Raw genomic sequence first — 53,801 nt, forward strand, 5'->3', positions numbered from 1 at the left:
CGAGGCCACAAAGGCCTGGGCGTTCTCACCGTAGTCCACGGAAAACTGCAGGGACTTTTCCTGCAGCGAGGTCAGCGCGTTCTCGGCCACGCCCAGAGAGCGAACCTCGCCCAGGGCGCGATTCATCTCCAAGGCCGGCGCCAGTGATTCAGTGATGCCCGTGGCCGCGCCCCAAACACCGGCCAGGCCCACCCCCATCTGCTTGATGTTCCCCTCGCTTTGCTCTGCGAGGTCGGAAAAACTTGTCTTCACCCGGGCCAGCGGCGCGGTGACCTTGTCGGTCAGGGCCAGGATGAAGTCGAGACGGGAGCTGCGATCTGCCATGGTTCTCTATCCGTTAAACGCATGGGAAATGCCGTTGGCGACGGCAAATTCCATGCGTTTCCAGTGTTCGTCTTCCAACCACTTGGCCGTGCCCATGTTTTCAATGGTGGGCTCTGCACCAGGTAGCCAGCGGTTGGTCAGGGCCATCAACTGACCCAGGCCGTCTTCCTTTAGGCGCTCAGCGTGGCTGAGCGCTTTTTTACGATGATGTCGATGTCGGGGGCGTACTCCTCGAGCAGCGAGCCCACCAGTTGCATGGTCATGACCGGGTTTTTCAGAAGCTCCTTAAGGGTTGCGCGCTCGTCCTGGTGCACGGTGCCGACCAGAAGGTTGTGCGAGGGCGAGACCTTGTTATTGGCGGTCATGCTGTTGAAGTACTTGGTCACGTCCTGCGGCGTCAGGGTGAAGTTGAATTCCTGCTCGCCCACTTCCAGGGTGATTTCGCGGCGTTCGGTCATGGCTGTTGTTCCAATGGTTCAGGTTTAAAGGGGTCCACAGCGGTTATCGCTGGCAGACCTGGAGAATGTGGTCCTGCAGACCCAGGATCATTTGCCGGCTGAGGGCGAGTTGATCTCTGAGGGTGAAATAATCCGATCGAGCGTCTGCTGCGAGTTCGGCGGTTCCTGCATCAGCCATGCGGCCGGCGCCGGTATCGGTGGGCACTGCGGCTGGGCAGGTGGCTTTGACGAGCAGCCGCTGACTGCCAGCGTCAACAGCGCGCTGCAGGCCAAGGTTCTTGTCTTTCTCATCGTTCAGCTCCTGGGTACGCTGTTGGTCTATTGAGTCGCGGGCGGCCAGCATTTCGCCGCTGATCCTGGCGGCTTCGCGCAGCCCTTTAACCTCAACCTGTGCGCTGTCGCGGTCGCGACGAGCGTCATCGCGCTGATCGGCCACCAGGTCGAAACCGACCCAAGCCAACAACCCGACCAGGAGCATGAAAAGCACCAGGCGCACGGGGGAAATAGTCATTGGCTGCAAAGCCTCGCTTCGTCGCGCCGGCGAGCGTGCAACCCGGGCACGAACACCTTGCGGCCCTTCGTGTCGGTGACATACGCCCAGACCGGGGTTTTGCCATCAGCCGCCCAGGCCAAGGCCTTGCAGCCCTCGGCAATGCGTCCGGCGTTGATCAAGCCCACTGCACGACTGGCGCAGGTGCTGGGCACACCCACGTTGTGGCCATGACTGCTCAGGGCATCAAAAGTGTTCTGGCCGATCTGCTGGTTGGTCAGGCAGTCAGCCAGGGCCAGTTGGCCTTTCTCGATCACCAGCTGCTCCACCTGTTCACAGCGAGCGTCCGACCAGTAGTCGCCGATCACCACCGGATAAGGGCTGGTGTGACGAGTGATGCCTTTGCATACGGTGGGCAGGTCACGGGCCAGCTTGTCGGCATAGACGACGTTCTGGCCGTTGCCCTCCCACTTGCCCAAGAGGCCGACCAAAGAGGCGCTGGCCAGCGCAATGGCGCCGGTGGCGATCTTGGTGCGCAGGTTCATAACTTGCCCTTCCAGTCGCGCAGCATCTGTCGGTACTTGGGGACCAGCAGCACGATCTGCAGCACCATATAAAGCGCGGTCAGCATGTAGGCTACCGCCGACCAATCGACGGCACCTGTCGCACCGGTGGCGGCCACGCCGATGGCGGGCGACGCCTTTACGAACGCAATGGCGGTGTCCTGAGCGGCCTGATTCGTGCTCATCGGCGAGCCTCTTTCTCAAAAATTGACTGGCATGGCACGCAACGCAAGATTCCACCGAGTGCCTGGCGCGCCTTGGGGATCTCGTTGTCACAGTCCAGGCATTCGCTACGGCTTGGCCCGATCGGGCGCGGCTGAGCCAACTGGGCGGCAATCGCCTGGTCTCGTTGGCGTTGCTCCGTGGCCTGGGCGCGATCGAACGGGCAAGTCATCAGCTCAGCCCCTCGATCTCGGCAGCGTCGAGATACGGCACGCCATTGATGTGGACGAAGTCCGGGCTGGTGACGTCGAACGGCACCTTGTGCTTTGACGTCTCCCCGCCTTTGGTATCGATGTTGAGCAGGCTCGATACGCGCAACTTGCAACCGAAGGCCTCCACCCGCAGTTCGTCCACCGGGGTCTTGGCGAAGAACACCACGTCGAACGGTTCCAGTGCCCGGAAACTGCCGGCAGCGCGCGCAGCGTCGATCAACAGGTTGAAGTTGGCAGTGTCGAATTCCATCTCCCCGCCGGCAGCAACGTCGCCGTCTACGTGCCCATTGGGCACACCTTTCGATTGCGCCACGGAGGTGTTGTCGGTGATGTCCAGGGTGCAGGTTTGGACGTGAATCAAGCTGTCGCCCAGGTTCACGTCGAAGTTTTTGCCGCCAATACGTGCAGACATGCGGGATTACTCCGAATCGTCGGTGGAAAGGTCGAGGGCGATGTTGGCCGTCAGATCCTTGGGGCAGTTGTGCGGCCGCAGCGTGATGTAGGCCTCAACCTTGGTCTTGCTCTGCCAGACCAAGACAATGTCGCCGTCCTTGGGTGGCTGAATATCGCCGGGGAACACCTGGCCCGCGAAGGTCACGGACTTGGCCATCGCCCGCAGTGGCGCCATCAGCGCACTGGTGTTGGCAGCCATGCTGTTGGCGGTGTTGTTCAGGCGGCGATCGCCCACGCGCTGGATCAGCAGGATCCGCACCTTGCGCGCCGCCTTGTCAGCCACGCGCAGGTACTCGACCACCTGGTAATCGCTACCCGGGGCATCGAGCAGGTTGGCATCAGCCCAGAACACGCCGGGGTAGTCCGGATAGGTCTGAGTAACCGAAAAGCGCGCAGTGTCCAGCTCGGCACGGATCGCGGACGGTAGTGGGATCGACTCAGCGTCGACCGGAACGGGGCCCAGGCCCAGCACGGCACCGGTGGCCACACGCATGGGGCTGTCGGCGATGCTCACGGCCGCGTTGGCCAGGCGGCCGGCCAGCACGCCCTGGTCGTTGCCGTGCAGCAACGGCACAACGCACACACGCGGTGCGGCGATGCTCTCAGTGATCTGGCGTTGTTCGGTCAGGTATTGGGTCCAGGTCTGCACCAACTGGATGCCGGCCGTGGCCGCGATCACAAAGGCACGACGGCCGTAGGTGTTGTTCAGCGCAATAGCCGCGTCGTGCATGGCGGTCAGTTCGGCGCCGGTGGTCACCGGTTTGGTGATGACGATCGACTCCACCGAATAGCCCTGCTGTTGCGCGTGGGTCAGTGCGTCTTGCCAATTACCCTCGGCCGCGATCGGCGCTGCCAGGCAGGCCCAGCGGTCGCCACCATTGGCACGGGCGGCGGTGATCTGGGTTTTCAGGCTGCTGTCGGGAATGCCCAGCTGGACGTCCAGGTCGCTCTGGGTGTTGAGCGGAATGAGCTGGCCGACGTTTTTGGCGCCTGGCCCGATGAAGAGGAAATAGCGCTCGATCTCGGTCACGGCACCCTGGCCGAGGTTGAGATTGTTGACGCTGACTTTGCCGAGTGCCATGCAGTGCCTCGCTTAGCGGGGTGAGTTGAGGATTTGTTGCAGCACCTGGTTGAGCAGCAGACCGGTGTCGCGCTCGGTGCTTGCGCCGAGGAACTGCCGTTTAGGCAGGGTGATTTCCCAGCTTTGCTTGCCGGTTGATTCGGATTGTTCTTCGCTGAGGATGCGGATCAGCAGCCCGGCTTGGGCGTAGTTCACATGCTCCAGGATCCAGGCCACCGGGGGCCGGCTCAGGCTCTTCTTGCCGGCTTGGCGCACCTTGAAGCCCAACCGACGCAGGCGCTTGGCCTGCTTTTCGGTAGCGGCCAGGCCTTCAGGTACTCGGTTCCAGCGCTTCATCTGGGCAGCGGTGCGCCGTTCGGAGGTGCCGTTATGCTGCTGCGCAGCGACCCAACTGGTCAGCGCATTGCGCCAGCCCAGGACGGCCTGGTCCGGAGTCACGCTGGTGACCTGCAGCAGCTTGCCCAGGCCGGCTTCCATCTTCTTCTTGCCCTTCTCCGGATTCTTGCGAGCTTCGAAGGGTGAGCCGTCCAGGTTCTGCTGGTTGCGGATGTTCTTGCGGCTCATCGTGCGTACGCGCTTGCTGACGTTGTTCAGCAGCCGCCGGCGCAATCGCGGCGGCAGGCTGAGCAATGCCAGTTGCTCACGCACGCCCAGCTGGCCGCGCACGTCCAGGTCAAAGGTGCTACGCGCCATGGGTGACCACCTCGCCCTGCTCCGCGAACCAGAGATCAAACGGGATGAATGACCAGGTGGTGCCGAACGCCTCGATCTCACCGGCTGGATCTTCGGCGAGGTACTGCGGCTCGACGAATTCCAGGGTGATTTCGACGTCGGCCAGGTCCTGGTCGAGCATCTCGATGGCGAACGCCGGCGCAGCCAGGTCTTCATCGCGATCGGGGTCACTGCTGGCCAGCCAACTGCCCAGCAATGCCATCAACCGGCCCGGGTGATCGGCGAAGCGTTCCATGATGATGACGGCCCGATAGCGCATGTCACCCATGTGCAGGCCGGCCACGTCCGGCTTCCAGATCAGCTCCAGGTTCACCTGTTCGGTCCAACTGTCGAGCTGTTCTGGCAGCACAAGCTGACGCTCGATCAAATAGGTGGTTAAGGCGCGAAGCTTGATCACAGGAGCGCCGCCGTAATGCGACCACGGCCCTGCAGCGAACGGACGGCCTGCTGGCTGAACTCGAGAAAGGTCTCTTTGCGTTCCGGTTCTTCCTTGCCCAGGTTCTCGGCGCTTTCGCGGCGAACAACCGAGGCAAATTGCGGCAACAGACTGGCCTTGGCACGGCAATACACGGCGCGCTTGTACGTCGCTGCGTGAAATGTGCGCTCCTGCAGCACCGTAGGGTCAGCAGATTCCACGCTGGCGATGCCTACGCTTTGCCATTGGGATTTGCGTTTGGCCAGGTCTCTATTGACCTCGATCATTGCCGTGGTCAGATCAGTGGCCAGCATGTCTACCAGGTACTCCGCCGGCAGGCGGTAACCCTTCTGAAACTCAGCCAAGGAGAGGTTCGGCCAGAAGCCGTCGTTCTCGATCACTTGTTCCACAAAGGTGGTCGGTTTCCCGGAAAAGCTCATTGCTGGGCACTCGAATAGGGGCGGGAAAACTGTTTCAGTGGGTCAGGCCATAAATGGTTGGCTCACATCCACAGTTTCTCGCCGGGGGGGGTAGTCGGTTATTCGGCGGCTTTTTCAGCCAGTTCTTTAGCCAGTGCCTTGCGAGCACCTTCCAGGCGCGTGCCCACACCGACAGCGGCGTGCAATTCAGTGGCGCGTTCGAAGTGAGTGATGGCCTTCGCCCATTCCTTTGCAGCCATCGCCCGGATGCCAATCAACTTGTGGTACTTGGCCGGGATCTGCTCAGTGAGCTGCCATTCGCCATCTACACGGGGCAGCAGATCGGACAGGTAAGGTTCAGGGCTGCGACCGGCCTTCTGCTCGGCTTCGGCCCACTCGATCACCGCATCTGCGACGAAGGTCGGCACGTCACGCTTGAAGCGCTCGGGCATGGCCTGACCTTGACCCATGACGAAGTTCGCCAGGTCCAACCCCGCTTCGAACTGCACGGTGTCAAACAACCAGACCAGAACCTGCATCACCACCGAGTTCGGGAAACTCAATCCGGAATCGCGGTAGCGCTGTACGTAGTCCAGGTACTTGGGCAGCAGCTCGTCACGCTTGAGCTGCTGACGCAGTTCGCGGCTGTTGATCGCACCAATGCGCTCCAGATCCACAGCCAGGGCGTCTTCCATCAGCTTCAGGTGCTTTTTGCCGTTGGCAGGGCTGGAAAGCGCGGTGGCAGAGGAATACACCACAGCCTCGGTACCGGCCCGTGCAGCGGCGGCTGGGCCTTCGGCTTGAACGCGGCGTTTATGCGCCAGTGCCAGGCTCATCAGACGAGCTCCACTTTTTCAGCCGCGGCGAATTTCTCCAGCTGCTCGATCACGTAGCCTTCGTTACGGCCGTTGTAATCCTCGACGCGGGAGCGTTTTGGGTTCTCGATCAAGTGACGGCGCCAGCTGCTGTCCTGGAAGTAGATCGACAGGTTGTCCCAGCTGGTGACGACCACAGCGTTGACCGGGAAATGCGGCACGGTGAAGGTCGGCAGGCCGCCGTAGGTCGCAATGACCTGGGCACTTTCAATGCGTTCTTTCTCGGTGGGTTTGCCGGCCTGATTGGAATACAGCTTGGCCTTGTCAGCGGCCAGCAGATCGCTGCCCACGATGGCAATCAGGTCGCCGCCGTCACGGAAAACCGAACTGATCATCTGCTTGACGTCGTGCACCAGGGCGTCGAGGTTTTCGTAGTCGCCGCCAGTGCCGAGGGTGATTTTCCCAGCGGTTGCGCCCTCCTCGAGCACCTGCTCCGGGATCTGCTCGCGGGCGATCTGCAGCCAACCCTTGTTCACGTCCTGCAGCATCGGGCTGGTAGCCAGATTGGTCTGGGGCGCAGCTGCAACGCCATGCCAGCCGATCATGATGCGGTCGAGAGCGATTTGTTTCTGCACCGCCGCCGAATAGCGATCGGCGAAGTCTGGGAACTTGGCCCAGCTGTCGATCTTGGCAAACGGCAGACCGACGTCTGATTCCGTGTGGAACAGCTCGTAACCCAGACCGTTCAGGTCCGAAACGTCTTTGGCTTCACGGTCGGTGGTCTTGGTGTTGGTGCGGCTGGTCACCGGACCGGTCACGCCCAACATGACCTTTTCGCCCTTGATCTCCGTCACCGGCACGACGTTGATGCGCTCGAGGAAGTCGGCGCGCTCGGTGATTTTGTCGTTCAGCTCTTGGGCAATGCTCGGCTCGACGTTGAACTGACGCGTCACATCGACGTTGTAGGTCGCAGCGATGGCCACACAGAGAGCGGTGTACTGCAGAACGGCACGATTGGATAGAGATTGCTGGCTCATCACAACACCCGCTTTTTGATTTCAGTGGAACCGGTGATTTTCGGCAGTGGCGAACCGGTCGTGGTGTTGAAGGCTTTTTCCAGCAGCGCTTCGATGCGATCGAGACGCTTGTTCGCGTCGCCATTCTTGGCGAACTCACGATCCGCTTCGGCCTGAGCAACGATGGTGTCGACGGCCGTTTCCACGTCATCGACTTCGGTGGTAACCGGGGCGGTGACCTCACCAGCAGCGGGCTCGACCACGGCGGCAAGGCCGGCGACGACAAGCGAAAGTTGTTCGGTCAAGGCCTTCAGAGCCTTGGCTGTAGCTTCATCCATTGGAGGTTTCTCGGTGGTTGGGGGCGGGGTCGTTTCGGTCGGGGTGTCTTCAACAGCGAAGCGCTTGAACAGGCGGGTTAGCATGTTGGTCAACATGCCAATCTCGCCCTTGGGCTCCTCCTCCCCCAGCTCGCCGAGAGGGACAGACGCGGCGTAATGCACGGGCTCGCCGGTTTTGCGGGAAAAGTAGAGCTCTTGGGTACCTAGGCTCGCCGGCGAATCGGTCACCGCCAGACCTGTGAGGTACGCTTTGCCACTGCCGGCGAAGTTCGGGGTGATCTCGATGCTGGAGAACAGCTTTTCGCCCTGGTCATTGAGGCAGAGCAGCTTGTCGTTGGGCTTGAGCTGGGCTTCCAAACCGACCTGGCCTGGTTCAAGGTCGTCAGCTTCTTCAACCAGGCGTACCGCAAAAACGGTGCCGTAGGATCCAGGCCAACGCTCATGCTCAGACCAGATCACGGCCGTGTATTTGGCGAGGCTGTAGGTCTCAGCGATATCACGCAGTTCCTGGGGAAGGATCTCGCGACCATCAGCAGTGGTGCCGCTGGTGGCGACACGTTTCCAGTACGAAACAAGGGAACGGGGCATGGGCGATAACTGCGCTCAATCGGTGATTTGAGCCGCCACGATAGGCAGCTGCAGGCCCCCAAACAAACGATTGAACTGCGCGTTCCACCTATATTCGACTTATAGGAGGAACGCGGAATTTAACACCGCGTTTACCGCGTTTTCGCCGCATAGACTGCGGCCCATGCTCTATTCAACCGAAGTAAAAGAAGCCGCTAAACGTCTGTTTCTACGCCGCTGTAAGGCGAAGGAAATTCAGGCGCAACTTAACCTGCCCAACATCCGGATCGTCTATTACTGGATTCGCCAAGGCGGTTGGGAAGACATGCTGTCGGATGAAGAACCGCTGACAGCCGTCGGCCGAAGAATCACCCTCCTCCTGGACAAAACCACGTCGCTAACCAAGGGCGACTTGGACGAGCTCGACCGGCTGACCACTGTCCGCGATCGGCTTATCAAGCAATCCGCAAAACCGGTACCGGTACCGGCGCCGATCGGCGATCCGACGGTGGACGATGGCCCGCGCAGAGAAGGACAGCGCTACGAGCGCCGGGAGCGAGGCGATCGCAACGACAAGGGCGGAAAGAAGCGCGAGAAAAAGGCGAAAAACGAAGTCGGCGAACTGACCGAGGTGGACTTTCTCGACAAGTTCATCAGCAAAATGTACGGCTACCAGAAGGAGTTGTTTGCCGCCAAACAGAACCCACTGACGAGCCGAATCCGCAACATCCTCAAAAGCCGCCAGGTGGGCCTGACGTATTACTTCGCCGGCGAAGCGTTCATGGACGCCGTGCTCACCGGTGACAACCAGATCTTCCTGTCGGCCAGCCGCGCCCAGTCCGAGATTTTCCGCAGTTACATCGTGTCGTTCGCTCAAGAGTGGTTCGGCCTGGAGCTGACCGGCAACCCGATCGTGCTCAGCAAAGACGGCAAACCGTGGGCAGAGTTGCGCTTTCTGAGCACCAACAGCAGCACCGCGCAGGGTCACCACGGGCACGTTTATGTGGATGAGTACTTCTGGATTCGCGACTTCGAGAAGCTGAACACCGTCGCCAGTGCCATGGCCACCCACAAGAAGTGGCGTAAAACCTATTTCTCGACCCCCAGCGCCGTGTCGCACCAGGCGTATCCGTTCTGGACCGGCGAGAAGTTTCGCAACAGCAAACGCAAAAACGCCAAGGATCCGTGGCCGAGCGAAGCCCAAGCCGCCGCTGGCTCGCTCTGTCCGGATGGGCAATGGCGCAAGGTCATCACCATCCTCGACGCCATCACCGGCGGTTGCGATCTGTTCGACCTCGAGCAGCTGCAGCTGGAGTACGACGAGGACAAGTTTCAGCAGCTGTTCATGTGCAAGTTCATCGACAGCACGCAGAGTGCCTTTTCCCTAGTCGACCTCGAGCGCTGCTACTCCGACTTGTCGTTGTGGACCGACTACGATCCCGACGACCCGCGTCCCTTCGGCAACAGTCCCGTTTGGATCGGTTACGACCCCAGCCGCACACGCGACGACGCCAGCTGCGTGGTCGTGGCCCCGCCGCTGGAGGATGGCGGCAAGTTCCGGATCCTCGAGAAACACAGTTGGCGTGGGCAATCGTTCAAGTACCAGGCCGACCAGGTCAAGAAGCTCACCGAGCGTTTCAACGTGCAGCACATCGGCATCGACACCACGGGTATCGGTTACGGCGTGTTCGACCTGGTGCGCGATTTCTATCCGCGTGCGACATCAATCCACTACAGCCTCGAGACCAAGAACACTTTGGTGCTCAAGGCGCAGGACACGATTCAGGGTAGTCGCATCGAGTGGGATGCCGGCTGGAACGACATCGCTCAGGCCTTCCTGACCATCAAGCGCGGCACCACTAACGGCGGTCAGGTCACGTACAGCGCGTCCCGCACCGATGCATCCGGTCATGCCGATATCGCCTGGGCGATCATGCACGCCCTGGCCCATGAACCTCTCAACATCAACAAGCAGCGGCGCAGCCGCTACACACTCAGTGGACCAAACACCCATGGGCAAACCAGCAAAAAACCAGCAAGACAAACCGGCCCTCGGGCCCATGCGGGCGTTTTCATTCGGCGCACCGGAACAGGTGCTGACCGAAAACATCGGGCATTACCTGGGCGTGTTTGCCACTCACGACGGGCGCACGTACACGCCTCCGGTGTCCCGCCAAGGCCTGGCCAAGCTTCTGCGCGCCAACGCTCACCACGGCGCCATTCCCGGCTTCAAACGCAACTTGCTGCTGCGTGAGTTCATTGCTTCACCGGGTTGTTCGGTACAGACGATGAGCCGTGCAGGCTTGGATTTTATGGTGTTCGGCGAAGCCTATTTCCGACGCAATCGAAACGCGTTCGGCCAGGTGCTGACGATGGACCACCTACCCACGATCAATATGCGGGTAAGGGTTGGTGGTGGGTTTGTGATGCTGCTGCCGGACGGCAAAAAGGTGGAATTCGAAGAGGATGAAGTCGAGCACGTCATGAACTACGACGTCGAACAGAACATTTACGGGGTGCCCGATTACCTGGGCGGCATGCAAGCGCTGTTACTCAACGAGGCTGCCACCCTCTTTCGCCGGCGCTACTACAGCAACGGCGCGCACGCCGGGTACATCTTCTACACCAACGACCCGAACCTGACTGAAGAGGACGAAGAGTCCTTGCGCGATCAGATCAGCGCGAGCAAGGGCGTGGGCAACTTCCGATCGATGTTCGTGAACATCCCCGGCGGTGCCGAGAAGGCGATTCAGATCATCCCGGTGGGAGATTTCCAGGCGAAGGATGAGCTGGAGAAGGTCAAGAACATCACGCGCAACGACGTGATCGCCGCCTGGCGTATGAACCCTGCACTGGCCGGCATCATCCCGGAAAACAGCGCCGGTTTTGGCGATATCGAAAAGATCGATCGGGTGTACACCAGCAATGAAATTCGCCCGATATGTCAACTTTTCGACCAGGTGAACGATAGCTTACGGACTGATAGGCGAATCGCCTGGAGAGATCCGATTCAGGCAGTGGATTCCGCTGCATCCAGCGCGTAGTGAAGAGATTACCACTACAAATTGTGGCAATATAGTGGCAATTGGCTAACCCTGGGGAGGGACATATGCGAGTTATCTGTAAGTGTGGAAACAAGGGCCGCATCGCTTCGCGGGAACAGTTATCTGAAGACTTTGCCAAGCTTTACTGTCAGTGCCTCGACGCAAAGTGCGGGCACACATGGGTTGCGAATCTGACGTTTTCGCACACGCTGAGCCCATCAGCTCAGTCGTTCGAAAGGATGTTGCTAGACCGCTTTAGAGACATGCCCAAGGCAAAACAACGCGAGCTGTTCGAGCAACTGGGTTCGCAAGCTGTGGCGTGAAGCGCAAATCGCCGACTCAAGGATGTCGGCGATCGGGTACATCGTTTGAGCTATCGACGATCAGAAATCAACTGACTACCGGCTCATCTGGAATCGTCGCCAGGGCTTCGGTAAGACGCCTGAGCTGTTTTCGATCCTCTTCAGTCAACTGACGGTAAAGCCCGACCAGACGACGTTCGATTTTCGAAAGGGTATGCCATTCAAAGTCAACCGCTTGTACATGGCCGTTATCGATTTTTGCTCGATCCAACATGCTCACTACTCCATATAAGTGCATTGCTGAATCGACGTTATCGGGGGAGCGGGAGAAGGCTTTAAAACCGGGGGGCGACGAATGCGTTACATGCTTTTTTACAAGTCAATTCGAGTTCTTTGCTACGTCGTCCGCGATCGCCTGCACGAAGCGGCGCACAGATTTTTGGTCATCGGTCGGCATGCTGCGATAGCGCTTCACCAATACTTCCTCTTCCTCGCTCAACCCTCCTATGGACTCGGGGGTTCGGGCACCTGTGACGACATAGAGAATATCCAGACCTACGGCATGCAAGGCTTTCAAGTAGCCAGTATCTGGACGGCGCTCGTCACGCTCATAGCTCCCTTGTGTGTTCCTGGTGACGCCACCAATTTGAGCCATTTCCTCTTGTTTGAGGCCCAATCGGACCCTTTCTTCGCGCAAGCATTCACCCGCACTGAACTCAAAAACCTCACCAAATGACAATTTTTTCAAACTTTAGCCCCTTTACAGGACAAATAAACTGGTCATAATCAGCGCTGTACGAACACGAACCCACACAAACGCACACGAGCGAACACTATGCCCGCCACCCTTACACCCGAGCAAGCCCGAGAGGCCCTCGATCACAAAGGAATGAGCATTGCGGAGTTCTGCCGCATCCATTCACTGAATAAGAATTTGGTCAGCGACCTTTTGAACGGTCGTAAAAAAGGTCGCCGTGGGGAGGCACATCGCGCCGCAGTGTTGCTAGGTATCAAAGACGGCGTGATTGAACAGTAATGGCAGTGAACCACAGGGAAAAGCAGAACATGAAAAGTTCGGTTCTAAAGACTCGCCGGGAAGTTGTCAGCGCCATTATCTGCAGTTACCCAGGTGGAAGGGAATGCGCTGCAGCGCGCATTGGTTTGGCGCTGAAAAAATTCGACAATCACGCCTACGAAAACAACAACAGTCGCCCGCTATCCGACGCTCAGCTCTACCAGCTGGAGCAGGAAGCCGGCACGCAGCATTTACCCAACTACGTTGCGGCAATGTACGGCGGTTTGTTTGTTCCGGTGGCAGATCCGGAAAGCCTGGACAATGTCGAGATGTACACCCTTTCGGTGAACGTTGCGGCCAAGCGCGGATGTGTTGACCAAGAAATCGCAAAAGCGTTGGCGGACGGTTGCATTTCCGAGACCGAAGCCGAACACATCCTCAATGCCCACAACTTGCACATGGCAGCACGTCACGCCGAAGTGCTGGCAGCCATCGACCTGTACCGCAACAAATCAGGGGGTGCCCAATGAACAACGTTCCCAAAGATATGGATTATCAGGACACCATTCGCGCAGCCGCATTGGCGTTCCTCGAACGTCACCAGGGCGAGCACTTGGGCGATCTGGGGCAGTTTCTTTCCCGGACAGTCAATCATCTGGTCGAAAGCCTCGGAGTCAAAGAGTCTCTTGCTACGCACCTGGTGCACCACGCCTATACCGACCTCCAGACTATCAACTCACGTCAACGGATCGACCGGAAGGCAAGCAATGAATACACCGTCGTGATTACTGATCCCATTCGTGGTTGCTCTTGGTCAGTGCACGCCTACTTGATCTACGAACACCTGATTGCTGCCGGCCACGGCACACGCCTCACCCCCGCTACCTAAAACCCCTTTACCAATGTCCCGAGCCCCACACCCAGTGGGTTTGGGTGAGCTTTGCCTGATGCCGAGGTTTCACTATGGGAAATGCCGTGATTGTTACCACCCAAATGCCTCCGGCCCAAGCCGAAGCGCTACTGGCTGCCATACGTGCGCAGTACCTGGTGAGCCTGAATGAACACTGGTACGCAGACGAATACCGCTACGTCCCGCAGATCGCACGACACAAATCAATCCTCGACAGAACCCCGGTAATGGCGGCCCAGAAAAGCCTGATGGCAGCCCTATCCCTTAGCCTTAAAGCAGCGAAGTAGCAGCCATGATGAAAGAAGATCTCCGCGCAAGCGTCCTTCAACGGTTGGAACACGATTTCAATCTGAAGCATCGCGTCGGAACCAACTACATGCGGGGCGGTGAGTGCCCTGCTTGTGGCAAAAAGGAACTTTACGCCCGCTACGACAAACCTTGGCAAATCCGCTGCGGCCGTCCAGAGCGCTGCGGGCACATTGCTCACGTCAAAGAGCTCTACGAGGATCTGTTCGAAGACTGGAGCAAGCGAGCTCCGTCGACGGAGAGCGACCCTGTAGCCACCGCTCGTGCTTATTTGGAATTTGCCCGCGGCTTGAATACTGGCCTGATGACTGGCTGGTTCACCCAAGAAAACTACTTCAACCAGGATCTGAACGAAGCGAGTGCCACCGTGCGCTTCGCACTGCCCAACGGTGGATATTGGGAACGCCTGATCGATCGCCCGTCACGCTTCGGCAAGATGAAGGCTCGGTTCAAGCCGAAATACAGCGCCCAAGGATTCTGGTGGTGCCCACCCACCGTCGACTTGGCCACGGTTAAAGAGATCTGGATTGTCGAGGGGATCTTCGACGCCATCAGCCTGAGCCAGAACAACATCGCGGCTGTATCGGCCATGTCCAGCAATGTCTACCCCGCTCACGCTCTTGAGGAGTTGGTCGAACTGCGCAAAGGCAATCTCCCCAGGTTGGTATGGGCCTTGGACAACGAGCCCACTGCACGCAAGTACCTGCAGCGTTGGGTTAGGCAGTCGCGAGAGCTGGGCTTCAAGTGCGTTGCCGCGCTGATTCCCCAAAGGGACGGGCGCAAGGTCGATTGGAACGACCTCCACCAGCGCTGGCAGTTTGAAGAAGGCGAGAAACGTGATCAGCGGCGCAAGCGTGATCTCGAGATTGCACGCCATGAGGGTGACCTGTTGCTGGCTGCCTCGCCTCGTGAAAAGGCCATGCTGATGTACACCTGGGAGGACGCCACGTCGGAATTCTGTCTGGAATTCGGCAACCGGATGTATTGGGCTAGGTTCGACCTTTCGAAACTGGAAGAAGAGCAGCGCGAGATCCTGAACAGCGACGATCACGACGACCAGCTGCTGAGCGAGCGAGACGCCCGGCGCAAGGTGCTCGAGTCGGTTTGCGCGTTGAAGTTGATCACCAACTGCAATTTTGAAGCGCTGTACAAGCAGGTGAACGAGGTGACCAGTGAGGCGTGGTTCTACTTCCGCGTTGACACGCCCAGCGACAACGCCCCGGAGAAATTTACCTTCACCCCAAAGCAGATCTCCTCGAGCAGCGAGTTCAAGGCGCGACTGATGTATTCCGGGGCGACCTGGCTGGGCACTCAGAAGCACCTTGACCAGATCATCATCCGGCAAACCGAAGGCCTGAAATCCGTCGAGACCATCGACTTCATTGGCTACAGCAAGGAGCACAAGGCCTACATATTCAACGACATCGCCGTCCAGGGTGGCACCGTTTACAAGGCCAACGCGGAAGACTACTTCGACCTCAGCAAAAAGCGGGTCAAGTGCCTGATGAAGTCGGTGAAGATCAATTTGTCGATCGACTCCAAGGGCTACCGTGAGGACTGGCTACCCAAGCTCTGGCTGTGCTTCGGAGAAAAAGGCGTGGTGGCCCTGACGTACTGGTTCGGCGCATTGTTCGCCGAGCAGATTCGCGCCGAATACGAAAGCTTTCCTTTCCTGGAAATGTCGGGCGAACCGGACTCCGGGAAAACCACGCTGATCAAGTTCATCTGGAAACTGTTCGGGCGCCTTTATGAAGGCTTCGACCCTGCCAAAGGCTCCACATCTGGCCGTAGCCGTGCGATGGGCCAGGTGGCCAACCTCCCGCTGGTGATGCTCGAGGCCGACCGTAACTCCAACGCCGATAACACTAAATCGTTCGAATGGGATGAGTTCAAGGACTTCTATGGCGGCGGTCTGCTGCGCACACGTGGCATCAAGACCAACAGCAACGACACCTACGAACCTCCCTTTCGTGCAGCTATCGTGATGGCGCAAAACGCCCCTGTAATAGGCCACGAGGCGATTCTCAGCCGAATTGCCAAGCTGTACTTCCCCAAGCCTAACATCACCGAGGAGAGCCGCGCCGCAGCCGACTCACTGGTGCAGACAGAGGTTGAAGACGTAAGCCACTTCATGGTCAAGGCCATGAAAGCAGAGCAGCAGGTCCTGGCGCGCTTTGCCGAGGTGTACCCCAAGTACCGCGCTGAATTGTGGGCGAGCAAAAAGCTCGGCTCCGACCGCGTCATTCGCAACCACAGCATGCTGCTCGCCCTGGTGGACTGCCTGCAGCTGGTACTACCGCTGTCCGATCGCATGGTGAGCGACACACGCAAATATATCCTCGGCATGGCGGCCGAGCGCCAGTCAGCAATCACCACCGACCCGCAGGAACTCAACGAGTTCTGGCAAGTGTACGACTACTTGGAATCGCTCAGCAGCGAGCCCCTGGTCAACCACAGCAAAACCCCTGGGGTGATCGCCATCAACCTCAACCAGTTCGCAGAAGTCGCCATGGAACACCGCCAGCGGATTCCAGACTTGAGCGTCCTACGACGGATGTTGAAGGAAGGCCGAACCCACAAATTCATCGACGCCAGCCGACCGACCGAAAGTGCTGTCCGGGCCAGCCTGCAGATGCGCACTCCCCTCACTCCAATCCCCCAGTCAGTTCGCTGCTGGGTGTTCAAAGCCTAACCAGGAGCAGAACGATGCAAATCCAAGTAATGAACCGCTCTGGCAGCAATGACGCTTCTGACGTAATCGGGGTTGTGCTCGCCCGTCTCAACGAAACAAGCAATGGCTACGTTCAGGCAGATGCCTATGCCGTAGACGGATTGCTGGGAATTCTTGACGTCCGTGCAGCTCGTGGGGAGCGCGAAATTCTGGTCATCGGATGCAGCCGCGATCAGATCCGAGCCGTCCTGGAGTGGCAATCGTGCACGGATGGTGATGAGGAACTGGAGGATTTGGTGCTGCATCTGGTGCGGTACGAAACCACCGAAAGGACGGTCGACTAAAGACCGTAAATGAAGGGTGTCGAGGAGTTGCACCTCCCCGACACCAACCACCACTGAGGGCAACACCATGCAAGCACAGCACCTAAGCAGCAGCGACCCGAAGGCTATCACATCGACAGTTGAAGGCGCACAAGCAGCGCGCCATCTGATGGCTATCCGGATTGTTGGAACAGCGTTGTTCGATTACCAGGTGCGGAAAACCGCCGATGCGCGGATCCGCCTCGAATCCCTCACCAGCATGGCCCAACAACTCGGTGACCTCACAGCAAACGAAGCAGCTGTCGTGACCCAGTTGCTGAACAAACCTACTCAATTTGGAGCGAACGTATGAAAAAGGCCGAGATTAATAAGCCGTTGAACAGTCCCCAACTGCGCGCCATGCATGGGGCGCTCGAACTCTTGCAGGGTGATCACCGTGAACCTTCGCCAGAATGGGAAGCGCAGGCCGTTAGGGTCATTTATGAACTGCAGGCCGCGTTATCTGATCAGCCCGCGCCGGTAGCAGTGGTGATGCCTGAACTGCACTCGAAGAGAAAGAAAATGCCCCCAGCTTCTTCAACGCCATCGCTATCTGTCAGCGTTGAAGAAGCTGCGCGGCTCACAGACCATTCACGGTCTGGAATTTACGAGGTAATCGCTTCGGGTGACCTCAAAGCGTTCAAGCTTGGACGCCGCCGTCTGATTTTGGTGACCGAGTTGAAAGCCTGGATTGAGCGGGTAGCTAAGGATGGAGCCAGGTGATGGCTGTGGCGACGAGATTAGTAACGGAGGGCCGCTATGCCCGCTGAAATGCCAATGGTATCGCCGGATCTACTCCACTCGATACACGAACTGATTCGGCAGTTGCAACGTCCAGCAGTCGCGGCTGAGCACGAGCTGTGGACATCACAAGATATTGCGGCCTACTTGAAACTATCCGCCTACACAATTGAACGCAGGGTCGTAATTCAGCCCGGATTTCCAGCAAGCGTGCAGCCCTGCGCAACTGGGGCAAAGGCCGCGAAAAGATGGTTTGCGGGAGAGGTGATCACTTGGTTGCGCCAACATCGCGCTAGATTGCCCACAGCGAGACGATCAAGACAAACAGCGTGACTGAACAAGCCTGCGTACTCCGCAGGCTTTTTTTATCCCAGCCTTTGCGCCAGTTCCGATGCCGTGGCGTTGTAGTAAATCATCAAGGACTTCAGATCCTTGTGGCCGGTAATACGTGCTAGGTCCAGCACATCAACCTTGCGAGCAAGCCGAGTAATAGCTTCATGCCGCGTGTCGTGGAAAGTCAGACCATCAATCCCCAGCTCGTCGCGAATCCTTCGGAACATGCTGTCCGCCGACGCTGACTCCAGTTTGAACAGTCGATCACCAGCGCCCTTCCCTTTATAGAGCGGCTCCAACAACTCTCCCGCCCGCTTGCTGAGTGGAACATTCCGACTTGTGCCGTTCTTTGTCATGGGCAGATGAACGAAGCGGTCACGCAGATTCACCCACTTCGCGGTCATACCTAATATCTCGCCCTGCCTCATGGCGGTTTCGATGGCGATGAGGAATGCATATGCCAACTCTTGAAGCAGCGTCACCGGCGGCTGCCCCTCAACAAAGCCCAGACGATTCAGCAGTGCGTTGATTTCACTTGGAGCAACACGACGGTCGCGGGGAGCTCCATTACTCGGACGCTTGGCATCTCGCACGGGGTTGACCAGGCACGCCTTCCATTCTCGTCTGGCGAGTTCAAACACGGATGAGAGAAGTGTCATTTCACGCCGTACGGTCGCTGTTTTCACCTTCTTCAGTCTTGCATCACGCCATTGAGCGACCTGCTCAGACGTTATGCTCTCCATCAGTTCTCCGACCCACTCAAGTTCTCTGTCGAACTTATCCAACCGCAACTCTTCCCATCGCTGGCCAGCCTTGGTGGGTGACACATCCCGCTTGTATCTGCGCAAGGCTTCCGAAAGAGTCATTGACACACTTGTCCGGGATTTCCCGCTTTGCGCGATGATCTCAGCTTCACGAGCAGTTGCCCACGCAACCGCCGCTGCCTTGGTATCGAAGGTTTGGGAGTCACGCACTCCCTGCTTCGCAACCTCGGCCCGCCAACCACCGCTTCGTTTCCGATACGAAGCCATCACACCCTCCTGGCGTAAAAATGGCGTAAAGGCTAACACGCAGATGCATGATTCTGCCGTCCACTGTCTTAACCCAACACTACCTACCCCCAGCATAGCCGGGCATCGCAGGGGATTGCCGCATATGGTACGTTACTGCCGCGAAGCGACCGTTGCCCCCTCGGGGCACCAAAATTAAGAAAGGTCTTGCTTTGCAAGGCCTTTTTTTTCGCCTGCAAAAAAGCACCTGACACCCCACCGTCCCGTGTAGGAGCTGCCGAAGGCTGCGATCTTTTGATCTTGCTCTTCCACGCCGCCCACACCGGCGGAACATTTCACAAGGATTCCCCCCATGGAATTGCTGCTGGAAACCGTTGCCCTGTTCTCCCTCAAGCTCGCTTACGAGACGGAAGATTCAAGTCCGATTCTGCGGGATGATCTGATGATGAGCGATTATGAGCGGGAGGTGTTTGGGTTGCTGGTGCGTAGGGGGGATGTTGAGGCGATCCAGAGTAAAGTCGATGAATGCCTGGGTTTGGCGCAGAACGCCATCGGCGGTGGCGATACCGTCCTGGGACGTGAGCTGAACAGGTTGGCGGCAGATTTCAGCGGTGTGCGAAAGATGGAGCAGCTTGATTCCCCACTCCTCGCGCTCAAGCAATATTTGATAGATATCCAGTGAATGAAGCTACTCAAATCGAGGAGATTTGAGATCTGACAGAGTCAACCCAGGGTATCCCCGCCCCGCCCCCAATTGCATTGGCCGTCTTCGCCCTCAAAATCGGATCTATTTTATAACCGCGCCACAACAATCGCATCAGATCGGCCGACATCAACACTCGTCTGGCACCACACCAAAGCCGCGAAACTGACTTGCCGGCGTAGAAAAGCATTAGCTGCCGTAAAAATTGTAGTATCCCTGCTTCTGTCATCCCGAAGGCTACAACCCTCGTCATCTAGACCAAGTCGTGGATTTGCATACTCCTGCTGGTCAGCAGCGCAATCAAATGAGCGGACTGCTTGCGATGGTGGCAGGGCTTTCAACATTGATTGGCTGATCGGGCGCTTTCGCGGGCAAGCCCGCTCCCACAGGGATTTTGGTTAACTGACTGGCGGTGTCAGACCCGAATGCTTTCGGGGCTGTCGAAACTCAGTTCAAAGCACATGCTGGGAAATCAGCTTCGATATTTCCACCATCGAAGTCCTGCCGGTGAATTCGAATTTCACTTTTCCCAGCGACGAAAAATAGATTTCCAGCTCGGAATCCAGGTCGAACGTCCCCGAGGTTTCCACCGAATACGCCACGATGTTTTTGTACGGCAATGAGGTGAAGTCTTTCTTGCTGCCGGTGAGGCCCTGCACGTTGACGGCGATGATGCGTTTGTTGGTAAACACCACACCGTCGCGCATGGATTTGTAGGAGTCGATGACTTGCTCCCCTTCCAGTAGCAGGGCGGTGACACGTTCTGCGTATTCGTCGTTCTGTTTGAGTTTGAAGAAGCCTTTGTTGTTGAAATCGATCATCTGCCATTCCCTGTTTTTCAAATGAGCATCTAAGCACGACTTCACGCCGTCGGCTTACCCGATTCCTCATGCCCCGCCGCCCGCACGGCAACCTCAATCGCCCGAACACTGATCGCCGCAAATATCGCCGTCATCAGCACCCCGTTGAACCCCAGAAAAATCGCCAGAACCCGCGAGACGCCAAGTTTCGGCACGAGCTCTCCATAGCCAATGGTCAAACCGGTCACGAAGCCGAAATAGATGCCGTCAAAAGGATCCCATCCCTCCAGGTGGCTGATGATGAGGCCGAACAGCACGATCAGAAAAAACAGTACGGAAAAGATCGGCCAGACAACGCGCAAGTAGAACCCGAATGCTTTGAAGAATTCTCGACGGACGTGCGATGCATGAGTGGGCTTCATGTCATGGGCTTCCTGAGGTTTGCCTGAGCGGCAGGCGTATTAACACTCCATCAGCTTGGCACAAGCGCTGGAAACGGGTGGCAAATCGCTGCTCGCGACCAATGGACCGCTGCCTCCAACACCTTGCGGTCGAGGTATTACCCCGGCTCGCACACCACCAGGGCCATGGCCATTCACCCCATTGTTCATCGGCGATGTCTGTCACCGCGACAACGCCTCCGGCCGTACTCTTCTAGACTCAATAGAAGGTCGTAGAAAGAACCGAACACGTCGCTTTGGTGCAGTTCAATCAAAAGCAGCGTGGCAAGCTGCCTTTATGCCCTTTAAGAGGTGCGGCAAAGACCGCGCCGGGCACAACAAGATGCCCGCTCAGGGTGCCCTGGCCAACGGCCTGAAATTGCCACGATACCGTGACGTGGTGTGAGTGCCGCAGCCGACACTTTCGGACGACCGACAACCGCCTGGTTTGTCCGTGACCGTGAGGATTGCTGAATGCCTGATGAGATGTTGCACCTGCCGATGGTCAACAGCCTGCTGGAGCGCCACAAGGGCACTCCGGGTGCACTGTTGCCCATCCTTCATGATATTCAGGAACGCATCGGTTACATCCCCGATGCGGCCATCCCCGAGATTGCCCACGCCCTCAATCAGAGTCAGGCCGAGGTTCGCGGGGTGATCAGCTTTTACCATGACTTCCGTACCGCGCCGCCGGCCCGGCATATCCTGCGGCTGTGCCGTGCCGAGTCCTGCAAGAGTCGCGGCGCCGAGCAGCTGGCCGCGCAGTTGCGCGAACGTCTGCAACTGGATGTCCACGGCAGTAGCGCCGACGGCAGCATCAGTCTGCGCCCGGTGTATTGCCTCGGTGCCTGCGCCTGTTCGCCCGCGCTGGAGCTGGATGGCCGGGTGCATGCGCGGCTCAGTGCCGAGCGCCTGGATGCCTTGCTCGACGCTTGCCGGGAGGACGCATGATGCCATCGCTCTATCTGCCCAGTGATTCGCTGGCCCGTGCCGTGGGTGCCGATGAGGTGGCGGTGGCCCTTATCACTCAGGCCCGGGAACGCAATCTGCCTCTGGAGTTGCAGCGCACCAGTTCGCGCGGCCTGTATTGGCTGGAACCGCTGCTGGAAGTGGACAGCCCGCAAGGCCGGATCGGCTTCGGTCCGCTGACCGCTGCCGATGTGCCGTCCGTGCTCGAAGCCCTGCAAGGCGAGCCGTCCGCGCATCCACTGGCCTTGGGTCTGGTGGAAGAATTGCCGTATCTGAAGACTCAACAACGCCTGCTGTTCGCCCGCGCCGGGATTACCCGGCCGCTGTCGCTGGACGATTACCGGGCTCACGGCGGTTTCGAGGGTTTAAACAGGGCTGTCACCATTGGCGGCGAGCAGACCGCGACGGAAGTATTCGATTCGGGCCTGCGTGGCCGTGGCGGCGCGGCCTTCCCGGCCGGGATCAAATGGCGCACGGTGCGCGTCACCCAGGCGGCGCAGAAGTACATTGTGTGCAACGCCGATGAAGGCGACTCCGGCACCTTCGCCGATCGCATGTTGATGGAAGGCGACCCCTTCCTGCTGATCGAAGGCATGGCCATCGCCGGTCTATGCGTCGGTGCCACTTACGGCTACATCTACGTGCGTTCGGAATATCCAGACGCCGTGGCCACACTGCGCCAGGCGCTGAACATTGCGCGGACCGCCGGTTACCTGGGCGCCAATGTCGGCGGCAGCGGCCAGGCGTTCGATATGGAAGTGCGGGTCGGTGCTGGCGCTTACATCTGCGGTGAAGAAACTGCGCTGCTGGACTCGCTCGAAGGCAAGCGCGGGATCGTTCGCGCCAAGCCGCCGATCCCTGCCTTGAAAGGCCTGTTTGGCCTGCCGACCTTGGTGCACAACGTGCTGACCCTGGCCTCGGTGCCGCTGATTCTGGCCAAGGGCGCGCAGTTCTATCGCGATTACGGCATGGGCCGCTCCCTGGGCACCATGCCTTTCCAGCTGGCGGGCAATATTCGTCGCGGCGGCCTGGTGGAACGGGCCTTTGGCCTGACCCTGCGCGAACTGGTGGAAGACTACGGCGGCGGCACCGCCAGTGGCCGGCCGCTGAAGGCTGCTCAGGTTGGCGGTCCTCTCGGCGCCTGGGTGCCGCCGTCGCAATTCGACACGCCGCTGGATTACGAGGCCTTCTCCGCCATCGGCGCCATGCTCGGTCACGGTGGTGTGGTGGTGGCTGACGACAGCCTGGACATGGCCCATATGGCGCGCTTCGCCATGCAGTTCTGCGCAGAGGAATCCTGTGGCAAATGCACCCCCTGCCGCATCGGCTCGACCCGGGGCGTGGAGGTGATCGACCGGCTGCTGGCCGCGCCTGACCAGAGCGGTCGGGATGAGCAGGTGATCATCCTCAAGGACCTGTGCGACACCCTGCAATACGGTTCGCTGTGCGCGTTGGGCGGCATGGTCTCCTTTCCGGTCGCCAGCGCTCTCAAGCACTTCCCCGCCGACTTCGGCTTGCAGCCCTCGGAGGCCGAGCAATGATCACTCTCTTCGACCCGAAAACAGACATTGACCTTGGAACGCCGGCCCGCAACAGCCAGGTGCAGGTCACCCTGAACATCGACGGCCGCAGCATCAGCGTGCCTGAAGGCACCTCGGTAATGCGCGCCGCTGCTTTGTTGGGCACCACCATTCCCAAACTGTGCGCCACCGACAGCCTGGAAGCCTTCGGCTCCTGCCGCATGTGCCTGGTGGAAATCGATGGCATGCGTGGCTACCCGGCGTCCTGCACCACGCCGGTCACCGAAGGCATGAGCGTGCACACCCAGACGCCGAAGCTCGCGACCCTGCGCCGCAACGTCATGGAGCTGTACATCTCCGATCACCCGCTGGACTGCCTGACCTGCTCGGCCAACGGTAACTGCGAGCTGCAAACCGTGGCCGGCCAGGTCGGCCTGCGGGAAGTGCGCTACGGCTATGAAGGCGACAACCATCTGGCCGACGTCAAGGACACGTCCAACCCTTACTTCGACTACGACCCGAGCAAGTGCATCGTCTGCAACCGCTGCGTGCGCGCCTGCGAAGAAACCCAGGGCACCTTTGCCCTGACCATTACCGGGCGCGGTTTCGAATCCCGGGTCGCGGCCGCCGGTGGCGAGAACTTCCTCGACTCCGAATGCGTGTCCTGCGGCGCCTGTGTGCAGGCCTGCCCCACCGCGACCCTGATGGAAAAAAGCGTGGTCGAACTGGGTCAGCCCGAACGCAGCGTGATCACCACCTGTGCCTATTGTGGCGTCGGCTGCTCGTTCCGCGCCGAGATGAAAGGCGACCAGCTGGTGCGCATGGTGCCGGACAAGAACGGCCAGGCCAACCACGGCCATTCCTGCGTCAAGGGGCGCTTTGCCTGGGGCTACGCTACCCACCCGGATCGCATCACCAAGCCGATGATCCGCCAGCACATCAACGACCCTTGGCAGGAAGTCAGCTGGGATGAAGCGGTGACCTACGCCGCCAGCGAATTCCGCCGACTGCAGCAAAAATACGGCCGCGATTCCATTGGTGGCATCACCTCCAGCCGCTGCACCAACGAAGAAACCTACCTGGTGCAAAAACTGGTGCGCGCCGCCTTCGGCAACAACAACGTCGACACCTGTGCGCGGGTCTGCCACTCGCCGACCGGCTATGGCCTGAAACAAACCCTGGGCGAGTCCGCCGGCACCCAGAGTTTCGACTCGGTGATGCAGGCCGACGTGATCCTGGTGATGGGTGCCAACCCCAGCGACGCCCACCCGGTGTTCGCCTCCCAGCTCAAACGCCGCCTGCGTGAAGGCGCACGGCTGATCGTGATCGACCCACGCCGCATTGATCTGGTGGACTCGGTGCATGCCCGCGCCGAGCTGCACCTGGCCCTGCGCCCGGGCACCAACGTCGCCATGCTCAACGCCCTGGCCCACGTCATCGTCACCGAAGGCCTGCTCGACCAGGCCTTTATCGACGCCCGTTGCGAGGGCAGCGATTTCGCCCGCTGGAGCGAGTTCGTCAGCCGCGCGGAAAACTCGCCGGAAGTCCTTGGCACCATCTGCGGCGTAGAACCTGCCGACATCCGCGCCGCCGCCCGCCTGTATGCCACCGGCGGCAACGCGGCGATCTACTACGGCCTGGGCGTCACCGAGCACAGCCAGGGCAGCACCGCGGTCATGGGCATCGCCAACCTGGCCATGGTCACCGGCAACATCGGTCGCGAAGGCGTGGGCGTGAACCCGCTGCGGGGGCAGAACAACGTTCAGGGCTCCTGCGACATGGGCTCCTTCCCACACGAGTTGCCCGGCTACCGGCACATCTCCAACGAGGGGGTACGGGCGCAGTTCGAACAGGCCTGGAACGTCACCCTGCAACCCGATCCGGGCCTGCGCATTCCCAACATGTTCGAGGCAGCCCTGGGCGGCAGCTTCAAGGGCTTGTACTGCCAAGGCGAAGACATCGCCCAGAGCGACCCCAATACCCAGCACGTCACCGCGGCGCTGTCGGCCATGGAATGCGTGGTGGTGCAGGACATTTTCCTCAACGAAACCGCCAAGTTCGCCCACGTGTTCCTGCCGGGCTGCTCGTTCCTGGAAAAAGACGGCACCTTCACCAACGCCGAGCGGCGCATCTCTCGGGTGCGCAAAGTCATGGACCCTCTGGGCGGCAAGGCCGACTGGGAAGGCACCGTGGCCCTGGCCAACGCTCTGGGTTACCCGATGAACTACACACACCCGTCGCAAATCATGGATGAAATCGCCAGCCTGACGCCGACTTTCACCAACGTCAGCTACGCCGCACTGGACAGCCACGGCAGCCTGCAATGGCCGTGCAACGCCGCGGCACCGGACGGCACGCCGACCATGCACATCGACCAATTCGTGCGCGGCAAGGGGCGCTTCATGCTCACCGGCTACGTGCCCACCGAGGAAAAGGTCAACAATCGCTATCCCCTTCTGCTGACCACCGGGCGCATCCTCAGCCAATACAACGTCGGCGCCCAGACCCGGCGTACCGAGAACGTCGCCTGGCACGCCGAAGACCGCCTGGAAATCCACCCGACCGACGCCGAGAGCCGTGGCATCAATGAAGGTGACTGGGTCGGCATCGGCAGCCGCGCCGGCCAGACCGTACTGCGTGCGCGGGTCACCGAACGGGTCGCCCCGGGCGTGGTGTACACCACCTTCCACTTTCCTGAATCGGGGGCCAACGTCATCACCACCGACAACTCCGACTGGGCCACCAACTGTCCGGAGTACAAGGTCACCGCCGTTGAAGTCAGCCGCGTCTACCACCCTTCCGAGTGGCAAAAACGCTTCCAGGCCTTCAGCGACGAACAACACCGTCTGCTCAAAGACCGCCGTCAGGCGCGTGGTGCCAAGGCGGAGGTACGCCGATGAGCACTGCTAACCTGATCAAGATGGCCAACCAGATCGCCTTGTACTTCGCCAGCGAACCGGACCAGCAACAGGCCGTGCTCGGGGTGCGCAATCATCTGCAGATGTACTGGACGCCCGGCATGCGCAAGGAGTTGCTGACCTGGCAGACAGAGCATCAGGGGGCAGACTTGCACCCACTGGCGCAGGCGGCGGTCAGTGGGGCGGGCTGGGAGGCTTAGGTTCAAACGAGCCCTTTGGATTGTCCCTTGGTCTGTGAAGGCAGACCAAGGGGCAATAACCCGACGTAAGTAGGCAACAATTCATTTACACCAGCTGCGTTATCATCCCGCGTCCCTGCACCTTGAGTCTTGAACCCGGATGCCCATGTCTTCACCCTTGCCCGACGCTGATCAATCCCTGACCCCTGTCCTGGTCGGCCCGCTATTGCGGCGGCTGGAGCCTACACGGCTGGTGCTTTGGCTTGTAGGATCGCGGGCATTGTCGTTGACGTTGCGGCTGCAGCATGCCGGCGATATCCGCCTGGACGACACGCACTGCACGGTCATCCCGGTCGGTACTCACGCGTTCGTGCATTTGATCGATGTGCCACTGGACAGCCCCCTGCCCTGCGACACGCTGATTGAATACGACCTGTTGATCGACAAAGGCGAAGGTGATGGCGCCGAGTCGGGCATCGCCGACTGGGCCCCGCACTTGCTGTACGGCGAGGCCGGTTGCCCGAATTTCGTCCTGCGCTCACGGGTCGATCAACTGTTGCACGGTTCCTGCCGCAAGCCGCACTTCCCGGCGCCGGATGGCCTGCTGTGTGTCGATCGTTTGCTGGAGTCCGAGCCCGACGCGGAAAAACGCCCGGCGCTGTTGATGATGAGCGGCGATCAGGTGTACGCCGACGATGTCGCGGGGCCGACGTTGCGGGCCATTCATGCCTTGATCGAGCGGCTGGGGCTGTTCGAGGAGCACCTCGAAGGTGCGGTGGTCAGCGACAGCGCCAAACTCTATAACCACCCGGCCAGTTACTACAATCGTGCGGATTTGTTACCGGCGCTGCAAAGCAACGACACCCTGCGTGACCGATTTTTCGGTGGAGCGCGCAAGCCGATTTTCACCAGCAGCAGTGCCGACAACCATCTGGTGAGCTTCGCCGAGGTCATGGCCATGTACCTGTTGGTGTGGTCGCCGACGCCCTGGACCTTGATCGCGCCGAAACCGCCAAAATTGATACCCGAACGACGCGAGCGGTATGCGCTGGAGCAGAAGCGTATCGATGGCTTCAAGGCCGGCCTCGGCAACGTGGCCCGAGCGCTGGCACATCTGCCAAGTCTGATGATTTTCGACGATCACGACATTACCGATGACTGGAATCTTTCCGCGCAATGGGAAGAAACGGCCTACGGCCATCCGTTCTCCAAGCGCATCATCGGCAATGCGCTGATCGCCTACATGCTGTGCCAGGGCTGGGGCAATAATCCGGATGCGTTCAGCGGCGTGCTGGCGAAAACCCGTTTATTGAGTGCTACGGGGCAGGACCGTTATCTCGACAGTGATGTCCAGGACGCGTTGATCGATGAACTGTTGATATTCCAGAACTGGCATTTCGTGCTGCCCACCACCCCGGCGATAGTGGTGCTCGACACCCGTACCCGGCGCTGGCGCAGCGAGATGACGCTCAAGCAACCTTCGGGATTGCTGGATTGGGAAGCCCTCAGTGAGCTGCAACAGGAATTGCTGGATCATCCCTCGGCAATCATCGTTTCGCCGGCGCCGATCTTCGGCGTCAAACTGATTGAAACCGTGCAACGGGTATTCAGCTGGTTTGGTTACCCCTTGCTGGTGGACGCGGAAAACTGGATGGCCCATCGCGGCGCGGCGCAGGTGATCCTGAACATTTTCCGACACTCGCGTACGCCCGGTAACTACGTGGTGCTGTCGGGCGATGTGCATTATTCCTTCGTCTATGAAGTGCTTATCCGACATCGCAAGGCGGGTCCGAGGATCTGGCAGGTCACCAGCAGCGGCATAAAAAACGAATTTCCGCCGAGCCTGCTCGAGTGGTTCGACCGGCTCAACCGCTGGCTCTATTCGCCCCGCTCGCCGCTGAACTGGCTGACCAAACGCCGACGGATGCGCATTGTTCCACATGTTCCGGAGCACGCTGAAGCCGGGGAGCGGCTGTGGAATTCGGCGGGGATCGGGCAGGTGTTCTTTAATGAGAAAGGACAACCGCAGGAGATTTATCAGTTGAATGCGGATGGGGCGCCGAAGACGCGAATGGTGGCGCCTGAGGATAGTGACTGATGGCGAGACCGAGTCGCCTGCAATCGCGAGCAAGCTCGCTCCCACGGTTGATCGGTGTTGGTTATGGATCTCACTCGAACCCTGATTATTGGGAACTCCGGCTCGGGTAAGAGCTGGCTGGCCGAGCGGCTGGCCGGGCATCTGCAAGTGCCTTGGGTTGAACTGGATGACCTTCATTGGCTGTCCGACGAACACAGCATCGCCCGGCCCCGATCTGAGTCTTTGGCGATGGCACGGATTGCAGCCAGTGAAGAGCGCTGGGTGATCGAGGGGGTTTACGGCTGGATAATCAGCGAGCTTATCCACCGGGCCACGGCGCTGATCTGGCTGCGTGTTGAAGATCAAGAATGCGTCGCCAATATTCGCCAACGAGAGGCGAAGCGCGATGCCAGTGATGAGTTGTACATTGCCTTGCTGGACTGGGCCGGCAGCTATCGGACCCGCGATGACTCCAGCGGATTTGCCGCGCATCAGCGACTGTTCGAGGGGTTTGCCGGCTCGAAACTTCAAATGATGGACCGCTCCGAGGTGATGGCTTTCGCGAGTACGATGCGACGAACCCACTGATATCACCTGCATTACCCTTTTACGGCCGAAGCTTGAATGGCCGTTATTTCGCACCTGCACCAATGTCCGGCGCTTAAATCGGATCGGGATTACAACGTTCACGGAAACGTCTTTTGGAAAACGGATCCATACTGCGCGCCTATCGGAATGCGGAGAAGACGATGCGGCAGGAAAGCTGACGACACTGAAGAAGACACCGATCCTACAGGGGATTGTGTGTCCCGGGGTATATCAGGTCGCGCTGAGCGCCCGACAAACCCCTCTGACAATCATCTCCACTTCTCGCTCATCAATGGTCAGCGGCGGCAGCAGGCGGATGGTTTTGCCCCGTGTCACATTGATCAACAAACCGTGATCCCGGGCGGCGATCAGCGTCAGGTCGCGGATCGGTTGCTTGAGTTCGATGCCGATCATCAAGCCTTGGCCACGGATCGCCAGGACGTTCGACTCGTCCGCCAATTCGATGCGTAATCTGCTCAGCAAGCGTTCACCCTGCAGCTTGGCGTTTGCCAACAGGCCCTGCTCCTCAATGATCTCCAGCACCGTGCAACCCACGCGGCACGCCAGTGGATTGCCGCCGAACGTGCTGCCGTGGCTGCCGGGGGTAAACAGGTCGGCGGCTTTGCCCCGGGCCAGGCAGGCGCCGATGGGGATGCCATTACCGAGACCTTTGGCCAGGGTCATGACGTCCGGGACGATGCCTTCGTGCTGGAACGCAAACCATTGGCCGGTGCGGCCGATGCCGGTCTGGATCTCGTCGAGCATCAGCAGCCAGGCGCGCCGGTTGCACAGTTCGCGTACGGCTTTGAGGTAACCGGGCGGGGCCAGTTGCACACCGCTTTCGCCCTGGATCGGTTCCATCAGGATCGCCACGATGCGCGAGCCATGGGCTTGCTGCACCTTGTCCAGCGCCTTGAGATCGCCGAATGGCACTTTGATGAAATCTCCCGGCAGCTCATTGAAACCCAGGCGCACGGCCGGGCCGTCGCTGGCGGACAAGGTGCCAAGCGTACGGCCGTGGAAAGCGTTCTCCATGACCACCACCAGCGGTTGCTCGATACCTTTGTGCCAGCCGTATAGCCGCGCCAGTTTCAATGCAGTCTCGTTGGCTTCGGCACCGGAGTTGTTGAAGAACGCCCGCTCCATGCCCGCCAACTGCGTCAGTTGCTGCGCCAGGCGCTGTTGCCAGTCGATGCTGTAAAGGTTGGAGGTGTGCAACAACAGGCCGGCCTGTTCGCTGATGGCGCAGACGATTTTGGGGTGGGAGTGACCGACATTGGTCACCGCCACGCCCGCCACCGCGTCGAGATATTCACGACCGGCCTGATCCCACAGGCGCGTGCCCAGGCCTCTGCTGAAACTCAATGCCAGGGGTTGGTAAGTGCTCATCAGGCAGGCGGCGGTCATGACATCAGGCTCCATCAATAGTCGGTGTTTTTCCAGTATGGTTAGCCACCTGAATTGGATAAACACTGCCAAACTTCAATCATCTTAAAGCTGGGCTTGATAATGGATTTATTCCAGGCAATGACCGTCTACGTAAAGGTGGTAGAGGCCGGCAGCATGACTGGCGCCGCTGCGCAGTGTGAAATGTCCACGACCATGGTCGGCAATCATCTGCGGGCACTGGAGCAACGCCTGGGTGTGCGCTTGCTCAACCGTACGACACGGCGCCAGCGTCTGACGGAGTTCGGCACGGCGTACTATCAGCGCTGCCTCGAAGTACTGGGGTTGGTGGCCGACTCCGAGCGTCTGGCCGAGCAGGCTCTCGACGAGCCGAGCGGTACCCTGCGCATTACCGCGCCGCTGACATTCGGCAGCGAGAAACTGGCGCCGGCCCTGAGCGAATTCACCTTGCTGTGTCCGCGGGTCAAACTGGACGTGGTCCTCACTAACCGGCGTCCGGACCTGCTCGAGAATGGTTTCGACGTGGCATTTCGCTTGGGCAACATGGAACAGACCAACCTGATCTCCCGTCCTCTGGTCGACTACCCCCTGACCATGTGCGCCTCACCGCAATACCTGGTGCGACGAGGCAACCCGCAAAGGCCTGAAGACCTGCAACACCACGACTGCCTGTCCTTCGCCTACCCGGCCGGAGATGACTGGCACTCGGTGGAAAAGGTGTGGCGGCTCATCGGGCCCGAAGGCGAAGTCGCTGTGGCGGTCAGTGGACCCATGCTGATCAACAGCTCCGCAGGCTTGCATCAAGCGGCACGAACCGGCATGGGTATCGTGCTGTTGCCCGATGCGTTGGTCGAACAAGACCTCAAGGATGGAAAGCTGATGGCCGTGATGCCGGACTACTTGCCACCGAGCCGGCCGATGAGCCTGATGTATGCCCAGGATCGCTACCGTTTGCCGAAATTGCGCAGTTTTGTCGACTTCGCCTTGCAGAGGTGGGGCAAGCGCTAGCCGGTCCGAAAGGCCTTTAACCCTGAGTACCATGCCTCTTTCGGCTCACATTTGCGCCTTCACCAACACCGGTTTTTCCTGATACCGATCCGGATACAGCCGCTTCAACTGCGCCACCTTCGGCAGGTCGTTGATCACGATGTAGGGATAGGTCGGGTGCTCGGTCAGAAAGTCCTGATGCTCCTCCTCCGCCGGGTAGAAACCGTTGAAGCTTTCCAGCTTGGTCACAATGGGCTTGTTGAACGAACGGGCGGCGTCGAGCTGGGCGATGTAGGCCTGAGCCACCCGCTGCTGTTCGCTGCTTTGCGGGAAAATCGCCGATCGGTACTGGGTTCCGGTGTCAGGCCCCTGACGATTGAGTTCGGTCGGGTTATGGGCCACCGAGAAGTAAATCTGCAGCAAGGTGCCATAGCTGACCTGAGTCGGATCGAAGGTCACTTCGACGGACTCCGCATGGCCGGTATCACCCTCGCTGACCCGCTCATATCGAGCCGTATCGGCTGTACCGCCAGCGTAGCCGGAGACGGCCTGCTTCACGCCTTTGACATGCTGGAACACACCCTGGACGCCCCAGAAGCAACCTCCGGCGAAGACCGCGGTTTCACTATGTGCCTGGGTGGTTTCGTCGAGGGCCGGAGGAGGAATGATAACCGCCTCTTCAGCGGCGCCGAAAGAGAACGCCGCACATTGACCGATAACGCCAGCGGCGGCCAGCCCCAACAGGGCGCGACGCCAAGTGAAGAAGATTTTCATGAGGCTGACTCCTGGGTGAATGGAAGGCCTTCCCGAGGGCAGGCTGCGCAGGCGGTTGAGAGAGGATCAGGCCACCTGTGGCTTGAAGGTCAGCGCCAGACCGTTCATGCAGTAACGCAGGCCGGTGGGTTTTGGTCCGTCATCGAAGACATGGCCCAGGTGACCACCACAGCGTCGACAGTGAACCTCTTCGCGCAGCACGCCGAAGGACCGGTCCTGACGAGTGCCAACAGCTTTGTCCAGCGGCGCCCAGAAGCTGGGCCAGCCGGTGCGGCTATCGAACTTGGTCGTGGAGGAGAACAGCGGGAGATCGCAGCCGGCGCAAGCAAAAACGCCGTCACGGTGCTCGTTGTTCAGCGGGCTGCTGTAGGCCCGTTCGGTGCCTTCTTCGCGCAGGATTTCGTACTGCTCGGCGCTAAGCATGGCGCGCCATTCGCTGTCGCTGTGGACCACCTCGAATACCTGCGCCGCGCTGGCATCACTGATGACTGCGAAGCTTGCGGCAAATTTTGGCAATACACCGATCACCAGGGCTGCCGCCCCCAGCCCGCCGCACGTTCCAAGAAACTGCCGCCGTGAAAACATGATCTTCTCCAATAAAGCCAGGTGCCTTACATGGAACACAGCGTAGGCTTGGTTTGATCGCCAAACCCTCACGGAGAGTTAAACAATTCGTGATAACTCCAGCCGAGGAAAACCCGCACAATGCGCTCATCGCGCCGAAGGATTGAGCTTGATGGAACCAACCAAACGCGTCCTCGTGGTCGAGGACGACCTGCCTATCGCCGACCTTATCTGCCTGCATCTGCGCGATGAGCAGTTCGAGGTGGTGCACTGCGCCGACGGCGACGAAGGCATGCGCCTGCTGCAGCAAGGAAGCTGGGATGCACTGATCCTCGACCTGATGCTGCCCGGTGTCGACGGCCTGGAAATCTGCCGCCGCGCCCGCGCCATGGCCCGTTACACACCGATCATCATCACCAGCGCGCGCGCAAGCGAGGTCCACCGTATTCTCGGGCTCGAACTCGGTGCCGACGACTATCTGGCCAAACCCTTTTCCATACTGGAGCTGGTGGCCCGGGTCAAAGCGCTGCTGCGACGGGTCGACGCCATGGCCCGCAACCTGAAGATGGACGCCGGCAGCCTGATCATGGACGGCCTCGCCATCGACCCGATCACCCGCGAGGTGTCCATTGACGGCCGCCGCCTCGACCTCACGCCCCGGGAGTTCGACCTGTTGTATTTTTTCGCCCGCCAGCCCGGCAAAGTGTTCTCGCGCATGGATCTGCTCAATGCCGTGTGGGGTTACAGCCACGAAGGCTACGAGCACACGGTCAACACGCACATCAACCGCCTGCGGGCGAAAATCGAGGCCGATCCCGCACAACCGACGCGAATCCTCACGGTATGGGGTCGTGGCTATAAGTTCGCGGCGAAGGAGTCATAGCGCTCATGAGGCTGCCCCTGACGCAACGCCTGTCCCTGGTCTTCGCCGTGCTGTTGCTGGTGTGCTGCGGGACTTCGGCGTGGATGCAGGTGCGCTCCAGCCAGATGCATGAACTGGAAGTGGTGCAAGGGCTGTCACGCAATCTGGCGCAGCATATTGCCCACGACACGGTACTGATGGATGCCAATGGCCTGATGCCCGATGCCGTGCGCGAGCTGTTCAGCAAGCTGATGCAAGTCAACCCCAGCGTCGAGGTCTATCTGCTGGACACCGAAGGCGCGATTGTCGGCAGCGCGGCCCCCGAGGGGCGGATACGCCGCCAGCGGGTTGACCTGGCGCCGATCCAGCGTCTGCTCAACGGTGATGCCCTGCCGATTCTTGGCGACGACCCGCGCAGCGCCGATGGCCGCAAGGTGTTCAGCGCCGCGCCGTTGCAGGTCAACGGCAAACCGGCAGGCTACCTGTATGTCGTGTTGCTCAGCGAAGAGCGCGACCGCCTCGCCGAACGCGGCGCCACCAGCGCAGCGCTCAATACCGCCCTGTTGTCTATCGGGCTGGTCGCCTTGTTGTGCCTGATTGCCGGCCTCACGGCCTTTGCCCTGATTACCCGGCCGTTGCGCCGCTTAACCGAAAACGTCAGTGAATTCGATATCGACGGCGTACCGGTGCCGCCACCAGCCCCGGCGCCGATAGAAAAAGTCGCCAGTCACGATGAAATCGCGGTCCTCGACGCCGCCTTCCGGCAGATGCAAGCACGCCTCAGTGAACAATGGCGCTCGCTGACTCGCCAGGATCAGGAACGCCGAGAACTGGTGGCTAACATTTCCCACGATCTGCGCACCCCTTTGGCCTCGCTGCACGGTTACCTGGAAACCCTGTCGCTCAAGGATGCCACCTTGTCCCCCGCCGACCGTCGCCGCTACCTGGGCATCGCCCTGGATCAAAGCCGCAAGGTCGGTGGCCTGGCGCAATCGCTGCTGGAGCTGGTGCGCCTGGAGCACGGTTTCGTGCAACCGGTGCTGGAGCGCTTCTCCCTGACCGATCTGGTGCAGGACATCTTTCAGAAATTCGAACTGACGGCCGAGGCGCGCCAGGTCGAACTGAAAGCCAGCTTCGCCGCCAACGTTTCGGCCGCCTGCGCCGACCTGGGATTGATCGAAAGAGTGCTCACCAACCTGTTCGACAATGCGCTGCGCCATACTCCGCAAGGTGGAGAAATCGAACTCAGCCTGCGTCCCCTGGGGCCTTTTGTCGAAGTCACCATCAGCGATACCGGCCCCGGTATCGCGCCTGAACTGCGCGATGTCCTGTTCCTGCGCCCGTTCAACATTGGTGGGGCGCGACGCGATGGCGGGCTCGGGCTGCGCATCGTCCATCGGATCCTGCAATTGCACGGTCGCGAAATCCAGCTGATCGATATACCCGCACGCGGCGCGAGCTTTCGTTTTTCGCTGGCGGTGGATGAACAAACCGCGTCCGCGATGGCGGTGCGCTCAATGAACCTGAACACACCGGGACAAGCGTGAGGGATTGTCGCCTGCATCGCCGGTGATTTGTATTCACGCGGACCTCATAATCAAACAGATAGCTCGTCGAACTGCCAATTTTGACAGTGTCACGCCCCTGAAAACCGCAATAATTACCAACCCTGAAAACAGCATCATGAAGGCTTACTTTTTGTGCCGTTCGCACCGAAAAAGCGAGTATTGTCCCCCGCATGCTCTTCAGCACGGACGCGGCAATGCTAATCACCCTGCAAAACACCCCGTTGTGGGTTTATGCAATCTTTTTGCTGCTCTGCTACTTCGGCATCAAAACCCTCTCCCCAACCCGCGAAAGTAAAACCTCGTTATTGGTCACTCCGCCGATTTTGCTCGGCTGGTCCCTGTATTCGCTGAACCTGTCGCTCCATCCATCATTAACGGTAGGCTTCTGGTTGGTCGCCGTAATGGTGGGCAGCGCCACCGCGCTGGTGATTTTTTCACGCAAGGGTGTCGCGTTGGATGACACGGGAACGGGGTTGATCCTGCCGGGTACGATCAAAACCCTGGCGCTCTATCTGCTGTTCTTTGCGGTTAACTATTACTTTGGCTACGAGACCGAGGTTCACCCGCAACAATCGAAGACGCTGCCAGTCATGCTGCTCAAGGCGTGTGCGTCAGGGGTTGCCAGCGGATTGTTCTGCGGACGTTCGATCAGGTTTTACCAGATTTTCCGCTCCCTGAAGACCGCCCCCCCGTAGGAGCTGGCTTGTCGGATCCTACAGAGGGGCGCTGTCAGGTGTTTTGTCCGACACCCGTGACAACGCAGCACAGGTCCAATAGATTAGGCGGCCTGAAAAGGCCCCGTGCTTTCTCGCCCCAACCCAAGCTAAAAGAAGTAGTGAAATTTCAATGTCCGATTCCAACACCGCTGAATCCGTAGTCACCTTGTCGTCCAAAGCGGAATACGAAAACTCCATCAATCTTTCACAGCATGTGCCCCAGGCCAAGACCATCAGCGAGATGGTTCTGGATGCTTTCCAGTCCACCCGGGAAAGCGACCAGATCCGCGAGCTGCGTGCCGCGATTCGCCAGGCTCACGACCGCTTCGACGACGACACCGCCTACGAACTGATGGGTGAACTCAAGCAACTCAAGGATGCCGAAGCGGCCGATATCGCGGCCCTGGAAGACCTCGGCAGCAAATTCCCGATCAGCCGGATTCTCTCCAGCTTCAAGGACGATCCGGCTTTTCAGGAAATCGTCTACGGTCTGGCGCTGAAGGTGCTGAACCAGACTCACCAGGCCATCAGTAACCCTACCAGTAGCAAGAGCAAAGCGGCCCGCGCCAAGAAAGAAGCCGAAGTATTCACCATCAGCAAGGATGGTGTGAGCGTCACGTTGCCGCTGCGCACTCCGCGTTCGCGTCTGAACGTAGACCGTAAAGCCCTGGAGTTCCTGGGCCTGACCTTCGTCGGCGAAGGCGATGAAGCGGAGCTGGAAAGCGAGACCTTCCTGGATAATGCCGGGACCGAACAAGCGGTCAGCCGTAAAAACATCATCACCGCGCTGCAGCAGCAGACCGCGTTCGATGGCTACAGCATCACCGCACAGTAACAACTCCCGCCAGCGACGCTTCAGCCGCCACTGACCCAAGAGCCCCGCCCTAGAGCGGGGCTTTTTATTGCCCGCGACTCCCGCAAAACCACGATTACTCTCTCAGTATCGACACCAGAAAGAACACTTCCCTTAACCCTTGAGCACCACGGGTCCGTCTGCGGGGAGCGTCAACTCACTTTCCAGCCCAAGACTTCAGTGGTGCGATTGCTGAGGTCATCATGCACACGCCCCCCTTGTACCGTCAGTTAGCCAACCACTATCTCGATGCGATTCGCAGCGGCACCTTGAAAACCGGGGAACGATTTCCCTCCATTCGGCTGATGATGGAAAAACACGCCGTCAGCCTGTCGACCGCCGTGCAGGTGTGCCGGGAGCTCGAGGACTGTGGAGTGCTGGAAGCCCGCCCGCGATCCGGCAACTACATCCGTCAGCCTGATACCTTGCCCAAACCAGGCGCCATCCTCCCTCCCCCGCCCCCCGACACCGGTGTTTATGTCGGCATTCACGAACAGGTGTCGCTGGTACTCAAGGCCAGTCAGAGGGCGACGATCAAGGTCAATTTCGCCAGTGCCTATTGCGCGCCGGAACTCTATCCGCTAAAGACGTTGCAGGACCATATGATCAAGGCGCTGCGCCAGGATCAGCATTTGCTCGGCGCGGCAGGGTCGACCTGCGGTCACAGCGCATTGCGTAACATCCTTGCCCGTCGGGCGCTGACCGCCAAGGCCAACCTGCCCGCGGAGCGGATTGTCATCACCAACGGTGCGACCGAAGCGATCAACCTGGCCTTGCGCGCGGTGACCCAACCCGGCGACACCGTGGCCGTGGAATCGCCGACCTTTTACGGCCTGCTGCAAATTCTCGAAAGCTTGAACCTGCGGGTGCTGGAAGTCCCGGCGACGGCGCATGCGGGGATCAATCTGCTGGCCCTCGAACAACTGTTGCAAGGTGCCGAGCGAATTCAGGCGCTGATCGTCATCCCCAACCTGCAAAATCCGTTGGGCAGCATCATGCCCGACGCCAATAAGTCGCGGTTGGTGCAGCTGTGTGCGCAGCACAATACGGTGCTGATCGAAGACGACACCTATGGCGACCTGGTGGATACCGAACAGCCGTTGTCCACGCTCAAACACTGGGACCGTACCGACAACGTGATCTATTGCGCGTCGCTGAACAAAACCCTGGCACCGGGCATGCGCCTGGGCTGGATCAGTGCGGGGAAATGGCACGAGCGCGTGGAAATGCTCAAGCACATCCAGTCCCGTGGTTGCGAAGCGCTGTCGCAACTGGCGGTCAGTGCTTTCATGAGGACCCCATCCTACGAACGTTACCTGCGCCGGTTAAGGAAAATCCTCACGCTGCAACGTCAGCAGATGAGCACGGCGATCAGCCGCTACTTTCCCCCAGGTACCTGCGTCACCAGCCCTCAGGGCGGTACGCTGTTGTGGGTGGAACTGCCTCGCCATTATTCGTCCATGGCGTTTTTTCATGAAGCGTTGAAGGCCGGGATCCAGATTTCACCTGGGGATATCTTTTCCAATACCAAACGCTTCGATCACTTTGTGCGCATTGGTTGCGGCGCGCCCTATTCACCAAAGATCGACGAAGCACTGGTGACCCTCGGTCAACTACTGAAAAACCAGGGCTAAGCAATTCCTGTGGGAGCGTGGCTTGCCCGCGATGGCGGAGTATCAGACACATTAGTGCTGGATGTGCTGAGGTCATCGCGGGCAAGCCACGCTCCCACAGGGGATTGTCAGTGAACAAAAATCGGTGTGCGACCGACCCCCCACCGGGGGAAGTCGTCAAGCCGGGTTTTGGTGCAGGCAGATGATGTGCGGATCGTCATTCCAGTGCGGGAAACGTTCAGCGATCAGAGGATCGTGGCCGGGAATGACGTGGTCTTCGCTGTCGGCCAGACGATCGGTTTCGATGAACGCTTCCAGCGTCTGTGCCAGATCATCCAGAATCGGAAACGGACTGCGCTGGCGAATATTGGCCCACAGATGCGCAGCATCCGAAGCCAGGACAATCCACCCCCTTGCCGTATTCACCCGAACCACCTGGCTACCCGGCGTATGCCCCCCCACCGGGTGCAATGTCACACCTGGAAGCACCTCGACCGTGCCGTTATGCAAGCGCATCCGCCCTTCGAACAGCGGCGGCAGCGCCGACATCACATCATCGACCTCGTAGGTTTTATTCACCGTGCGATGGGCCATTTTCGGCCCGGTACAGAAGCGTAACTCCGCCTCCTGCAAATGTACCGTCGCCTTCGGAAACAGCCCGAGGTTACCGGCGTGGTCCCAGTGCAAATGGGTGAGAATCAGGTTGTCCACTTGCGCCGGATCAATGTCCAGCTGGCGCAGGGATTCTTCCGGCAGGCGGTACATCTGACGGTTGCGCCGATCCGCCGTGGCCGGTTGAAAACAAGTGTCGACCACGATCACCTGCTGCTCGTTACGAATGACCCAGAAGTAGTAATCCAATGGCATGGATGCATCGGGATCGCCGCAGCAGGCATCGTAGAGAAAATTCTCCCGGGCGGTGCGCTGGGCATTGGCGCCGACACGGATGGCGAACACTTCGTACACAGGAACGGACATATTCACCTCCTGATTCAAGCCGCTACCGTGGCGTTGAGGGTCGGACGAAAGTCGAAATCGATCTCGTCGCTGATGCCCAGATCCTGGGCCAGCCGATGCAGGCCGCTGTAGTCACGCATGATCGTGGCGTTCTTGTTGCTCTCCCGGGTGTCGGCAATGATCAGCGCGGCGTCCTCGACCCCGAGCTGCGTCAGAATTGCCTCCCACATCGAGTAGTCCTGAGCGACAAAGGCACTCAGCGCTACCGACAAGGTCTGTGCGAAAAACGTCCGCTGAGTCGGCTGCATGTTGGCGTACATGACCTTCGCCACTTCGGCGAGAATCTTGCTGTGGGCATACTCGTCGCGATTATGCAGTTCGGCCACCCGACGGTTTTGCGGCTGAATGCTCTGATCATCGGCCAGCAGATCCAGGTAGGCGTTGACGCTGATCTCGGCCACCACCGCAAATGTGATGGCCGCCAGATCCCGCTGCCATTGCTCGGACAGCTCTTCATGCAGGGCAAGCAGGCGCAGGTAGGTCACCGACGGCGGCAACTCCAGATCCTGATCGAGTGCGCGTTCCTCCCGGGTTCGCTCAATGGCCCGCAGGTGCATGAGCGTGTGGTAGTGCTCGTCGATCAGGGTCTGCTGCATCGCCTCGCGAAAATGCCAGTCATTCTTGCCCAGGTACTGATTGGCGATGACGCTCAGCGCCGGATTCACCACATGTTCTTCGGCGGTCACCGTGCGCAGGTTGTAGCCGATCCAGCCCCAGGTCACCACCGTGCTCTTGAGCTCGTCGCTCAGGGCCTGGAATTTCGGGTGATGGAAAAACGGCACCATGGACTCCGGATAATCCGGGCGTGTCGGATCGAACGCTTCGCGGGGCTCGGCCTTGTCCGGTGCACACACCGTGGCTCTTTTGGTCCAGGCCTGATTGAGCCGCACGACCAGTTGGTGATCGACCTTGGCGATCTCGATTGCTGTTTGCATGACGCGATACCTGTAGGACGCGTACCCACCAAGGGGTACGCCAAAGGAATAATGGGCGACGGATGAATCAGGCCAGCCAATAGCGGGTCAGGTGGCGCGCCGGGTCAGTGTATCGACTGCGGGCGTGGACCATTCGCCAGTTGTCCCAAATCAGCATGCACCCGTCGGGAATCAGCACCGGGGTGTTGTGCTGCACGAAATACGCTTCGCCCAGCACCGCAAACCTGGCCAGCGGCGAGTTGCTGTTTGCGACCTGTGAATGGAGTAGATTTTCCTTGGAAGGATTCACATCGCCGTAGTGAAACTGGTTGTAGCTGAAGCGGAAAATATCCCCTTCCTCTGTAGGCGTCAGGATGTATTCCTTGACCCGGTGTTGCGCCGCTTCACCGGGTTTGGCGGTGGCAACAAACTCCACCGCAGTGTCGTCGATCCATTCACGCAGCTCGGGTTCGGTGCGCCCGAGGAACGCCAGGAATTCATAACCGTCCACCAGCCCCGTATGCCCGCCACCGCACGTGGCCTGTCGATGACAGTGCAATGCCAGGTAGCGCGGCGGCGGTCCATAGACCGGCGCTTCGGTGTGCGGGCCGATGCCGTTCATGCTCTGGGAATACGGCAAGTCTTCGTACCCCGGCTTGCGGGTGATGGCGAAGGCGGTCTGGCCATTGAATTGCGGAATGACCGGGCCGAACTCATGCAGCGTGCCGAGCACATCGTAGGCGAATTCGCCCGGCGTCAGCACCGTCCAGCCGCGCGCCGACAACTCCGCATGACGGTGGCCCAGTGAAACGTAGGGTGTAGACGCAACAATCCCTTGATCTGACATGGTGAAGTTCCTGGCTGTTTATCAGGCGTTGACGGTTGAGGTGTAAGCGGCAATGAATTCGCGGCAGGCGTGGCCCGGTCGATAGCGCTGCTGATCGATGCTCTGCACCGGGGTGATTTCGGCGGCAGTGCCGGTGAGAAAACACTCGTCGAAGTCGCCAAGCTCCGTAGGAAGAATGGTGCGTTCGAGCACCTGGTAATCCAGGGTCTTGGCCAGTTCGATGACGGTCTGGCGGGTGATGCCGTTGAGGAAGCAGTCCGGCAGCGGGGTGTGCAATATCCGGTCTTTGACGAAGAACACATTGGCGCTGGTGGCTTCGGCGACGTGGCCCCGCCAGTCGAGCATCAGGGCATCGTGATAGCCGTGGTTTTCCGCGTCGTGCTTGCTCAGTGTGGCGATCTGGTAATGCCCGGACGCCTTGGCTTCGAAGGGGCTGCAACTCGGAGGCGGACGACGCCACTCGGCGGTCTTCAAGCGAATGCCGGCCATGTGCCCGGCCGGGTCGAAATAGCTCGGCCACTGCCAGCAGGCAATCGCCACATGCACGCGATTGAAGCGCGCCGAGGTGGCAATCATTTCGCTGCCGCGCCACGCCACCGGGCGCAGATAGCCCTCGACCACGCTGTTGCGTTGCAGCAGTTCGACACTGGCCGCTTCCAGTTCGGCCAGCTCATAGGGAATGGCAAAATCCATCAATCGGGCCGAGCGATACAGGCGCTCGCTGTGTTCACGCAGTTTGAAGATCTTGCCGTTGTAGACGCGTTCCCCTTCATAAACGGTGCTGGCGTAATGCAGACCGTGGGTCAGTACATGCAGCCGCGCCTGGGACCACTCGACGAACTCGCCGTCGAGCCAGATAAACCCTTCTCGCTGATCAAACGGGATACCGCTCATATCCATATCTCCTGAAGAATCGTCCTACGCTGTCTCGAGCAGGACCGGTATCAATTCGGGCACTGCCACAGGCTCGGGCTGAAAGAAGAACAGGCGCTCGCCAAACGCCGGCCTCAATTCGTCGAACCAGGTCGCCTGCGGATCGAATCGCGCATAGAAGGTGCGCAATACCCATTGCGGATTGCGGGCCTGGAGGAACTGCAGTACGAAGACCTTTTCCCCGGCCACGGTCTCGATGCCGTTGATCAACACCTTGCCGTAGAAGGTGCTCATGGACGGCCCGCGCACCGTGCGTGCCAGCCCGGACACCGTGCGATAGGCCGCCTGGAAAATCTCGAACGCCCGGGCCAGCGGCATTGCGAAGTAATGGCTGGGCCCGGTATCACGCTCGACGAACATGTAATACGGCACCGCGCCAAGCCGCACGCCTTCGGTCCACAGCGCCGCCCAGTCGGCGGGATTTTCGTTGATGTGCCGAATCACTGGCGCCTGCATGCGCAGGGTGGCCCCGGTGGAGCGAATGCGTTCGATGGCCTGGCGGGCGATGTCCTGGCGGATCTCCACCGGGTGGTTGTAATGCCCCATGATCGACAGGTTTTTTCCCGACGCGACGATCCGTTTGAACAGCTCGAGCAGCTCGGGCGCATCCTTGTCGCTGACAAAGCGTTGCGGCCAATAAGCCACGGACTTGGTGCCGATGCGGATGCTTTTAAGGTCGGGCAATTCCAGCAACGGCTCGATGTAACCGGCTAGCGAGCGGGTGTTCATGATCATCGGATCGCCGCCGGTGATCAGCACATCGGTGACCTCGGTGTGTACCCGCAGGTAACTCACCAGTTCCTGGGATTCACGCGCATTGAACTTGAGCTCTTCCTCGCCGATGAACTGCGCCCAGCGGAAACAGAAGGTGCAATAGGCGTGACAGGTCTGACCGGCACCGGGGAAAAACAGCACTGTTTCGCGGTATTTGTGCTGAATGCCCGGAAGGACTTTTCCGTCGAGGGTGACGCCGTTGTGCGTCAGTTGCCCGGCCGGATGGGGGTTCATGCGTAGCCAGATTGCCTCTATCCGATGTTTGATGGCGACGGCGTCATCCCGCTCGATCAGCTGTTTGAGCGACTCGTACTCATCCGGCAACAACATGTCCCTGTGGGGAAAGGTCATGCGAAAAATCGGATCGTCCGGAATGTTGTCCCAGTCGATCAGCGTACCCAGGACGTATTCATTGGTGCGAAACGGCATGACCCGGGCCACGACCGTCATGGCTTCCTGCAACGCTGGCGTCAGTTTCTGCCAGTACGTCGTATCGCGAATGGTGCGTGAGTTATAGGGTTTGTATCTTTCCTGCTCCGACATTCCCTGCATGGCAGCGCTCCTGGTGATTGCCTGGCGGTTGTTACTGGAAGGCCGGCGCTGCGCGCTCTATGTCCATCCACGCCCGAACGCTGTCACGATCCCACTGGCGGCGGACGTAAGCGGCGAGTCGGGCGGGAACCTGGTCACCATTGGCGAGCAGTCGGTTGAGCATGATTGCCAGGTCGGTGTCGGCAATGCTCCAGTCACCGAACAGATGATCAGTGCCCTCCTCCAGCAACTGTTCGGCGACAAAGAACAATCTGCCGACGGCCGTCAGGGCCTCGTCCGACAGCGGGCTATCTTTCTTGCCGAAGTAAATGAGGTCCGCCGGGCGCTCTTTGCGAATCACCAACAAATCACTGCGCAACCAGGTCTGCAGTTGACGGGCGCGGGCGCGCTGCTTGATATCCAACGGGAATAGTTTTTTATGCCCTGGCGCTATTTCCTCCAGGTATTCGGCGATGGCCGAAGATTCCGACAATGCAAAACCTTCGTGAACTAGCGTGGGGATTTTGCAAGTCAGCGACACATCACGATAACTGGCCTGATAGTTCTCTCGCGCTTTTAAATCCAGCGTAACCATTTCAAATGAAAGTTGCTTTTCCTTCAGCGCCACAAAAGCCGACATCGCAAACGCACTGACGAAATCTGCACCGACATACAGTTTCAGCTTCGTACTTTCCATAGAACGCTCCCTTGCATTAACCACATTAATCCTTTGCATGGGGAGCGATCGTAGTAAGTTGATTAACCGCTGAACAGATACAGAAAATATCTGTTTCCATCGATACAGAAAGTGCGAAAACGCCAATCGTCAGGCGGATTCGGGAGCGGTCGGCAGAAATGAAAAAGGGAGTCAGCGAACGCGGACTCCCTGGTGTGCAACGAAGGGGAAATTACGGCTGGAGGGTGATCAGGCCGTGGCTGTCGGCAAAATTGGCGAGCAGCGCCATTTGCGGCATGTTGCTCATGTTCAGCATGGCCAGCGGCTCTAGGGCGCTGGTGTTGACGAAACCGTGCGTGGTCCAGGCCGGCACCAGTAACACGTCGCCTGTGCTGACGCTCACTTCATCGGCATCGCCCAACGTCAACGCACCGCTGCCGGACTGAATGATGAACAGGTGCCACCACGAATGAGCGTGTCCGTTCAGCACAGCACCCGGTATCAGCCACTGCATGGCGATCCCCATGCCGGGCGTTACCTCACAACCTTCGATGCTCTTGTCGTGGGCCAAGGCCACGATATCGACGCCACTGGCTTCGAGGGTCTGACGCATCTGCGCAAGTTCAGCCCCCTTCCACACTCGTGCACTTACCGATTGGTGGTGCAAACTCTGGCGAAAATCCTTATATGAAAAAAACGCACCTTGAACATTATTCATCCGGGAATTCCAACTTATTCTGCTGACTTATAGAGCCGAACCTTAGGTGAACAATCAGGCACTGTAAAGCCGGACAATTAACACTTATAACACCGAAGGCCGCAACGCCGCGATCATATCCACTTCAATGGCGGCATTTTTCGGCAGCTGATAAACGCCAATGGTCGTTCGAGTATGTTTACCGGCATCTCCCAGCACATGACTGAATACATCCGATGCACCGTTGGCCACTTCGCTCAGATCAACAAAGTCCGCTGTGGATTTCACATAGACCGTGACCCGTATCAGCGATTTTATTTTATCCAGCGAGCCGATGGCATCCACGATCAGCGCCAACCCGCGCATCGCGCTGATACTGGCTGCCGATTGAGCATCCGTAAGGCTGAGTTCCAGCCCGACTCGGCCGGGATACTGAATTTTGCCGTTCATGCGCGGCACCAGGCCACTGATATACAGTTCATCGTGATGCCGAACCAGCGGGGCGTAATGGCCGCCCGCTGTATTTTCGCCGTAGATGTCATAGCCCAGTTCTTTCGCCAGGTCGATGAACCGCTCATCACAGCTCTTTTGCTCAATCATTTACCCAATCCTCTTAATCAATAATGCAAATAACGTGGCGTCCGGCGGCTCAGCCCACGGCTCTCACCGGCGCTGCCAGGCAGGTGACCTCGACGCGTGACTCGATCGCCTCTGCCAGGCGCAGCAGGTTGTCGCTGAGCTGCCCGTAGTCCTCGCTGAATAAAACGATGTGGCCGATGAACGAGGTGTTGTCTGTCACCAGCGCGGTGACCGAATCACTGAGGCGCTTGGCGTACACCGCTTCCACCAGTTCGATGTTCAGTTCCCGGGCCAGGGACCCGATGTCCGGCACGTAGCGCAAAAGACCGCCGGTCGGTGCCCGCAGCAGGCGAATCCCGCAATAACCCCGGGCGACGGGGTCGTGATGGACGGTTTTGCCCTCCACCGCCCATCTGACCCAGCGCTCCCACGGATCAAAATCGACGAACGCCAGACGGGCGAGGTCCCAGATGTGCATGCCACCGGGGCGCATGTTGGTTTCCACCGCCGAGGTGAAGCCGTCGCGGCGCAGGAAAATCTCGTTGTGATAAGCGCCGTTATCCAGCGACACCAATCCGGACATGTGTCGGCCGGCAGCCGCCAGTCGAGCCTGCACGTCTGCCGCCAGCGGCGCGGGCACCACTTGCTGGATTTCCGCGCGATAGGCGCCTTCGGTGGTGGTTTTTTCGGTGACCCAGGTGCTGCCGGCAACGTAGTCCCAGCTGTATTCCCGGGCGTTCTGGATCAACTCTTCAAGGACGATGCCACCTTCGCGGTACGGCTTGAGCGCCAGCCACGCCTCGTCGCATTCGGACGGATGATGGATAACCCGGCAGCCTCTGCTCGCGCCTTCGCAGGCAGGTTTTATGAAGGCTCTGCCACCGAGCTCGACAACCCGCTGACGCAACTCGGCCAGGCTCTCGATGCGCGCGGAAAACACCGGACGGTAATCGTCCGGCGCAGTGTCGGCGGCCGCTTCCAGCTTGCGAAAAATCTGTTTATCCAGGCCCGCCCGCGCCTCGCCCGGGGTGATGCCGGGCAGGCCGAAATGGTTGGCCAGCGCAGCGCCGAGCAGCACGCCACGGTCGGAAAAGGGCAGCACGCCGATCAGCTTCCAGCGATCGGCATTCAGGCAATCCGCCACCAGTTCGAGGGAGCTCGCAACGTCTTCCGGCGCCAGTGAAGTGCTGCAGACGTGATCCGCCACCTGGTCGTCATCGGCTTGAATCTTCTCGACCAGCAGAATGAGTCGGGCGTTGTAGAGTTTTCTGCAGAGGTCGCGCAGCTTCTGGATATCGTGAACCCGATTGCCGTTGTACCCGACCACTACTACGCATGACGTCGTATTCATGAAACACCCGACCTGTGAAGTAAAAAACAAAAAACGCGATGACTCAGTCGTGTAGCGACGCGTTGGATTTACGGTTGAGCCAGTACCAGGCCAGAATCCCGCCCGCGCCGATGGCAGCCAGCACCAGGGCGTTATAGGGCGGCGGCGCGACCCGCATGATCATCACCGTCAGCCCGGCACCGACGCCAAGGGACACTTCCTTGACGAACATGTTGTTCTGCTTGACCGAGAAGTAATCGAGGTAGCTGAACGCGCATTCGGCGACAGACAGCAGCGCCACCCAGATCAGCGCGCCGACCAGGGTTTCGACATGGAAAGCGGCCGGAGACGAGAGCACTGCGAAGCCGCCAATGATGATTCCGATCACCGCGACCACCTTGAAGCGCCCGGTGCGTTCGATCAGCTTCATCACTGGCACTTGGGCGAATACCACCACGGCGCTGTTGAGGATCAGCATCAAGCCATACCAGGCAGGTAGCTCACCGGTCTTGAGCAGGATCGCCTGGGGCAGAATCGAGAACACGCCAAACAGCTTGATCCCCATGATGATGCCGGCGATCACCCACGGCAGTTTGTTGCGCCAGCCGCTGCCGTCCCGGGTGGCCGGGCGGGCAACCACCGGTTGCGTGGTGAAGGTGGCGCCCATGGCGATGGGCAGGCACAGCAGGACGAAACTGGCGGCGCCGAGGAAAAACATTGTTGGGGTCAGCAGCGGCGAAAGCAGGATCAACCCCGCCACCAGGCTGCCCATGTTCATGGCGACCCGGTTGTAGGCCGCGCCTTCCTTGGTCTGGGCCGCTTCGCTCTTGATCAGGTAACCGGCAATCGCAATGCCATAAGCAAACAGCGCGGCGGCAAACATCACCATGCCCTGGTTGCTGGTGACCGCGAGCAGCACCAGACCGAGGGCTGCGCACAACAGCGTGACGCTCAGGGAACGGCGGCCCAGCACCAGTAAAGTCAGCGGCAGGAGCAACAACAAGGCCCGATACCCGAGGGCGAGGATGCTGTTGGTGGCGGTATCGAGCCAGACGTTGGCCTTGCCCAGCACCGCGAACAGCGACACGGCGGTAATGATTCGAATAGTGAACAGGCGAACGTTAATCACCGGTTTGGCCAGGGCGACCGTTGTTTCGACACTCATGCAGCACCTCTGGAACCCAGCGATTGCCAGGGCCACAGGCGCCGACAATCAGGAAAGTCTTCAAGGCGATGGTAGAGAGAGACGCTTGTCCTGATCAGAGCAAGTTCGTATAGAATCAAACGAACTTTACTGCCGGAGAGACCAGTAAAATGCAGGTTCAACGCGCAGTGATCGCCGCCATCGAGTTCCAGCCGGGTGTACCGCTGGTTCAGCAGATCGTCGATCAACTATCGGAGTCAATCAAACAGGGCGGGCTGCCCCACGGCTCCAGATTGCCGCCGATTCGCGAACTCTCCGACCTGATGAACGTGGGCAAGTCCACAGTGGTGGATGCTCTGGACCGCTTGCGGGCCAAGGGATTGGTGGTGTCACGCCAGGGTTCGGGGCATTACGTGCACCGCACCAGCACCACGCTGAACACCGGCACCGGCACCGGCCCGGACCTGCAACCTCAAGACACCCTTAGCGTGGTCCGCCGCGCACTGCTGCTGGACAATGGCGCCTTGCGTCCCGGCTGCGGATTCCTGCCTACCTCGTGGCTGCCCGCCGATGAACTGCTCAAGGCCGTGCGCGGCACGCTGCGCGCGACCAGCCTGCGCATGGGCGAATACGGCGTTGCCGGTGGCTACCTGCCGCTGCGTCAGGCGTTGCGAGTCAAGCTGTCGACCTTCGGCATCGAAGTGCCGGTGGACCAGATCATCACGACCGCCAACACCATGCAGGCCATCGACCTGCTGATGCGCCTGCTGATCAAACCCGGTGACACGGTGCTGCTCGACGATCCCTGCTACTTCAACATGCACGCCAACCTGGCCTTGCACGGTGCCAAGGTCGTCACCATCGCCCGGGATTGCGACGGCATGGACTTGGAGGCGTTCGAGCAACGGGTGATCGCCCACAAGCCTGTGCTCTACATGACCAACAGCACCTTGCACAACCCGACCGGGCATTCGTTCTCCCCGGCACAGGTTTATCGCTTGCTGGAGCTGAGTCACCGGTATGGCTTCCACATTCTGGAAGACGACTTGTATTGCGACATTCAGCAACGCCGCACGCCTCGACTGGCGGCGAGCGGGCTGGACAATGTCAGTTACATCTCCGGTTTCTCCAAAACCCTGACGGCCAACAGCCGGGTCAGTTATGCGGTGCTGTCACCGCAACTGGCGGCAAGGATGGTTGCACTGAAAATGGCCTGCGGTGGCGTGACTTCGGAACTGGCGGAGCAGATTACTTGCACCATGCTCAGTGACGGGAGCTACACCAAACATGCGCGGCGCATAGTGGATCGGCTTTATGAGTCGAGCAGTCGGGTGGCGAGTTGGCTGGTCGAGGCGGGTTGCTCGGTGTCTTCGCTCCCGGGTGAAGGGCTGTTTATCTGGACTCGGTTGCCTGAAGGGTTGCATGCCGAAACGCTGGCGAAGAAAGGCCTGGAAAACAACCTGGTACTGGCGCCCGGCACCTTGCTCAGCAAAGCTCCCGATGCCAGCCACTTCCTGCGTTTCAACGTGGCCCACGGCGATCACACCCAGGTTCGCGAGCGGTTCTTCAAGTTGCTCGACGATTACAAAAAGTAACTACCCACCAACCCAGGTTCTGCGCTCTCAAGTTCGAAATCAGGGAATTTCTGCTGTTTACCTGACTAATTATTGTCGTCTGTCCGACGATGGCGGCAGCACGGTCCACCAGAAAATCCCCAATAAAAAACCCCGCACTTCTCTCGAAGGCGGGGTTTTTCGTTACTGCATCCAAATCTTAAGGCGCGTAAGTCAGCAACAACTCACTCGGCACCTGGAAATCCAGCGACATCATCACGCTCAACGCGGTAATGGTGAAGATCGAGAACACGAACAGCTTACGTGCCCAGACCCTGTCATCCACTGCCTTGTAGCCGGTCCAGGCCATGTACAGCCAGTACATGCCCATGGCCGCGGCGACGGCGAGGTAGCTCATGCCGGCGTAGCCGCTAAAGGTCAGCATCAAGGTCGCCACGAGGAACGCCAGGATGTAGAGCAGGATGTGCTTCTTCGCCACTTCAATCCCGCGCTTCACCGGCAGCACCGGGATCGATGCGGCCAGGTAATCGTTGAAGCGGAAGATCGCGATGGCATAGGAATGCGGCATCTGCCACAGGCTGAACATCACCAGCAGCGTCAGTGCGGCCATGTCGAAGCTGTTAGTCACCGCGACGTAGCCAATCACCGGCGGCATGGCGCCCGACAGACTGCCCACCAGCGTGCCGTGAACCGACTTGCGCTTGAGGTACAGGCTGTAGAAGCCGACGTAGATGACGAAGCCGATTACCGCGAACAACGCGGCCAACGGGTTGGCCACCTTGTACAACAGTGCAACGCCGAAAACACCCAGGATGGTCGCAAACGCCAGGGCCAGTTTCAGGGAGATCAAGCCCTGGACCAGCACCCGGTTCTTGGTGCGTTCCATCTTCAGGTCGATGTCGCGGTCGATGCAGTTGTTGAACACGCAACCGGAAGCCACCACCAGGGACGTGCCGATCATCGCAGCCAGGAAGATGGCCAGATCGACATGCCCTTTGGAGGCCAGGAAAAATCCGCCTGCCACTGAAAGCACGTTACCGAAAATGATCCCCGGTTTGGTGATTTGGATAAAGTGCTTCAAGGACATCCGGACTTACCTCAGTGCGCCATCATGTTGGTGTGGATGCTGAACATGATCCACAGCGACAGGCCTACCAGCAGGACGATTACCAATGCTGCGAAGACAAACGCGATCACGTTGTTACGCTGGGCAGCGGAGCGGTCCAGGTGGAGGAAGTACACCAGATGCACCAACACCTGGATCACTGCGAAGATCAGTACGATCCACAAGGTCATGGCTTTCGGCAGCGACGGATACATCACCAGGCCGAAAGGAATGACGGTCAGGATCACCGACAGGATGAAGCCGATAGCGTAGGACTTGACGCTGCCGTGGCTGGCGTCATGGGCGTCATGGGCGTGTGCGTTAGCCATTTACATAGTCCCCATCAGATAAACAACGGTGAATACGCAGATCCACACCACGTCCAGGAAGTGCCAGAACAGGCTCAGGCAGCTCAGACGGGTCTTGTTGGTCGCCGTCAGGCCGTTTTTCTGCACCTGGTACATCATGATCGCCATCCAGATCAGACCGCTGGTCACGTGCAGACCGTGGGTACCGACCAGGGTGAAGAACCCGGACAGGAAGCCTGAACGGCTAGGGCCGAAGCCTTCGGAGATCAGCAGGTGGAACTCGTTGATCTCCATGGCGATAAAGCCGGCGCCCAGCAGGAAGGTCATGCCCAACCAGGTCAGCACACCCTTCTTGTTACCCTTGAACAGCGCCAGCATGGCGAAGCCGTAGGTGATCGAACTGAACAACAGCAGAGCGGTTTCGCCCAGCACGTAAGGCAGTTCGAAGATGTCGGCGCCCGACGGGCCGCCCGCTACGTTGTTAACCAGTACCGCGTACACCGCGAAGATCGACGCAAACAGAATGCAGTCGGTCATCAGGTAGAGCCAGAAACCGAATACGGTCATCTCGCCCGAGTCGTGGTGATGGTCATCGTGCCCATGTCCATCGACATGGGTGTGTCCAGCATTGGTCACTAAGTTCGACATGGTTTAAGCCTGTTCCAACGAGGTTTCAACACGGGTGGCGGTGGCTGGGACTTTCCCGGCCGCTACCAGACGTTTGTGCTGCTCGGCTTCGATGCGCTCGATGACATCCACCGGCACCATGTAGCCCTGATCGTCACGGGCGGCATGGATGGTGAAATACACCACGGTGCCAACCAGACCGACGATGGCCAGCCACCAGATGTGCCAGATCATCGCGAAACCGAACACGGTCAACAGCGCGCCCATGACCACACCGGTCGCGGTGTTGTTGGGCATGTGGATCGGCTCGTACTTGGCCGGAGCCTTGTACGCAGTGCCGTCTTCCTTGGCTTCGGTGAACGGGTCGATGACCTCGGCTTTTGGCAGCACGGCAAAGTTGTAGAACGGCGGTGGCGACGAGGTCGACCATTCCAGGGTATGGGCATTCCACGGGTCACCGTGTTCGCACATGTTCTCTGGCTTATTGCGGTCACGCACGCTGACGTAGAGCTGGATCAGCTGGCAGGCGATACCGACGGCGATCATCACCGCACCGAACATGGCAACGTACAGGTACGGTACCCACTCAGGGTTGGTGGTGGCGTTCAGACGACGGGTCATGCCCATGAAGCCCAGGACATAGAGCGGCATGAACGCGACGAAGAAGCCGGTGATCCAGAACCAGAATGCCGCCTTGCCCCAACCTTCGTGCAGCTTGAAGCCGAACGCTTTCGGGAAGTAGAACGCAAAGCCTGCGATGTAGCCGAATACTGCGCCGCCGATGATCACGTTGTGGAAGTGCGCGATCACGAACAGGCTGTTGTGCAGAACGAAGTCAGCACCCGGGATGGCCAGCAATACGCCGGTCATGCCGCCGATGGCGAAGGTCACCATGAAGCCCAGGGTCCACAGCACCTGGCTGGTGAAACGCAGACGGCCCTGGTAGATGGTGAACAGCCAGTTGAATAGCTTCACCCCCGTCGGGATCGAAATCAGCATCGTCGCCAGGCCGAAGAAGGCGTTGACGCTGGCACCCGAACCCATGGTGAAGAAGTGGTGCAGCCAGACCATGAAGCCCAGGATCGAGATCGCGCCACTGGCGTAGATCATCGAGTGGTGGCCGAACAGTTTCTTGCCGGAGAAGGTCGAGATGACTTCGGAGAAGATCCCGAACGCCGGCAGAATCAGGATGTACACCTCGGGGTGACCCCAGGCCCAGAACAGGTTGACGTACATCATCGGATTGCCACCAAGTTCATTGGTGAAAATGTGGAAATCCATGTAACGGTCAAGCGTCAGCAGTGCCAGGGTAGCGGTCAGGATCGGGAACGAAGCCACGATCAGGACGTTGGCCCAGGTGCAGGTCCAGGTGAAGATCGGCATGTCCATCAGCTTCATGCCAGGGGTACGCATTTTCAGCACGGTGGCCAGGAAGTTGACCCCCGTCAGCGTCGTACCCAACCCGGATAGCTGTAGCGCCCAGATGTAGTAATCCATCCCCACGCCAGGGCTGTATTGCAGGCCCGACAGCGGTGGATAGGCAACCCAACCGGTCTTGGCGAATTCGCCGACGCCCAGGGACAGGTTGATCAGCACTACGCCGGATACCAGCAGCCAGAAGCTCAGGGAGTTCAGGAACGGATAGGCAACGTCACGCGCGCCGATCTGCAGCGGCACTGCAAGGTTCATCAGGCCGGTGAAGAATGGCATCGCCATGAAGATGATCATGATCACACCGTGGGCGGTGAAGATCTGGTCATAGTGTTCAGGCGGCAGGTAGCCTGGCGAACCCTCGGTGGCCATGGCCAACTGGGTCCGCATCATGATGGCGTCGGCAAAACCGCGCAGCAGCATGACCATGGCGACGATGATGTACATCACGCCGATTTTCTTGTGGTCGACCGACGTCAGCCACTCGGTCCACAGGTAGGTCCACTTCTTGAAGTAGGTGATTGCAGCGAACAGCGCCAGACCACCGAGTGCGATCATGGCGATGGTTATCATCACGATCGGTTCGTGGAACGGGACCGCTTCCCAACTTAATTTACCAAACATCGTTTACTCCTCTGCCCCGGCAGCTGAATGCGAACTCATGTCCATCCCTTCCATCTGGGCCACTTCTTTCTCTTTCTTCTCGTGGTGCATCGGCTTGCCCGGTTTCATGCCTTCGTACTTGTCGACGATGATCTGGAACAGGTTTGGCGTGACCGAGGAGTAGAGCTCGACTGGGTTGTTCTGGCTTGGTTTGGTAAGGGCTTCGTATTCAGCTGTTTCCAGCTGTTTAGGTGCCTTTTTGACTTCGCTTACCCAGGCGTCGAAATTTTCCTGAGAAGTTGAGATCGCTTTGAATTTCATGCCGGTGAAACCTGCGCCGCTGTAGTTGGCGGAGATGCCTTCCATTTCAGCGT

At 59.3% G+C, this 53,801-nt stretch carries 64 protein-coding genes (2 of these 64 running past the window's edge); 26 read left to right on the top strand and 38 right to left on the bottom strand.

The annotated features are described in order from the left end of the window. From ACA067_RS27090 to ACA067_RS27160, 15 genes are all read right to left on the bottom strand, one after another. Positions 1-324, bottom strand: partial view of a phage tail tape measure protein gene (locus tag ACA067_RS27090; protein WP_497459295.1) — the 5' portion only. The gene continues 1,638 nt to the left of window position 1, outside the view; only the first 324 of its 1,962 coding nucleotides appear in the window; the start codon lies at positions 322-324; the stop codon falls past the left edge of the window. Positions 325-330: 6 nt separating this feature from the next. Then, positions 331-471 (bottom strand): DUF6890 family protein, encoded by a 141-nt coding sequence (locus ACA067_RS27095; protein WP_191637791.1) that lies wholly within the window; start codon positions 469-471, stop codon positions 331-333. A 23-nt stretch (positions 472-494) separates the two neighbouring features. Then, entirely contained in the window at positions 495-782 is a 288-nt protein-coding gene (locus ACA067_RS27100; RefSeq protein WP_019407714.1) for a putative phage tail assembly chaperone, read from the bottom strand. A gap of 43 nt (positions 783-825) precedes the next feature. Then, positions 826-1,293 (bottom strand): lysis system i-spanin subunit Rz, encoded by a 468-nt coding sequence (locus ACA067_RS27105; RefSeq protein WP_497459296.1) that lies wholly within the window; start codon positions 1,291-1,293, stop codon positions 826-828. Next, on the bottom strand, positions 1,290-1,817 hold the full coding sequence (locus ACA067_RS27110; RefSeq protein WP_497459297.1) for a lysozyme: 528 nt from the start codon (positions 1,815-1,817) through the stop codon (positions 1,290-1,292). The genes ACA067_RS27105 and ACA067_RS27110 overlap by 4 nt, the downstream gene beginning before the upstream one ends. Then, positions 1,814-2,020, bottom strand: coding sequence for a hypothetical protein (locus tag ACA067_RS27115; RefSeq protein ID WP_247296346.1), 207 nt, complete (start codon positions 2,018-2,020; stop codon positions 1,814-1,816). The genes ACA067_RS27110 and ACA067_RS27115 overlap by 4 nt, the downstream gene beginning before the upstream one ends. Then, the gene (locus tag ACA067_RS27120) at positions 2,017-2,229 is read right to left on the bottom strand and encodes a TraR/DksA C4-type zinc finger protein (protein ID WP_247296363.1); all 213 of its coding nucleotides are present in this window, start codon (positions 2,227-2,229) and stop codon (positions 2,017-2,019) included. The genes ACA067_RS27115 and ACA067_RS27120 overlap by 4 nt, the downstream gene beginning before the upstream one ends. Further along, on the bottom strand, positions 2,229-2,681 hold the full coding sequence (locus tag ACA067_RS27125; protein WP_497459298.1) for a phage protein: 453 nt from the start codon (positions 2,679-2,681) through the stop codon (positions 2,229-2,231). The genes ACA067_RS27120 and ACA067_RS27125 overlap by 1 nt, the downstream gene beginning before the upstream one ends. A gap of 6 nt (positions 2,682-2,687) precedes the next feature. After that, positions 2,688-3,803 carry a DUF2586 domain-containing protein gene (locus ACA067_RS27130; protein ID WP_497459299.1) on the bottom strand — a complete coding sequence of 372 codons (1,116 nt, stop codon included), beginning with the start codon at positions 3,801-3,803 and terminating at the stop codon, positions 2,688-2,690. 12 nt (positions 3,804-3,815) lie between these two features. Continuing rightward, positions 3,816-4,496: a phage virion morphogenesis family protein gene (locus ACA067_RS27135; RefSeq protein WP_247291951.1), complete on the bottom strand. Its 681-nt coding sequence runs from the start codon at positions 4,494-4,496 to the stop codon at positions 3,816-3,818. Beyond that, positions 4,486-4,932 (bottom strand): phage tail protein, encoded by a 447-nt coding sequence (locus tag ACA067_RS27140; protein ID WP_497459300.1) that lies wholly within the window; start codon positions 4,930-4,932, stop codon positions 4,486-4,488. Before ACA067_RS27140 ends, ACA067_RS27135 begins: the two co-directional genes overlap by 11 nt. Then, on the bottom strand, positions 4,929-5,390 hold the full coding sequence (locus ACA067_RS27145; protein WP_497459301.1) for a head completion/stabilization protein: 462 nt from the start codon (positions 5,388-5,390) through the stop codon (positions 4,929-4,931). The genes ACA067_RS27140 and ACA067_RS27145 overlap by 4 nt, the downstream gene beginning before the upstream one ends. Positions 5,391-5,488: 98 nt before the next feature. Next, on the bottom strand, positions 5,489-6,205 hold the full coding sequence (gene gpM / locus ACA067_RS27150) for a phage terminase small subunit (RefSeq protein WP_497459302.1): 717 nt from the start codon (positions 6,203-6,205) through the stop codon (positions 5,489-5,491). After that, the gene (locus tag ACA067_RS27155; RefSeq protein WP_497459303.1) at positions 6,205-7,221 is read right to left on the bottom strand and encodes a phage major capsid protein, P2 family; all 1,017 of its coding nucleotides are present in this window, start codon (positions 7,219-7,221) and stop codon (positions 6,205-6,207) included. Before ACA067_RS27155 ends, gpM begins: the two co-directional genes overlap by 1 nt. Further along, entirely contained in the window at positions 7,221-8,126 is a 906-nt protein-coding gene (locus ACA067_RS27160) for a GPO family capsid scaffolding protein (RefSeq protein WP_497459304.1), read from the bottom strand. Before ACA067_RS27160 ends, ACA067_RS27155 begins: the two co-directional genes overlap by 1 nt. 163 nt (positions 8,127-8,289) lie before the next feature. Between ACA067_RS27160 and ACA067_RS27165 the strand changes: the two genes are divergently transcribed. The 3 genes from ACA067_RS27165 to ACA067_RS27175 all read left to right on the top strand — a co-directional run bounded on the left by ACA067_RS27165 (position 8,290) and on the right by ACA067_RS27175 (position 11,472). Continuing rightward, positions 8,290-10,359, top strand: a complete 2,070-nt coding sequence (locus tag ACA067_RS27165) for a terminase large subunit domain-containing protein (RefSeq protein WP_497459305.1) — start codon at positions 8,290-8,292, stop codon at positions 10,357-10,359. Then, on the top strand, positions 10,271-11,149 hold the full coding sequence (locus ACA067_RS27170) for a phage portal protein (protein ID WP_497459306.1): 879 nt from the start codon (positions 10,271-10,273) through the stop codon (positions 11,147-11,149). The genes ACA067_RS27165 and ACA067_RS27170 overlap by 89 nt, the downstream gene beginning before the upstream one ends. A gap of 65 nt (positions 11,150-11,214) precedes the next feature. Further along, positions 11,215-11,472: an Ogr/Delta-like zinc finger protein gene (locus ACA067_RS27175; protein WP_497284731.1), complete on the top strand. Its 258-nt coding sequence runs from the start codon at positions 11,215-11,217 to the stop codon at positions 11,470-11,472. Between the two features lie 67 nt (positions 11,473-11,539). On the opposite strand, the gene ACA067_RS27180 is transcribed toward ACA067_RS27175, so the two are convergent. Further along, a complete protein-coding gene (locus tag ACA067_RS27180; RefSeq protein WP_497459307.1) occupies positions 11,540-11,725 on the bottom strand; it encodes a hypothetical protein in 186 nt (61 codons plus the stop codon). A gap of 105 nt (positions 11,726-11,830) precedes the next feature. Beyond that, complete coding sequence (locus ACA067_RS27185) at positions 11,831-12,199, bottom strand: helix-turn-helix domain-containing protein (RefSeq protein WP_497459308.1); 369 nt, start codon at positions 12,197-12,199, stop codon at positions 11,831-11,833. Between the two features lie 87 nt (positions 12,200-12,286). Here ACA067_RS27185 and ACA067_RS27190 point away from each other — a divergent pair, with 87 nt between their 5' ends. The 9 genes from ACA067_RS27190 to ACA067_RS27230 all read left to right on the top strand — a co-directional run bounded on the left by ACA067_RS27190 (position 12,287) and on the right by ACA067_RS27230 (position 17,789). Continuing rightward, positions 12,287-12,487, top strand: a complete 201-nt coding sequence (locus ACA067_RS27190) for a DNA-binding protein (protein WP_052966984.1) — start codon at positions 12,287-12,289, stop codon at positions 12,485-12,487. A gap of 29 nt (positions 12,488-12,516) precedes the next feature. After that, the gene (locus ACA067_RS27195; protein WP_497459309.1) at positions 12,517-12,996 is read left to right on the top strand and encodes a YmfL family putative regulatory protein; all 480 of its coding nucleotides are present in this window, start codon (positions 12,517-12,519) and stop codon (positions 12,994-12,996) included. After that, complete coding sequence (locus ACA067_RS27200; RefSeq protein ID WP_497459310.1) at positions 12,993-13,355, top strand: hypothetical protein; 363 nt, start codon at positions 12,993-12,995, stop codon at positions 13,353-13,355. Before ACA067_RS27195 ends, ACA067_RS27200 begins: the two co-directional genes overlap by 4 nt. A 74-nt stretch (positions 13,356-13,429) precedes the next feature. After that, positions 13,430-13,663 carry a hypothetical protein gene (locus ACA067_RS27205; protein ID WP_497459311.1) on the top strand — a complete coding sequence of 78 codons (234 nt, stop codon included), beginning with the start codon at positions 13,430-13,432 and terminating at the stop codon, positions 13,661-13,663. A gap of 8 nt (positions 13,664-13,671) precedes the next feature. Then, on the top strand, positions 13,672-16,374 hold the full coding sequence (locus tag ACA067_RS27210; protein WP_497459312.1) for a toprim domain-containing protein: 2,703 nt from the start codon (positions 13,672-13,674) through the stop codon (positions 16,372-16,374). Positions 16,375-16,388: 14 nt separating this feature from the next. Beyond that, entirely contained in the window at positions 16,389-16,697 is a 309-nt protein-coding gene (locus tag ACA067_RS27215; protein ID WP_497459313.1) for a hypothetical protein, read from the top strand. Positions 16,698-16,764: 67 nt separating this feature from the next. Next, entirely contained in the window at positions 16,765-17,028 is a 264-nt protein-coding gene (locus ACA067_RS27220; RefSeq protein WP_497459314.1) for a hypothetical protein, read from the top strand. Then, complete coding sequence (locus tag ACA067_RS27225; RefSeq protein ID WP_497459315.1) at positions 17,025-17,438, top strand: helix-turn-helix domain-containing protein; 414 nt, start codon at positions 17,025-17,027, stop codon at positions 17,436-17,438. Before ACA067_RS27220 ends, ACA067_RS27225 begins: the two co-directional genes overlap by 4 nt. A gap of 54 nt (positions 17,439-17,492) precedes the next feature. Further along, on the top strand, positions 17,493-17,789 hold the full coding sequence (locus ACA067_RS27230) for a hypothetical protein (RefSeq protein WP_497462854.1): 297 nt from the start codon (positions 17,493-17,495) through the stop codon (positions 17,787-17,789). Positions 17,790-17,821: 32 nt separating this feature from the next. Here the strand turns inward: ACA067_RS27230 and ACA067_RS27235 are convergent, their stop codons facing one another. Next, positions 17,822-18,820 carry a tyrosine-type recombinase/integrase gene (locus ACA067_RS27235; protein ID WP_497459316.1) on the bottom strand — a complete coding sequence of 333 codons (999 nt, stop codon included), beginning with the start codon at positions 18,818-18,820 and terminating at the stop codon, positions 17,822-17,824. 331 nt (positions 18,821-19,151) lie between these two features. Here ACA067_RS27235 and ACA067_RS27240 point away from each other — a divergent pair, with 331 nt between their 5' ends. After that, positions 19,152-19,481 carry a hypothetical protein gene (locus ACA067_RS27240; protein ID WP_497459317.1) on the top strand — a complete coding sequence of 110 codons (330 nt, stop codon included), beginning with the start codon at positions 19,152-19,154 and terminating at the stop codon, positions 19,479-19,481. A gap of 473 nt (positions 19,482-19,954) precedes the next feature. Here ACA067_RS27240 and ACA067_RS27245 read toward each other — a convergent pair whose 3' ends face one another. Further along, positions 19,955-20,323 (bottom strand): PH domain-containing protein, encoded by a 369-nt coding sequence (locus ACA067_RS27245; protein WP_497459318.1) that lies wholly within the window; start codon positions 20,321-20,323, stop codon positions 19,955-19,957. 41 nt (positions 20,324-20,364) lie between these two features. Further along, positions 20,365-20,724 carry a potassium channel family protein gene (locus ACA067_RS27250; protein WP_497459319.1) on the bottom strand — a complete coding sequence of 120 codons (360 nt, stop codon included), beginning with the start codon at positions 20,722-20,724 and terminating at the stop codon, positions 20,365-20,367. Between the two features lie 492 nt (positions 20,725-21,216). Here ACA067_RS27250 and ACA067_RS27255 point away from each other — a divergent pair, with 492 nt between their 5' ends. The 6 genes from ACA067_RS27255 (at position 21,217) to ACA067_RS27280 (ending at position 28,993) form a co-directional block, all read left to right on the top strand. Beyond that, positions 21,217-21,693, top strand: a complete 477-nt coding sequence (locus ACA067_RS27255) for a formate dehydrogenase subunit gamma (protein ID WP_497459320.1) — start codon at positions 21,217-21,219, stop codon at positions 21,691-21,693. Continuing rightward, positions 21,690-23,252 carry a formate dehydrogenase beta subunit gene (locus ACA067_RS27260; RefSeq protein ID WP_497459321.1) on the top strand — a complete coding sequence of 521 codons (1,563 nt, stop codon included), beginning with the start codon at positions 21,690-21,692 and terminating at the stop codon, positions 23,250-23,252. Before ACA067_RS27255 ends, ACA067_RS27260 begins: the two co-directional genes overlap by 4 nt. After that, positions 23,249-26,131: a formate dehydrogenase subunit alpha gene (gene fdhF / locus ACA067_RS27265; protein ID WP_497459322.1), complete on the top strand. Its 2,883-nt coding sequence runs from the start codon at positions 23,249-23,251 to the stop codon at positions 26,129-26,131. Before ACA067_RS27260 ends, fdhF begins: the two co-directional genes overlap by 4 nt. Continuing rightward, positions 26,128-26,349, top strand: a complete 222-nt coding sequence (locus tag ACA067_RS27270; protein WP_497459323.1) for a formate dehydrogenase subunit delta — start codon at positions 26,128-26,130, stop codon at positions 26,347-26,349. The genes fdhF and ACA067_RS27270 overlap by 4 nt, the downstream gene beginning before the upstream one ends. A gap of 139 nt (positions 26,350-26,488) precedes the next feature. Continuing rightward, a complete protein-coding gene (locus ACA067_RS27275; protein ID WP_497459324.1) occupies positions 26,489-28,426 on the top strand; it encodes an alkaline phosphatase D family protein in 1,938 nt (645 codons plus the stop codon). 63 nt (positions 28,427-28,489) lie between these two features. Continuing rightward, a complete protein-coding gene (locus ACA067_RS27280) occupies positions 28,490-28,993 on the top strand; it encodes a P-loop NTPase family protein (RefSeq protein WP_497459325.1) in 504 nt (167 codons plus the stop codon). 231 nt (positions 28,994-29,224) lie between these two features. On the opposite strand, the gene ACA067_RS27285 is transcribed toward ACA067_RS27280, so the two are convergent. Beyond that, positions 29,225-30,400, bottom strand: coding sequence for an aspartate aminotransferase family protein (locus ACA067_RS27285; protein ID WP_497459326.1), 1,176 nt, complete (start codon positions 30,398-30,400; stop codon positions 29,225-29,227). A gap of 102 nt (positions 30,401-30,502) precedes the next feature. Between ACA067_RS27285 and ACA067_RS27290 the strand changes: the two genes are divergently transcribed. Beyond that, entirely contained in the window at positions 30,503-31,408 is a 906-nt protein-coding gene (locus ACA067_RS27290; protein ID WP_497459327.1) for a LysR family transcriptional regulator, read from the top strand. 45 nt (positions 31,409-31,453) lie between these two features. On the opposite strand, the gene msrA is transcribed toward ACA067_RS27290, so the two are convergent. Both msrA and msrB read right to left on the bottom strand, forming a co-directional pair. After that, positions 31,454-32,161, bottom strand: a complete 708-nt coding sequence (msrA, locus tag ACA067_RS27295; protein ID WP_497459328.1) for a peptide-methionine (S)-S-oxide reductase MsrA — start codon at positions 32,159-32,161, stop codon at positions 31,454-31,456. A 66-nt stretch (positions 32,162-32,227) separates the two neighbouring features. After that, entirely contained in the window at positions 32,228-32,746 is a 519-nt protein-coding gene (gene msrB / locus ACA067_RS27300; RefSeq protein WP_497459329.1) for a peptide-methionine (R)-S-oxide reductase MsrB, read from the bottom strand. Positions 32,747-32,897: 151 nt separating this feature from the next. Here msrB and ACA067_RS27305 point away from each other — a divergent pair, with 151 nt between their 5' ends. The 5 genes from ACA067_RS27305 (at position 32,898) to ACA067_RS27325 (ending at position 38,358) form a co-directional block, all read left to right on the top strand. Beyond that, positions 32,898-33,608 (top strand): response regulator transcription factor, encoded by a 711-nt coding sequence (locus tag ACA067_RS27305; protein ID WP_497459330.1) that lies wholly within the window; start codon positions 32,898-32,900, stop codon positions 33,606-33,608. 5 nt (positions 33,609-33,613) lie between these two features. Next, positions 33,614-35,134 (top strand): sensor histidine kinase, encoded by a 1,521-nt coding sequence (locus tag ACA067_RS27310; protein ID WP_497459331.1) that lies wholly within the window; start codon positions 33,614-33,616, stop codon positions 35,132-35,134. A gap of 215 nt (positions 35,135-35,349) precedes the next feature. Then, positions 35,350-35,850 (top strand): hypothetical protein, encoded by a 501-nt coding sequence (locus ACA067_RS27315; protein ID WP_497459332.1) that lies wholly within the window; start codon positions 35,350-35,352, stop codon positions 35,848-35,850. A 151-nt stretch (positions 35,851-36,001) separates the two neighbouring features. Beyond that, positions 36,002-36,706 carry a hypothetical protein gene (locus tag ACA067_RS27320; RefSeq protein WP_497459333.1) on the top strand — a complete coding sequence of 235 codons (705 nt, stop codon included), beginning with the start codon at positions 36,002-36,004 and terminating at the stop codon, positions 36,704-36,706. Between the two features lie 221 nt (positions 36,707-36,927). Then, positions 36,928-38,358: an aminotransferase-like domain-containing protein gene (locus tag ACA067_RS27325; RefSeq protein WP_497459334.1), complete on the top strand. Its 1,431-nt coding sequence runs from the start codon at positions 36,928-36,930 to the stop codon at positions 38,356-38,358. Between the two features lie 156 nt (positions 38,359-38,514). On the opposite strand, the gene ACA067_RS27330 is transcribed toward ACA067_RS27325, so the two are convergent. The 10 genes from ACA067_RS27330 to ACA067_RS27375 all read right to left on the bottom strand — a co-directional run bounded on the left by ACA067_RS27330 (position 38,515) and on the right by ACA067_RS27375 (position 47,800). After that, positions 38,515-39,315 carry an N-acyl homoserine lactonase family protein gene (locus ACA067_RS27330; RefSeq protein ID WP_497459335.1) on the bottom strand — a complete coding sequence of 267 codons (801 nt, stop codon included), beginning with the start codon at positions 39,313-39,315 and terminating at the stop codon, positions 38,515-38,517. A gap of 14 nt (positions 39,316-39,329) precedes the next feature. Next, on the bottom strand, positions 39,330-40,289 hold the full coding sequence (locus ACA067_RS27335) for a diiron oxygenase (RefSeq protein ID WP_497459336.1): 960 nt from the start codon (positions 40,287-40,289) through the stop codon (positions 39,330-39,332). Between the two features lie 67 nt (positions 40,290-40,356). After that, positions 40,357-41,115: a TauD/TfdA family dioxygenase gene (locus tag ACA067_RS27340; protein ID WP_497459337.1), complete on the bottom strand. Its 759-nt coding sequence runs from the start codon at positions 41,113-41,115 to the stop codon at positions 40,357-40,359. A gap of 21 nt (positions 41,116-41,136) precedes the next feature. Further along, complete coding sequence (locus ACA067_RS27345; protein WP_497459338.1) at positions 41,137-42,009, bottom strand: branched-chain amino acid aminotransferase; 873 nt, start codon at positions 42,007-42,009, stop codon at positions 41,137-41,139. A 24-nt stretch (positions 42,010-42,033) separates the two neighbouring features. Beyond that, positions 42,034-43,374 carry a KamA family radical SAM protein gene (locus ACA067_RS27350; protein ID WP_497459339.1) on the bottom strand — a complete coding sequence of 447 codons (1,341 nt, stop codon included), beginning with the start codon at positions 43,372-43,374 and terminating at the stop codon, positions 42,034-42,036. A 31-nt stretch (positions 43,375-43,405) separates the two neighbouring features. Then, a complete protein-coding gene (yfcF, locus tag ACA067_RS27355) occupies positions 43,406-44,050 on the bottom strand; it encodes a glutathione transferase (RefSeq protein WP_497462855.1) in 645 nt (214 codons plus the stop codon). Positions 44,051-44,261: 211 nt separating this feature from the next. Then, on the bottom strand, positions 44,262-44,747 hold the full coding sequence (locus ACA067_RS27360) for a cupin domain-containing protein (RefSeq protein WP_497459340.1): 486 nt from the start codon (positions 44,745-44,747) through the stop codon (positions 44,262-44,264). Positions 44,748-44,831: 84 nt separating this feature from the next. Next, positions 44,832-45,326 carry a RidA family protein gene (locus ACA067_RS27365; protein ID WP_497459341.1) on the bottom strand — a complete coding sequence of 165 codons (495 nt, stop codon included), beginning with the start codon at positions 45,324-45,326 and terminating at the stop codon, positions 44,832-44,834. 49 nt (positions 45,327-45,375) lie between these two features. After that, positions 45,376-46,656, bottom strand: coding sequence for an ATP-grasp domain-containing protein (locus tag ACA067_RS27370; RefSeq protein ID WP_497459342.1), 1,281 nt, complete (start codon positions 46,654-46,656; stop codon positions 45,376-45,378). A 43-nt stretch (positions 46,657-46,699) separates the two neighbouring features. Then, entirely contained in the window at positions 46,700-47,800 is a 1,101-nt protein-coding gene (locus tag ACA067_RS27375) for an MFS transporter (RefSeq protein ID WP_497459343.1), read from the bottom strand. Between the two features lie 149 nt (positions 47,801-47,949). Here ACA067_RS27375 and ACA067_RS27380 point away from each other — a divergent pair, with 149 nt between their 5' ends. Beyond that, positions 47,950-49,374 carry an aminotransferase-like domain-containing protein gene (locus tag ACA067_RS27380; protein ID WP_497459344.1) on the top strand — a complete coding sequence of 475 codons (1,425 nt, stop codon included), beginning with the start codon at positions 47,950-47,952 and terminating at the stop codon, positions 49,372-49,374. Between the two features lie 178 nt (positions 49,375-49,552). Here the strand turns inward: ACA067_RS27380 and cyoE are convergent, their stop codons facing one another. The 5 genes in view from cyoE to cyoA are tightly spaced (at most 11 nt apart) and all read right to left on the bottom strand, a layout consistent with a single transcriptional unit that may run on beyond the window. Next, on the bottom strand, positions 49,553-50,440 hold the full coding sequence (gene cyoE / locus ACA067_RS27385; RefSeq protein WP_154998166.1) for a heme o synthase: 888 nt from the start codon (positions 50,438-50,440) through the stop codon (positions 49,553-49,555). 11 nt (positions 50,441-50,451) lie between these two features. Continuing rightward, positions 50,452-50,787, bottom strand: coding sequence for a cytochrome o ubiquinol oxidase subunit IV (gene cyoD / locus ACA067_RS27390; RefSeq protein ID WP_497459345.1), 336 nt, complete (start codon positions 50,785-50,787; stop codon positions 50,452-50,454). Further along, on the bottom strand, positions 50,788-51,414 hold the full coding sequence (locus ACA067_RS27395; RefSeq protein WP_064679616.1) for a cytochrome o ubiquinol oxidase subunit III: 627 nt from the start codon (positions 51,412-51,414) through the stop codon (positions 50,788-50,790). A 3-nt stretch (positions 51,415-51,417) separates the two neighbouring features. Beyond that, positions 51,418-53,448, bottom strand: a complete 2,031-nt coding sequence (cyoB, locus tag ACA067_RS27400) for a cytochrome o ubiquinol oxidase subunit I (protein ID WP_497459346.1) — start codon at positions 53,446-53,448, stop codon at positions 51,418-51,420. 3 nt (positions 53,449-53,451) lie between these two features. Next, positions 53,452-53,801, bottom strand: the 3' end of a protein-coding gene (gene cyoA, locus ACA067_RS27405) for a ubiquinol oxidase subunit II (protein ID WP_497459347.1). The gene runs 595 nt beyond the window's last position; only the last 350 of its 945 coding nucleotides appear in the window; its start codon lies off the right edge, out of view; its stop codon occupies positions 53,452-53,454.

The sequence above is a fragment of the Pseudomonas sp. LBUM1674 genome (genome assembly GCF_059695635.1).

What these genes read in the sequence shown, in the direction of transcription:
- ACA067_RS27095 (WP_191637791.1), bottom strand. Translation starts at nt 471, where the DNA reads ATGGCCCTGACCAACCGCTGGCTACCTGGTGCAGAGCCCACCATTGAA.
- ACA067_RS27100 (WP_019407714.1), bottom strand. Translation starts at nt 782, where the DNA reads ATGACCGAACGCCGCGAAATCACCCTGGAAGTGGGCGAGCAGGAATTC.
- ACA067_RS27105 (WP_497459296.1), bottom strand. Translation starts at nt 1,293, where the DNA reads ATGACTATTTCCCCCGTGCGCCTGGTGCTTTTCATGCTCCTGGTCGGG.
- ACA067_RS27110 (WP_497459297.1), bottom strand. Translation starts at nt 1,817, where the DNA reads ATGAACCTGCGCACCAAGATCGCCACCGGCGCCATTGCGCTGGCCAGC.
- ACA067_RS27115 (WP_247296346.1), bottom strand. Translation starts at nt 2,020, where the DNA reads ATGAGCACGAATCAGGCCGCTCAGGACACCGCCATTGCGTTCGTAAAG.
- ACA067_RS27120 (WP_247296363.1), bottom strand. Translation starts at nt 2,229, where the DNA reads ATGACTTGCCCGTTCGATCGCGCCCAGGCCACGGAGCAACGCCAACGA.
- ACA067_RS27125 (WP_497459298.1), bottom strand. Translation starts at nt 2,681, where the DNA reads ATGTCTGCACGTATTGGCGGCAAAAACTTCGACGTGAACCTGGGCGAC.
- ACA067_RS27130 (WP_497459299.1), bottom strand. Translation starts at nt 3,803, where the DNA reads ATGGCACTCGGCAAAGTCAGCGTCAACAATCTCAACCTCGGCCAGGGT.
- ACA067_RS27135 (WP_247291951.1), bottom strand. Translation starts at nt 4,496, where the DNA reads ATGGCGCGTAGCACCTTTGACCTGGACGTGCGCGGCCAGCTGGGCGTG.
- ACA067_RS27145 (WP_497459301.1), bottom strand. Translation starts at nt 5,390, where the DNA reads ATGAGCTTTTCCGGGAAACCGACCACCTTTGTGGAACAAGTGATCGAG.
- gpM (WP_497459302.1), bottom strand. Translation starts at nt 6,205, where the DNA reads ATGAGCCTGGCACTGGCGCATAAACGCCGCGTTCAAGCCGAAGGCCCA.
- ACA067_RS27155 (WP_497459303.1), bottom strand. Translation starts at nt 7,221, where the DNA reads ATGAGCCAGCAATCTCTATCCAATCGTGCCGTTCTGCAGTACACCGCT.
- ACA067_RS27160 (WP_497459304.1), bottom strand. Translation starts at nt 8,126, where the DNA reads ATGCCCCGTTCCCTTGTTTCGTACTGGAAACGTGTCGCCACCAGCGGC.
- ACA067_RS27165 (WP_497459305.1), top strand. Translation starts at nt 8,290, where the DNA reads ATGCTCTATTCAACCGAAGTAAAAGAAGCCGCTAAACGTCTGTTTCTA.
- ACA067_RS27175 (WP_497284731.1), top strand. Translation starts at nt 11,215, where the DNA reads ATGCGAGTTATCTGTAAGTGTGGAAACAAGGGCCGCATCGCTTCGCGG.
- ACA067_RS27180 (WP_497459307.1), bottom strand. Translation starts at nt 11,725, where the DNA reads ATGTTGGATCGAGCAAAAATCGATAACGGCCATGTACAAGCGGTTGAC.
- ACA067_RS27190 (WP_052966984.1), top strand. Translation starts at nt 12,287, where the DNA reads ATGCCCGCCACCCTTACACCCGAGCAAGCCCGAGAGGCCCTCGATCAC.
- ACA067_RS27195 (WP_497459309.1), top strand. Translation starts at nt 12,517, where the DNA reads ATGAAAAGTTCGGTTCTAAAGACTCGCCGGGAAGTTGTCAGCGCCATT.
- ACA067_RS27200 (WP_497459310.1), top strand. Translation starts at nt 12,993, where the DNA reads ATGAACAACGTTCCCAAAGATATGGATTATCAGGACACCATTCGCGCA.
- ACA067_RS27205 (WP_497459311.1), top strand. Translation starts at nt 13,430, where the DNA reads ATGGGAAATGCCGTGATTGTTACCACCCAAATGCCTCCGGCCCAAGCC.
- ACA067_RS27210 (WP_497459312.1), top strand. Translation starts at nt 13,672, where the DNA reads ATGAAAGAAGATCTCCGCGCAAGCGTCCTTCAACGGTTGGAACACGAT.
- ACA067_RS27215 (WP_497459313.1), top strand. Translation starts at nt 16,389, where the DNA reads ATGCAAATCCAAGTAATGAACCGCTCTGGCAGCAATGACGCTTCTGAC.
- ACA067_RS27220 (WP_497459314.1), top strand. Translation starts at nt 16,765, where the DNA reads ATGCAAGCACAGCACCTAAGCAGCAGCGACCCGAAGGCTATCACATCG.
- ACA067_RS27225 (WP_497459315.1), top strand. Translation starts at nt 17,025, where the DNA reads ATGAAAAAGGCCGAGATTAATAAGCCGTTGAACAGTCCCCAACTGCGC.
- ACA067_RS27230 (WP_497462854.1), top strand. Translation starts at nt 17,493, where the DNA reads ATGGTATCGCCGGATCTACTCCACTCGATACACGAACTGATTCGGCAG.
- ACA067_RS27235 (WP_497459316.1), bottom strand. Translation starts at nt 18,820, where the DNA reads ATGGCTTCGTATCGGAAACGAAGCGGTGGTTGGCGGGCCGAGGTTGCG.
- ACA067_RS27240 (WP_497459317.1), top strand. Translation starts at nt 19,152, where the DNA reads ATGGAATTGCTGCTGGAAACCGTTGCCCTGTTCTCCCTCAAGCTCGCT.
- ACA067_RS27245 (WP_497459318.1), bottom strand. Translation starts at nt 20,323, where the DNA reads ATGATCGATTTCAACAACAAAGGCTTCTTCAAACTCAAACAGAACGAC.
- ACA067_RS27250 (WP_497459319.1), bottom strand. Translation starts at nt 20,724, where the DNA reads ATGAAGCCCACTCATGCATCGCACGTCCGTCGAGAATTCTTCAAAGCA.
- ACA067_RS27255 (WP_497459320.1), top strand. Translation starts at nt 21,217, where the DNA reads ATGCCTGATGAGATGTTGCACCTGCCGATGGTCAACAGCCTGCTGGAG.
- ACA067_RS27260 (WP_497459321.1), top strand. Translation starts at nt 21,690, where the DNA reads ATGATGCCATCGCTCTATCTGCCCAGTGATTCGCTGGCCCGTGCCGTG.
- fdhF (WP_497459322.1), top strand. Translation starts at nt 23,249, where the DNA reads ATGATCACTCTCTTCGACCCGAAAACAGACATTGACCTTGGAACGCCG.
- ACA067_RS27270 (WP_497459323.1), top strand. Translation starts at nt 26,128, where the DNA reads ATGAGCACTGCTAACCTGATCAAGATGGCCAACCAGATCGCCTTGTAC.
- ACA067_RS27275 (WP_497459324.1), top strand. Translation starts at nt 26,489, where the DNA reads ATGCCCATGTCTTCACCCTTGCCCGACGCTGATCAATCCCTGACCCCT.
- ACA067_RS27280 (WP_497459325.1), top strand. Translation starts at nt 28,490, where the DNA reads ATGGATCTCACTCGAACCCTGATTATTGGGAACTCCGGCTCGGGTAAG.
- ACA067_RS27285 (WP_497459326.1), bottom strand. Translation starts at nt 30,400, where the DNA reads ATGACCGCCGCCTGCCTGATGAGCACTTACCAACCCCTGGCATTGAGT.
- ACA067_RS27290 (WP_497459327.1), top strand. Translation starts at nt 30,503, where the DNA reads ATGGATTTATTCCAGGCAATGACCGTCTACGTAAAGGTGGTAGAGGCC.
- msrA (WP_497459328.1), bottom strand. Translation starts at nt 32,161, where the DNA reads ATGAAAATCTTCTTCACTTGGCGTCGCGCCCTGTTGGGGCTGGCCGCC.
- msrB (WP_497459329.1), bottom strand. Translation starts at nt 32,746, where the DNA reads ATGTTTTCACGGCGGCAGTTTCTTGGAACGTGCGGCGGGCTGGGGGCG.
- ACA067_RS27305 (WP_497459330.1), top strand. Translation starts at nt 32,898, where the DNA reads ATGGAACCAACCAAACGCGTCCTCGTGGTCGAGGACGACCTGCCTATC.
- ACA067_RS27310 (WP_497459331.1), top strand. Translation starts at nt 33,614, where the DNA reads ATGAGGCTGCCCCTGACGCAACGCCTGTCCCTGGTCTTCGCCGTGCTG.
- ACA067_RS27315 (WP_497459332.1), top strand. Translation starts at nt 35,350, where the DNA reads ATGCTAATCACCCTGCAAAACACCCCGTTGTGGGTTTATGCAATCTTT.
- ACA067_RS27320 (WP_497459333.1), top strand. Translation starts at nt 36,002, where the DNA reads ATGTCCGATTCCAACACCGCTGAATCCGTAGTCACCTTGTCGTCCAAA.
- ACA067_RS27325 (WP_497459334.1), top strand. Translation starts at nt 36,928, where the DNA reads ATGCACACGCCCCCCTTGTACCGTCAGTTAGCCAACCACTATCTCGAT.
- ACA067_RS27330 (WP_497459335.1), bottom strand. Translation starts at nt 39,315, where the DNA reads ATGTCCGTTCCTGTGTACGAAGTGTTCGCCATCCGTGTCGGCGCCAAT.
- ACA067_RS27335 (WP_497459336.1), bottom strand. Translation starts at nt 40,289, where the DNA reads ATGCAAACAGCAATCGAGATCGCCAAGGTCGATCACCAACTGGTCGTG.
- ACA067_RS27340 (WP_497459337.1), bottom strand. Translation starts at nt 41,115, where the DNA reads ATGTCAGATCAAGGGATTGTTGCGTCTACACCCTACGTTTCACTGGGC.
- ACA067_RS27345 (WP_497459338.1), bottom strand. Translation starts at nt 42,009, where the DNA reads ATGAGCGGTATCCCGTTTGATCAGCGAGAAGGGTTTATCTGGCTCGAC.
- ACA067_RS27350 (WP_497459339.1), bottom strand. Translation starts at nt 43,374, where the DNA reads ATGCAGGGAATGTCGGAGCAGGAAAGATACAAACCCTATAACTCACGC.
- yfcF (WP_497462855.1), bottom strand. Translation starts at nt 44,050, where the DNA reads ATGGAAAGTACGAAGCTGAAACTGTATGTCGGTGCAGATTTCGTCAGT.
- ACA067_RS27360 (WP_497459340.1), bottom strand. Translation starts at nt 44,747, where the DNA reads ATGAATAATGTTCAAGGTGCGTTTTTTTCATATAAGGATTTTCGCCAG.
- ACA067_RS27365 (WP_497459341.1), bottom strand. Translation starts at nt 45,326, where the DNA reads ATGATTGAGCAAAAGAGCTGTGATGAGCGGTTCATCGACCTGGCGAAA.
- ACA067_RS27370 (WP_497459342.1), bottom strand. Translation starts at nt 46,656, where the DNA reads ATGAATACGACGTCATGCGTAGTAGTGGTCGGGTACAACGGCAATCGG.
- ACA067_RS27375 (WP_497459343.1), bottom strand. Translation starts at nt 47,800, where the DNA reads ATGAGTGTCGAAACAACGGTCGCCCTGGCCAAACCGGTGATTAACGTT.
- ACA067_RS27380 (WP_497459344.1), top strand. Translation starts at nt 47,950, where the DNA reads ATGCAGGTTCAACGCGCAGTGATCGCCGCCATCGAGTTCCAGCCGGGT.
- cyoE (WP_154998166.1), bottom strand. Translation starts at nt 50,440, where the DNA reads ATGTCCTTGAAGCACTTTATCCAAATCACCAAACCGGGGATCATTTTC.
- cyoD (WP_497459345.1), bottom strand. Translation starts at nt 50,787, where the DNA reads ATGGCTAACGCACACGCCCATGACGCCCATGACGCCAGCCACGGCAGC.
- ACA067_RS27395 (WP_064679616.1), bottom strand. Translation starts at nt 51,414, where the DNA reads ATGTCGAACTTAGTGACCAATGCTGGACACACCCATGTCGATGGACAT.
- cyoB (WP_497459346.1), bottom strand. Translation starts at nt 53,448, where the DNA reads ATGTTTGGTAAATTAAGTTGGGAAGCGGTCCCGTTCCACGAACCGATC.